This window comes from Muribaculum sp. An289, from assembly GCF_002159555.1.
In the GTDB taxonomy this organism is placed as follows: domain Bacteria; phylum Bacteroidota; class Bacteroidia; order Bacteroidales; family UBA932; genus Merdivivens; species Merdivivens faecigallinarum.
The window spans coordinates 115,344-173,014 of the sequence record NZ_NFIV01000005.1 but is presented as its reverse complement, the minus strand read 5'-3'; the positions used below and the strand labels follow the sequence as shown (position 1 = coordinate 173,014).

55 protein-coding genes and 2 tRNA genes (2 of these 57 cut by a window edge) are annotated in these 57,671 nt (G+C 48.8%); 26 read left to right on the top strand and 31 right to left on the bottom strand.

Translation table 11 applies throughout. From position 1 onward, the window contains the following. The 4 genes from kbl to B5F83_RS05735 all read left to right on the top strand — a co-directional run. Positions 1 to 657: the 3' portion of a glycine C-acetyltransferase gene (kbl, locus tag B5F83_RS05750; protein ID WP_087277537.1), read on the top strand. Its footprint begins 534 nt before the window's first position; only the last 657 of its 1,191 coding nucleotides appear in the window; its start codon lies beyond the left edge, outside the window; its stop codon occupies positions 655 to 657. A gap of 17 nt (positions 658 to 674) precedes the next feature. After that, positions 675 to 1,811, top strand: a complete 1,137-nt coding sequence (locus B5F83_RS05745; protein WP_087277540.1) for an alkaline phosphatase — start codon at positions 675 to 677, stop codon at positions 1,809 to 1,811. Between the two features lie 177 nt (positions 1,812 to 1,988). Beyond that, positions 1,989 to 2,372: a hypothetical protein gene (locus tag B5F83_RS05740; RefSeq protein ID WP_143822480.1), complete on the top strand. Its 384-nt coding sequence runs from the start codon at positions 1,989 to 1,991 to the stop codon at positions 2,370 to 2,372. A 2-nt stretch (positions 2,373 to 2,374) separates the two neighbouring features. Continuing rightward, positions 2,375 to 2,641 carry a hypothetical protein gene (locus tag B5F83_RS05735; RefSeq protein WP_087277546.1) on the top strand — a complete coding sequence of 89 codons (267 nt, stop codon included), beginning with the start codon at positions 2,375 to 2,377 and terminating at the stop codon, positions 2,639 to 2,641. A 19-nt stretch (positions 2,642 to 2,660) separates the two neighbouring features. Here B5F83_RS05735 and B5F83_RS05730 read toward each other — a convergent pair whose 3' ends face one another. Genes B5F83_RS05730 through B5F83_RS05720 form a run of 3 tightly spaced genes read right to left on the bottom strand, consistent with a single transcriptional unit; the run spans position 2,661 to position 4,233 of the window. Next, positions 2,661 to 3,293: a flavodoxin family protein gene (locus tag B5F83_RS05730; RefSeq protein WP_087277549.1), complete on the bottom strand. Its 633-nt coding sequence runs from the start codon at positions 3,291 to 3,293 to the stop codon at positions 2,661 to 2,663. 4 nt (positions 3,294 to 3,297) lie between these two features. Next, complete coding sequence (locus tag B5F83_RS05725; protein ID WP_022149201.1) at positions 3,298 to 3,837, bottom strand: flavodoxin family protein; 540 nt, start codon at positions 3,835 to 3,837, stop codon at positions 3,298 to 3,300. Positions 3,838 to 3,849: 12 nt separating this feature from the next. Continuing rightward, complete coding sequence (locus B5F83_RS05720; protein WP_021928857.1) at positions 3,850 to 4,233, bottom strand: nuclear transport factor 2 family protein; 384 nt, start codon at positions 4,231 to 4,233, stop codon at positions 3,850 to 3,852. 171 nt (positions 4,234 to 4,404) lie between these two features. Between B5F83_RS05720 and B5F83_RS05715 the strand changes: the two genes are divergently transcribed. Continuing rightward, positions 4,405 to 4,755 carry a helix-turn-helix domain-containing protein gene (locus B5F83_RS05715; protein WP_021928858.1) on the top strand — a complete coding sequence of 117 codons (351 nt, stop codon included), beginning with the start codon at positions 4,405 to 4,407 and terminating at the stop codon, positions 4,753 to 4,755. A gap of 131 nt (positions 4,756 to 4,886) precedes the next feature. Here the strand turns inward: B5F83_RS05715 and B5F83_RS05710 are convergent, their stop codons facing one another. The 6 genes from B5F83_RS05710 to B5F83_RS05685 all read right to left on the bottom strand — a co-directional run bounded on the left by B5F83_RS05710 (position 4,887) and on the right by B5F83_RS05685 (position 10,061). Continuing rightward, positions 4,887 to 5,339 carry a hypothetical protein gene (locus tag B5F83_RS05710; protein ID WP_087277552.1) on the bottom strand — a complete coding sequence of 151 codons (453 nt, stop codon included), beginning with the start codon at positions 5,337 to 5,339 and terminating at the stop codon, positions 4,887 to 4,889. Between the two features lie 35 nt (positions 5,340 to 5,374). Beyond that, the gene (locus tag B5F83_RS05705) at positions 5,375 to 6,484 is read right to left on the bottom strand and encodes a hypothetical protein (RefSeq protein ID WP_087277554.1); all 1,110 of its coding nucleotides are present in this window, start codon (positions 6,482 to 6,484) and stop codon (positions 5,375 to 5,377) included. A 92-nt stretch (positions 6,485 to 6,576) separates the two neighbouring features. Further along, complete coding sequence (locus B5F83_RS05700; protein ID WP_087277558.1) at positions 6,577 to 7,692, bottom strand: helix-turn-helix domain-containing protein; 1,116 nt, start codon at positions 7,690 to 7,692, stop codon at positions 6,577 to 6,579. Further along, the gene (locus B5F83_RS05695) at positions 7,674 to 8,102 is read right to left on the bottom strand and encodes a hypothetical protein (protein WP_143822479.1); all 429 of its coding nucleotides are present in this window, start codon (positions 8,100 to 8,102) and stop codon (positions 7,674 to 7,676) included. Before B5F83_RS05695 ends, B5F83_RS05700 begins: the two co-directional genes overlap by 19 nt. Positions 8,103 to 8,108: 6 nt before the next feature. Continuing rightward, complete coding sequence (locus B5F83_RS05690) at positions 8,109 to 9,302, bottom strand: S41 family peptidase (protein ID WP_087277564.1); 1,194 nt, start codon at positions 9,300 to 9,302, stop codon at positions 8,109 to 8,111. A gap of 30 nt (positions 9,303 to 9,332) precedes the next feature. Continuing rightward, positions 9,333 to 10,061: a porin family protein gene (locus B5F83_RS05685; protein ID WP_239383830.1), complete on the bottom strand. Its 729-nt coding sequence runs from the start codon at positions 10,059 to 10,061 to the stop codon at positions 9,333 to 9,335. 510 nt (positions 10,062 to 10,571) lie between these two features. On the opposite strand from B5F83_RS05685, the gene B5F83_RS05680 reads away from it, so the two are divergent. Continuing rightward, positions 10,572 to 11,195 (top strand): hypothetical protein, encoded by a 624-nt coding sequence (locus B5F83_RS05680; RefSeq protein ID WP_158094168.1) that lies wholly within the window; start codon positions 10,572 to 10,574, stop codon positions 11,193 to 11,195. Between the two features lie 340 nt (positions 11,196 to 11,535). Here the strand turns inward: B5F83_RS05680 and B5F83_RS05675 are convergent. The 5 genes from B5F83_RS05675 to rplM form a co-directional block, all read right to left on the bottom strand. Continuing rightward, positions 11,536 to 11,608, bottom strand: a tRNA-Pro gene (locus tag B5F83_RS05675). A 56-nt stretch (positions 11,609 to 11,664) separates the two neighbouring features. After that, complete coding sequence (gene tsf, locus B5F83_RS05670) at positions 11,665 to 12,501, bottom strand: translation elongation factor Ts (protein ID WP_087277570.1); 837 nt, start codon at positions 12,499 to 12,501, stop codon at positions 11,665 to 11,667. 33 nt (positions 12,502 to 12,534) lie between these two features. Further along, complete coding sequence (rpsB, locus tag B5F83_RS05665) at positions 12,535 to 13,386, bottom strand: 30S ribosomal protein S2 (RefSeq protein WP_087277573.1); 852 nt, start codon at positions 13,384 to 13,386, stop codon at positions 12,535 to 12,537. Between the two features lie 179 nt (positions 13,387 to 13,565). Beyond that, positions 13,566 to 13,955, bottom strand: coding sequence for a 30S ribosomal protein S9 (rpsI, locus tag B5F83_RS05660; RefSeq protein ID WP_087277576.1), 390 nt, complete (start codon positions 13,953 to 13,955; stop codon positions 13,566 to 13,568). Positions 13,956 to 13,964: 9 nt separating this feature from the next. Next, a complete protein-coding gene (gene rplM / locus B5F83_RS05655) occupies positions 13,965 to 14,417 on the bottom strand; it encodes a 50S ribosomal protein L13 (protein ID WP_087277579.1) in 453 nt (150 codons plus the stop codon). 124 nt (positions 14,418 to 14,541) lie between these two features. On the opposite strand from rplM, the gene dusB reads away from it, so the two are divergent. Together dusB and lpxK are read left to right on the top strand one after the other, a co-directional pair. Further along, positions 14,542 to 15,534: a tRNA dihydrouridine synthase DusB gene (dusB, locus tag B5F83_RS05650; protein WP_087277924.1), complete on the top strand. Its 993-nt coding sequence runs from the start codon at positions 14,542 to 14,544 to the stop codon at positions 15,532 to 15,534. 24 nt (positions 15,535 to 15,558) lie between these two features. After that, positions 15,559 to 16,593: a tetraacyldisaccharide 4'-kinase gene (gene lpxK, locus B5F83_RS05645; protein ID WP_087277582.1), complete on the top strand. Its 1,035-nt coding sequence runs from the start codon at positions 15,559 to 15,561 to the stop codon at positions 16,591 to 16,593. On the opposite strand, the gene B5F83_RS05640 is transcribed toward lpxK, so the two are convergent. Genes B5F83_RS05640 through rdgB form a run of 4 tightly spaced genes read right to left on the bottom strand, consistent with a single transcriptional unit; the run spans position 16,561 to position 20,102 of the window. Beyond that, entirely contained in the window at positions 16,561 to 17,232 is a 672-nt protein-coding gene (locus B5F83_RS05640) for a zinc metallopeptidase (RefSeq protein WP_087277585.1), read from the bottom strand. The two genes, lpxK and B5F83_RS05640, sit on opposite strands and share 33 nt — an antisense overlap. A gap of 60 nt (positions 17,233 to 17,292) precedes the next feature. After that, the gene (locus B5F83_RS05635) at positions 17,293 to 18,801 is read right to left on the bottom strand and encodes a GH3 auxin-responsive promoter family protein (RefSeq protein WP_087277587.1); all 1,509 of its coding nucleotides are present in this window, start codon (positions 18,799 to 18,801) and stop codon (positions 17,293 to 17,295) included. After that, a complete protein-coding gene (gene recO, locus B5F83_RS05630) occupies positions 18,795 to 19,463 on the bottom strand; it encodes a DNA repair protein RecO (protein WP_087277590.1) in 669 nt (222 codons plus the stop codon). The genes B5F83_RS05635 and recO overlap by 7 nt, the downstream gene beginning before the upstream one ends. A 39-nt stretch (positions 19,464 to 19,502) precedes the next feature. Continuing rightward, entirely contained in the window at positions 19,503 to 20,102 is a 600-nt protein-coding gene (gene rdgB, locus B5F83_RS05625; RefSeq protein ID WP_087277593.1) for an RdgB/HAM1 family non-canonical purine NTP pyrophosphatase, read from the bottom strand. A 110-nt stretch (positions 20,103 to 20,212) separates the two neighbouring features. Here rdgB and B5F83_RS05620 point away from each other — a divergent pair, with 110 nt between their 5' ends. From B5F83_RS05620 to B5F83_RS10845, 3 genes are all read left to right on the top strand, one after another. Next, a complete protein-coding gene (locus tag B5F83_RS05620) occupies positions 20,213 to 21,847 on the top strand; it encodes a S41 family peptidase (protein ID WP_158094167.1) in 1,635 nt (544 codons plus the stop codon). Positions 21,848 to 22,112: 265 nt separating this feature from the next. Beyond that, complete coding sequence (locus B5F83_RS05615) at positions 22,113 to 22,535, top strand: hypothetical protein (RefSeq protein ID WP_143822476.1); 423 nt, start codon at positions 22,113 to 22,115, stop codon at positions 22,533 to 22,535. Then, entirely contained in the window at positions 22,532 to 22,666 is a 135-nt protein-coding gene (locus tag B5F83_RS10845) for a hypothetical protein (RefSeq protein ID WP_255376116.1), read from the top strand. The genes B5F83_RS05615 and B5F83_RS10845 overlap by 4 nt, the downstream gene beginning before the upstream one ends. Positions 22,667 to 22,872: 206 nt before the next feature. On the opposite strand, the gene B5F83_RS10545 is transcribed toward B5F83_RS10845, so the two are convergent. Further along, positions 22,873 to 23,265: a hypothetical protein gene (locus B5F83_RS10545; protein WP_143822475.1), complete on the bottom strand. Its 393-nt coding sequence runs from the start codon at positions 23,263 to 23,265 to the stop codon at positions 22,873 to 22,875. Between the two features lie 71 nt (positions 23,266 to 23,336). After that, on the bottom strand, positions 23,337 to 26,369 hold the full coding sequence (gene secDF, locus B5F83_RS05610) for a protein translocase subunit SecDF (protein WP_087277602.1): 3,033 nt from the start codon (positions 26,367 to 26,369) through the stop codon (positions 23,337 to 23,339). 150 nt (positions 26,370 to 26,519) lie between these two features. Here secDF and B5F83_RS05605 point away from each other — a divergent pair, with 150 nt between their 5' ends. From B5F83_RS05605 to B5F83_RS10785, 5 genes are all read left to right on the top strand, one after another. Then, positions 26,520 to 28,376: a PD40 domain-containing protein gene (locus B5F83_RS05605; protein WP_087277605.1), complete on the top strand. Its 1,857-nt coding sequence runs from the start codon at positions 26,520 to 26,522 to the stop codon at positions 28,374 to 28,376. A gap of 4 nt (positions 28,377 to 28,380) precedes the next feature. Continuing rightward, entirely contained in the window at positions 28,381 to 28,845 is a 465-nt protein-coding gene (locus B5F83_RS05600; protein WP_087325266.1) for an NfeD family protein, read from the top strand. Between the two features lie 41 nt (positions 28,846 to 28,886). Then, positions 28,887 to 29,843 carry a flotillin-like protein FloA gene (floA, locus tag B5F83_RS05595; protein WP_087277610.1) on the top strand — a complete coding sequence of 319 codons (957 nt, stop codon included), beginning with the start codon at positions 28,887 to 28,889 and terminating at the stop codon, positions 29,841 to 29,843. A gap of 189 nt (positions 29,844 to 30,032) precedes the next feature. Next, positions 30,033 to 30,119 (top strand) — tRNA-Ser (locus B5F83_RS05590). Between the two features lie 262 nt (positions 30,120 to 30,381). Beyond that, positions 30,382 to 30,714 carry a hypothetical protein gene (locus B5F83_RS10785; RefSeq protein ID WP_087277613.1) on the top strand — a complete coding sequence of 111 codons (333 nt, stop codon included), beginning with the start codon at positions 30,382 to 30,384 and terminating at the stop codon, positions 30,712 to 30,714. A 657-nt stretch (positions 30,715 to 31,371) separates the two neighbouring features. Here B5F83_RS10785 and B5F83_RS05580 read toward each other — a convergent pair. The 6 genes from B5F83_RS05580 to B5F83_RS05555 form a co-directional block, all read right to left on the bottom strand. After that, on the bottom strand, positions 31,372 to 33,642 hold the full coding sequence (locus tag B5F83_RS05580; protein WP_087277616.1) for a hypothetical protein: 2,271 nt from the start codon (positions 33,640 to 33,642) through the stop codon (positions 31,372 to 31,374). Between the two features lie 187 nt (positions 33,643 to 33,829). Continuing rightward, positions 33,830 to 35,536: an acyl-CoA dehydrogenase family protein gene (locus B5F83_RS05575; RefSeq protein WP_087277619.1), complete on the bottom strand. Its 1,707-nt coding sequence runs from the start codon at positions 35,534 to 35,536 to the stop codon at positions 33,830 to 33,832. Between the two features lie 3 nt (positions 35,537 to 35,539). Next, a complete protein-coding gene (locus B5F83_RS05570) occupies positions 35,540 to 36,559 on the bottom strand; it encodes an electron transfer flavoprotein subunit alpha/FixB family protein (RefSeq protein ID WP_087277622.1) in 1,020 nt (339 codons plus the stop codon). Between the two features lie 2 nt (positions 36,560 to 36,561). Then, positions 36,562 to 37,455 carry an electron transfer flavoprotein subunit beta/FixA family protein gene (locus B5F83_RS05565; protein WP_087277625.1) on the bottom strand — a complete coding sequence of 298 codons (894 nt, stop codon included), beginning with the start codon at positions 37,453 to 37,455 and terminating at the stop codon, positions 36,562 to 36,564. A 150-nt stretch (positions 37,456 to 37,605) separates the two neighbouring features. Beyond that, positions 37,606 to 39,759 (bottom strand): elongation factor G, encoded by a 2,154-nt coding sequence (locus B5F83_RS05560; RefSeq protein WP_087277630.1) that lies wholly within the window; start codon positions 39,757 to 39,759, stop codon positions 37,606 to 37,608. A 108-nt stretch (positions 39,760 to 39,867) separates the two neighbouring features. Beyond that, the gene (locus tag B5F83_RS05555; RefSeq protein ID WP_087277633.1) at positions 39,868 to 40,080 is read right to left on the bottom strand and encodes a hypothetical protein; all 213 of its coding nucleotides are present in this window, start codon (positions 40,078 to 40,080) and stop codon (positions 39,868 to 39,870) included. 211 nt (positions 40,081 to 40,291) lie between these two features. On the opposite strand from B5F83_RS05555, the gene B5F83_RS05550 reads away from it, so the two are divergent. The 4 genes from B5F83_RS05550 (at position 40,292) to B5F83_RS05535 (ending at position 44,600) form a co-directional block, all read left to right on the top strand. Next, on the top strand, positions 40,292 to 40,663 hold the full coding sequence (locus B5F83_RS05550; RefSeq protein ID WP_087277636.1) for a helix-turn-helix transcriptional regulator: 372 nt from the start codon (positions 40,292 to 40,294) through the stop codon (positions 40,661 to 40,663). A 53-nt stretch (positions 40,664 to 40,716) separates the two neighbouring features. Beyond that, on the top strand, positions 40,717 to 41,310 hold the full coding sequence (locus tag B5F83_RS05545) for a ribonuclease HII (RefSeq protein WP_087277927.1): 594 nt from the start codon (positions 40,717 to 40,719) through the stop codon (positions 41,308 to 41,310). Between the two features lie 117 nt (positions 41,311 to 41,427). Beyond that, on the top strand, positions 41,428 to 43,509 hold the full coding sequence (locus tag B5F83_RS05540) for a S46 family peptidase (RefSeq protein WP_239383829.1): 2,082 nt from the start codon (positions 41,428 to 41,430) through the stop codon (positions 43,507 to 43,509). A 2-nt stretch (positions 43,510 to 43,511) separates the two neighbouring features. After that, entirely contained in the window at positions 43,512 to 44,600 is a 1,089-nt protein-coding gene (locus B5F83_RS05535) for an Mrp/NBP35 family ATP-binding protein (RefSeq protein ID WP_087277639.1), read from the top strand. On the opposite strand, the gene B5F83_RS05530 is transcribed toward B5F83_RS05535, so the two are convergent. Together B5F83_RS05530 and aspS are read right to left on the bottom strand one after the other, a co-directional pair. Next, complete coding sequence (locus B5F83_RS05530) at positions 44,565 to 45,011, bottom strand: GatB/YqeY domain-containing protein (RefSeq protein ID WP_087277643.1); 447 nt, start codon at positions 45,009 to 45,011, stop codon at positions 44,565 to 44,567. The two genes, B5F83_RS05535 and B5F83_RS05530, sit on opposite strands and share 36 nt — an antisense overlap. A 100-nt stretch (positions 45,012 to 45,111) precedes the next feature. After that, positions 45,112 to 46,887 (bottom strand): aspartate--tRNA ligase, encoded by a 1,776-nt coding sequence (gene aspS / locus B5F83_RS05525; RefSeq protein ID WP_087277934.1) that lies wholly within the window; start codon positions 46,885 to 46,887, stop codon positions 45,112 to 45,114. Positions 46,888 to 47,087: 200 nt separating this feature from the next. On the opposite strand from aspS, the gene B5F83_RS05520 reads away from it, so the two are divergent. The 3 genes from B5F83_RS05520 (at position 47,088) to rsmA (ending at position 49,707) form a co-directional block, all read left to right on the top strand. Further along, positions 47,088 to 48,440: a C10 family peptidase gene (locus tag B5F83_RS05520; protein ID WP_087277646.1), complete on the top strand. Its 1,353-nt coding sequence runs from the start codon at positions 47,088 to 47,090 to the stop codon at positions 48,438 to 48,440. A gap of 24 nt (positions 48,441 to 48,464) precedes the next feature. Beyond that, on the top strand, positions 48,465 to 48,836 hold the full coding sequence (locus B5F83_RS05515) for a hypothetical protein (protein ID WP_143822474.1): 372 nt from the start codon (positions 48,465 to 48,467) through the stop codon (positions 48,834 to 48,836). 76 nt (positions 48,837 to 48,912) lie between these two features. Continuing rightward, on the top strand, positions 48,913 to 49,707 hold the full coding sequence (gene rsmA, locus B5F83_RS05510) for a 16S rRNA (adenine(1518)-N(6)/adenine(1519)-N(6))-dimethyltransferase RsmA (RefSeq protein WP_087277652.1): 795 nt from the start codon (positions 48,913 to 48,915) through the stop codon (positions 49,705 to 49,707). An 809-nt stretch (positions 49,708 to 50,516) separates the two neighbouring features. On the opposite strand, the gene B5F83_RS05505 is transcribed toward rsmA, so the two are convergent. Next, on the bottom strand, positions 50,517 to 51,527 hold the full coding sequence (locus B5F83_RS05505) for a virulence RhuM family protein (RefSeq protein WP_087277937.1): 1,011 nt from the start codon (positions 51,525 to 51,527) through the stop codon (positions 50,517 to 50,519). Positions 51,528 to 51,796: 269 nt separating this feature from the next. Between B5F83_RS05505 and B5F83_RS05500 the strand changes: the two genes are divergently transcribed. From B5F83_RS05500 to B5F83_RS05490, 3 genes are all read left to right on the top strand, one after another. Beyond that, a complete protein-coding gene (locus B5F83_RS05500; protein ID WP_087277655.1) occupies positions 51,797 to 52,609 on the top strand; it encodes a DNA alkylation repair protein in 813 nt (270 codons plus the stop codon). A 36-nt stretch (positions 52,610 to 52,645) separates the two neighbouring features. Further along, the gene (locus tag B5F83_RS05495; protein ID WP_087277659.1) at positions 52,646 to 54,331 is read left to right on the top strand and encodes an AraC family transcriptional regulator; all 1,686 of its coding nucleotides are present in this window, start codon (positions 52,646 to 52,648) and stop codon (positions 54,329 to 54,331) included. Positions 54,332 to 54,459: 128 nt separating this feature from the next. Next, complete coding sequence (locus B5F83_RS05490) at positions 54,460 to 56,385, top strand: hypothetical protein (protein WP_143822473.1); 1,926 nt, start codon at positions 54,460 to 54,462, stop codon at positions 56,383 to 56,385. A gap of 10 nt (positions 56,386 to 56,395) precedes the next feature. On the opposite strand, the gene B5F83_RS05485 is transcribed toward B5F83_RS05490, so the two are convergent. Both B5F83_RS05485 and mutS read right to left on the bottom strand, forming a co-directional pair. After that, the gene (locus B5F83_RS05485; RefSeq protein WP_087277665.1) at positions 56,396 to 57,100 is read right to left on the bottom strand and encodes an SIMPL domain-containing protein; all 705 of its coding nucleotides are present in this window, start codon (positions 57,098 to 57,100) and stop codon (positions 56,396 to 56,398) included. A gap of 38 nt (positions 57,101 to 57,138) precedes the next feature. Continuing rightward, a protein-coding gene (mutS, locus tag B5F83_RS05480; RefSeq protein WP_204207340.1) for a DNA mismatch repair protein MutS crosses the window boundary here: on the bottom strand, positions 57,139 to 57,671 show its end. 2,113 nt of this gene lie beyond the right edge of the window; the window shows 533 of its 2,646 coding nt (coding positions 2,114-2,646); its start codon lies beyond the right edge, outside the window — the gene reads right to left on this strand; it ends in the stop codon at positions 57,139 to 57,141.

Below are 57,671 nucleotides of genomic sequence, written 5' to 3'. Positions count from 1 at the left end.
GACGGCGTGTTCTCGATGGACGGAAACGTAGCCCCTCTCGACAAGATTTACGAGCTGGCCAACAAGTACAATGCAATGGTAATGGTCGACGAGTCCCACTCTGCCGGAGTAGTAGGCGCGACAGGAAGGGGCGTAACCGAGCTCCACAACCTCAGGGGCAAAATTGAAATCATCACCGGTACCCTCGGAAAGGCATTCGGAGGCGCAATCGGCGGTTTCACTACCGGTAAGAAAGAAATCATCGCCATGCTGAGGCAGAGGTCAAGGCCATACCTCTTCTCCAACTCCATACCTCCTATGGTTGCCGGAGCCGCAATCCGCATGTTCGACATGATGGCCGAAACCAACGCGCTCCAGGACAAGCTCCATGCAAACACCGACTACTTCATCAAGAAGATGGTCGAGGCAGGCTTCGATATCAAACCTACCCAGTCCGCAATCTGCGCCGTAATGCTTTACGATGCGAAACTGTCGCAGCAGATGGCCGACAGGCTTCTCCAGGAAGGCATCTACGTAGTGGGCTTCTATTATCCGGTAGTTCCTAAGGATCAGGCGCGTATCCGCGTACAGATTTCCGCGGGACACGAGAAAGAGCACCTTGACAAGTGCATAGCCGCTTTCGTAAAGGTAGGAAAAGAACTCGGTGTTTTAAAATAAACCGCAAACACGGCATAATGAAAAATAATATTTTTTCAGCCGCTATCTTATTATCGCTCCTGATGGCACTTTACGGATGTGCCGGAAGGAGCGATTCCTTTTCAGATAGCGCAACGGACGGAAAGACCGACCGGGAAGTCAGGAATGTAATATTCATCGTAGGCGACGGAATGGGACTGGCACAGGTGGCCGCCCTGGAGACGGCCCGCCCCGACACCAACGCATTCGGACTGTTCCCGCAGACCGCCTTTGTCACGACACATTCGGCGAATAACCGTGTTACGGATTCGGCCGCAGGAGGCACCGCACTGTTTACCGGACACAAGACGAACAATTCCTCCCTCGGGATGGATGCCGACAGCTGCAATGTCCCGAACTTTGCCGAAAAATGCGAGGCCGCCGGCCTGGAATGCGGCATTGTGACCCTTTGCTCGTTCACACACGCGACTCCGGCCGCAATGTACGCCCACAACATCACGAGGCATGATGACGAAGGCATAGCCGATGATTTTCTTTCATCCGGACTCGATGTCGTCTTCACCGGAGGCTCCGGGATGTTCGCACCCGATGAAAACGGAGGCAACGCACGCCTCGACTCTCTGAAAGCGATGGGCTACAATGTCGTCCTGAACGATTATTCTTTCATCTCTTCAATACCCGAGGAGTGGGACAATATCATTTTCCTGCCTTTCAAAAAGCATTTCCCCGACACCGATGAACGCAAGCCCGGAATGCTCGCTGAATGCACCCAGGCCGCCTTGGACATCCTCGGCAAGAACAGTCCGGACGGTTTCCTGCTGATGGTGGAAGAGTCGCAGATAGATTTTTCATGCCACGACCATCTGGACGGCCCGCTTGTCAAGGACATGGAGGAGATAAACTCGGTCATGCTTGTAGCCAAAAGATTCGCTGACAGTCATCCGGGGACCCTCGTAATCGTAACCGCCGACCATGAAACAGGAGGGCTTACCATGGCATCCAACGACAGCGACTTCAACAAGGGCGACAGCGGCATCGATTTCAGATGGTCTACGGGCGGACACACCGGTGTTCCGGTACCTCTGTTCGCTTACGGCCCGGGCGCCGAAGAGTTCCACGGACTGATTGACAACACCGAGGTACACCGGAAAGTGTGCAAGTTGCTGGGAATATAAAGATTATGCGTATATTTGCCTTCTATGGATATGAATATAAACTTGCCCACAGAGAAAGAAAAGCCGTCCGAATACGCAGAACGGTTGGGCAATATATATTCTCATACAACGGCGCAAAATGACAAAAAACACAAAGGACAGTATATAATTGCCAATAAAAACACAAAAGCGTATTTATTGCCTAACAAAAATTACATACTGTTAAGAAGATTCAGTTCCAAAGATGATGACAGCAGACTGATTGCAGCACCATATTTCGGCAACATGTCCAAATACGAGCTAATCGGCATCGAAAACAAACTCAATTACATGCACAGGCCGGGAGGACGTCTGAAAAGAGATGAAGTAATGGGAATTTCCGCCCTTCTTAACAGCAATATTTTCGACACTTATTTCAGAACGTTCAACGGCAATACAAATGTAAGTGCTACCGAACTTAAAATCATGCCAATGCCTGACATTGGAACCATTCAGGAAATCGGCAGAAAAATAATCCTGAACAACGACTATTCTATTGATTATATCAATAAAATCCTGATAGAATATTTTAATATCCGATAACTATGGGAAAAATTAGCGAAGCGCAGGAAATACTGAAAAACCTGGGACTGCCAATCCCCCAGCAAAATGAAATGTCGGCACTGACACTGCTTGCTTTATGCAATATCAGGGAAGATGACTATTGGAAAGATGCTACACGGGACAGTAAAAGGATAACAAAAGACATAATGTCTTTTGTCAATGAAAATGCAGACCAAAACCGCTTGCTATCCTCCCGTTGGTTAAATTCAAAATCGGACAGGAAACATCCTCTACTCAAAAATCTATAAGTTTTCTTGTTAAGTTTGGTTATTCATATTTGTCTTGGATGAAGTGCGTCCGCATTCTCGGTTCATATTCCGGCTTGCGAACGCCGTTCTTCCGTCCGCTTTCAATGCACTTTAGCAACCACGCCATATTTTGCCCCAAGATGCGCATGGTCTGCAAGCCTTCCTTGTCCTTGCGCACATCGTCGGGTGTGAAGCCGTGTACCGAGTTCCAGTATTGCGATGCTACGATAGGCATATTCGCAATAGTGAAATATTGATTCAATTGCTCGAAGGTGGCGGAGGCTCCACCACGGCGGCACGATACTACTGATGCGCCGAGCTTGCCCGCCATGCGGTTTTCCGTGGCGAAGAACAGGCGGTTCAGGAACGAAACGAGTTGCCCCGTTGGTGCACTGTAATAAACCGGAGAACCGATGACGATGGCATCAAATTCATCCAGCCGTTTCTGTATCTCTTGCACGAGGTCGTCGCGGAAACAATGTCCTGTCTTCATGCAGGCTCCACAGGCGATGCAGCCCACTATGGGCTTCTTGCCTAAATACAGCAATTCCGTCTCAATACCGTTTGCCTGCAAGGTGGTTTCCACTTCGTGCAGGGCGGTATAGGTGCAGCCCGTTTGATTCGGGCTGCCATTAATCAACAATACCTTCATACGTTCAGAATTTATGCGCCAGTTCAGCCGCTTGCTTGCAGCCGTCCGTCTTGTTGATGTCACCTTCGTTCAATACTCCGGTAATAAGCACTTCGCCAGCCATCTCCCATTTCAGCAGAGCGGCAGAACGTTCCAGCGGCATACGGATGCCGTCCATTACCGTCACGTCGTTTTCTTCGCAGCAGGCTATCAGTCCGCATTTCTTTCCGGCGATATCCTTTCCGCCCACCACGAATGAAAACAGGCGGTCAATCACACCCTTTATCTGTGCCGGAATGGAATACCAGTAGGTTGGCATGGTGAATACAACAGCATCGGCTTCCATAATGGCAGGTGCGATAAGGTTAAAATCGTCGTCGAACGAACAAGCCTTGCCCGTCTTGAAGCAGGTCTGGCAGGCACGGCAACCGCCTATCTTCATCAGTGCGGCATCAAATCGTTGCACCGTGTGGCCGAGTGTCTCCGCTTCCCTGATAAATGCGTCCGTCATGGCAAAGCTGTTGCCATGCTTGCGTGGACTTCCCGTAATAACTGTTATCTTCATGACGCTTCCTCCTTACTTTTGAATGGTATTCGAATTCTGATTGTACGCCTTCGCCACGCACCGCCACTCGCCGTCCATCTTCATCAGCAGCAGGTAGTCGGTGAAGTCGATACGGCCTCCCCATTTCTCTTCCAGCACGCGCACCACGGCGAGGGTCTCTTCTACGTCCACCACGTCGATACGTGCCTTGAAGTCATCGCCTGCGCCTACGGTGTCCACATTGTGGTAGAACTGCTCGATGCTGCCGTGCTCCAGCTTCCCGTCCAAGTAGCCGAATAAGACGGCTTCGTCAATAAACAATTCGCGGGCATACTTGCTGTTGCCTTCTGCCACACTTTTCACAAACTTCATGGCAGCTTCTTCCACTGCCTTGTACTCTTCGATATTTGCTCTCATGATGCTAATGTTTAATTGATTATCTTGTTTTGATGCTGCAAAGGTAGGTGATTCCTCCAGTTTGCACAAGTACCGAAAAATTATTCATATACTGAAAAATTATTCGGTATATACCCGTTACGATATATTATCCTTACCTTTGCAGGCGTAACATTCAATAAAGATAAAACCATGTACGAAAGAAAGATACCCGTAGATTTGGACTGTCCCTTGCGGCTGACCATGAGCCTGATTGATTCCAAGTGGAAGTCATGCATCTTGGACGAACTGCGCCACCGTGCCCTGCGTCCCAGTGAATTGCACAAGATATTTCCCGAAGCCACGCCTCGTGTGCTCGACTTGCAACTGAAGGAACTGGTAGAGGACGGGCTCGTATCGAAGACCATCTACCCTGAACTGCCTCCTCGTTCGGAGTATGCTATCACTCCGTTGGGGATGACGCTTATTCCCATCATCGATGCTATGATTGCATGGGGAGAGAAGAATACAGAATTATTTGAAAAGAAATATGGGAAACGGTAATAGAATTTGGTTGCTTTTCCGTATCTTTGCGCTAAGACAAGAGTTGTTTGACAGAAATTTACCGCATATTGCAGAATTTGTGACTGTTTCCAAGTCATTACCTCGTTCTTTGAGAAATGCTTATAAGTAGCTTATTTTTGATATATTCCTATTTCAATATCGTTTTTTTCCTTATAAACCGGACCGGTCGCCATGCCGTCGGTATCCAGTTCGTATGCATAGACATAGTAGGAAAGTCCCGGGCAGAGGCCGGAATAATCCTTTTCGGCCCGTCCCACGGCCACATTCTTCCTTATCGCCTCCGCCACCGATATGCCCTCCCTTTCAGCAAAATCTTCAAGCAGCAGCATATCGTTCATCTTTATTGTCTCATCATCGACATACATCGACTCGTGGATAATCCCGCAATAAAATGTCGCGGTATCCTGTTCCGCCTCGAAAACCGCATTCGCAAAGGTCTGCCCTATTTCGGGAACGTCAATCGAAATGGATATTTCAGGTTTTGGCGGCATATCCATCCTTTCACATGAAAAAACCGGAAAAAGGACCGACATTAAAAATGCATATTTTACAAATTCTTTCATAATTCTCTGTTTTTAAAATTTTTACGAACAGCTTCCTATTCTACGAACGTATCGAATGTTTTATAAATGACTTCCGAATTTATGAGCCCGCAAGGAGCCACGCACATGCAGTATACGACAAATTCGTAGTCTTTCATCGGAGTGAAATCGTCCGACTGCTCGCCGGCCGGATAATAATGCGCTATCACATCTTCCAGAGGTATTGCCCCGAAAGTCATATTCTTGACTATGAAATCATTCAGGATAATCTGCTGCTGCTCGATCAGCGCATCCATATCCATTCCTTCCGACCATACGGTAAATCCGGTAAGGTAATTCGTCTCATTGTCATCGGGCTTATACGTTATATGCACCGGTATCTGCCCTTTTTCATTTTCAGTACCTTTCGTTACCATTATCTCGAAAGAGGTATCGGACATCTCAAGCGTTTCCGCAGTAAACCATGCTTTCGTCACAGGTGTCAGTCTTTCTCCCTGTGCATCGACCCCGTATGCGTAAATGCAGTATTCCGTATCCGGAACAAGACTGAACATGCGTTCATTGAACTTGTTCCCGTACAAGGTGACCAAAGGCATTATCTCCTCTATCCCGTACATTCCATAATAAGAATCTATCCAATACTGTACATCGAGTTCATGCAACTCGTCATCCGAAAGGTTCCCCACCTCATCTGCAAGCCTGAGAAAGGTTATATAACCGGCCTCCGTATCGTACGGAATAATATCAAGGGTGGCGATGCTCTCTGTAATATCATGAAACGTAAAGGTAAAATCAGGCAATTCGCCACCCCCTTGCTCTACCGTAACCTCTGCTTCCAAGGCATGACCCGGAACGATTATCCTTGCATCCGCGGTCCTCCTCTCCCGCGTATCTGTCGCATTGACAGTGATTCTAAGCATGTTCTGCTCCGTAAAATCGAAAGCGAGCCATTCTTCGTCACACACCGCCTTCAGCACCGGGGACTCTCCTGCCCCCTCCAGTACGTACGGCAATTCCAGAACACCCCCTTCGACCGGAGCCTCTACAACCGCGTTTTCAAAATCGAGCCTCGGCTCGACAACTACGGGCTCTTTTTCGCACGCCACCGGCAACAGCGCGGCGGAAACAAGTGCGGCCCATAAATTTTCTTTGATAAAACGTTCCATATTCCAAAAATTTTTATTGTTCCGCAGGCAAAGATAAACCTCGGAAACATACGGGGGCAAAAAGAAAATTATTGATAAATAAATTTGTAGAATCAATAAGAAATATGCCCGATATTGCGCATTTCCTTACGGTATTTTGCGGGAGGGCAGCCGGTTTCCTTCTGGAACGCCTTGTAGAAAACCGCAATCGTATTGAATCCGACTTCATCCGATATGGCTTTCAGAGGAGCGGTATCGGCAGGGTCGGACAATCTCGCTATGGCTTCTTTTATACGCCACGAATTAAGCCACTGCGTAAAGGACATTCCCGAATACTGGTTTATGGCGGAAGACACGTATGAACGGTTGCTTTGTAAAATATCGGCCAGTTTTTCCAAAGACAGGTCATTCTGCCTATATATCTTGTCCCGCGACATGATTTTTTCGGCCTCCATGAACAGCGACCTGCTTTTCTCATTGTCCTCCGTGCCCGGCCCGACTGCTGTTTCGCAAGCGGAGATTTCAGCACGGTGCAGGAAACGCTGGTGCTGCTCTACCAGCTGCCTGTACATCCTGTTCCTCCGGCGGTACAGAAACCACAGGCCGGCAGAAAGGGAAGAAACTAAAATGAAGGCCGAAAATATTATCACATATTTTGACCGGACACGTTCATTTTCCATTTCCTGCCTGTGGACTTTCTCCTCATAACCCATTTTCTGATAGTTCATCAGAAGATTGTGGAAATCGCGCTCTTTCGTCAATAACGACAGACTGTCCAAAAGATGATGGTATTCTTTATAATACGACAGGGCGGTACGGTCGTCGCCCACCGATGAATAAAAATCCGACAGGCCCGAAAGAAAATGATGGCGGTCTTCGATATTGTCGATAGAATACGAAAGGGCAAGACCGTCCTCGAAAAGCCTGCGTGCCCTTTCCGGGTTGCCCCATGCCAGCTCTAAACATCCCTGCTTGTACATGTACTCCAGGCGCAGACCGGGCTCCTGGGAGTCCAGCCGGGAAGCAAAACGGGAATATGCCGAATCCGCCTTGACATAATCGCCCATCGCATAATATATTTCGCCATGCAGCAATTGCAACAGAGCCTCCTGCGAACTGTTTTTCCTGGAAGCGACATAACGGGACGCCGAGTCGGCATAAGCCTCGGCTATCCTGTAATCTCCGGCTACGATTCCCATCTGGGCCGCCATTACTGCCCCGTAAAACATATTGTTCGTATCGTTTTCAGCCTTTGCAATCCTATGTGGTAATCGGAAACCTGCGGAAGTACTTTCCCGATACGGGACAATTCCTCCTCGCACCGGCCGAAATCTTCCATAAACAGGTAAGCCTGCGCAAGATTCGCGCGGGCGAACAGGACTTCCTCGTCAATGGTTTTCCCATCCCCGTCCGCCGCACCATACGGCAAAGAAGCCAGATACAGAGGTATTTTCTCAGCCAATTCGGCAAATCTGCGCTCACGGGTAAGGCTTACCCATAAATCCCGGACCTCCTCTTCGGCAATATCACCATCCAGGGCGACATCATTTCCCACGGCAGCATAGGAAGAAATGCCTGCGGCAGCAAAAACCGCCGCAAGCACTCCCCATACAAAAATCCTATATTTCAGACAGCGCACCTGCGGTTACTGCGCCGATTCGATATAGTCCAATGCAGCTTCCAGCTGTACATCCGTACCAGCCATGAAGGATTCGCGGTCGAAAAGCACTTCCACATCAGGAATAACGCCTATGCCTTCAACCCTGTTGCCCTGCATGTCCTTGCCCATAGTCGTAGTGGTATAAATCCAGTACGAAGCGTTTTCGACCTCTCCGGTATAACTGTAGTCGAAATTGCCCATCAGGGCTCCCAGGCCTCCGTAAGTCCTTTCACCTATTACCGCACCGTTAGGCAGTTCCTTCACAAGCAGCGAAGACATCTCCGACATGGAAACCGAATTGAGGTCTACAAGCTGCACCAACGGAACCTGAATCCGACGGCTGTCCTCGGCCGGATATGCCATGCAAGGGGTCCACGGGCCGTAATCATAACGTCCCAGACCGTTTTTCGTCCTCATCCACATTATCTGTGTCGGCTCGCTCATCAGCATCGAATGCATAAGATTCAAATCGTTTAGATAGCCTCCACCGTTGTTCCTCACATCGATTATCACACCTTTCAGTCCCGGCGTATTGTCTATGATGTCGAAGAAGTTCCGGTATACCTGATACATTGCGTTACTTTCGAGATTATCGGTATAATACATCAGATACGTCCAGTGGAATCCCGAAAAATAGATATAAGCCACATTGTCTATCAGATATGACATTGCGACCATATAGGAATCACCTACATATCCGGCAGCCCCGCTGAACTGCGTTATCCTGCCATTGGCCACTTCCGCCTGTGCATTATTGATGAGCTGCTGTATGTCCATCGCCTCATGATAATAGTCCCTGGTAAGAATTTCTATCTGGGCCGGCTGGGAATAAATATAATATTCGGTACTCTTCAGCGCAAAGAGATAGTGGTGGTCCACAAGGCCGGATGTCATCTCCTGGAACAGCTCTCCCGCCTCGTCGAACGTGCTCATGGTATAATCGCCGAGAGCCTCGAACCGGGGAGCATAACTGCCATATACCGCGTCCCAGTCCGTTTCATCTATATCCCAGAACACATAATTGTAATTCATCGCATTCCAGAAGGATTCAAAAACTTCCGACCAGGTGGTGAAATTCCCTTCCTCCGAAGGCGGCAGCAAATCGACTTCCTGTTTCTGGCAAGATACGAACGGCAGGAAAGCCGCCGATATGCAAATCAAAAGAAAAATTTTCTTCATAACTTCCAAATCCTAAAAACGTTAAAACTCCTAAAACATGAAGACGGCGCCGGCCTGGACTACCATTGTATTGCTATACCTCGGAATATGTCCACGGTACTGCTTCTGCATGTCCGTAAGGGCATACATGTACCTTGCTTCGGCGAATATCTCAACACACGATGCCGCCCTGTACTTCAGGCCCAGGCCAGCAAGAAGTCCGGCATCGAAGCGGTTGTCCCTGCGCGAATCGAAAGGCACGACCTCGTCATAAGGATACAGTACCGAATCGAAAGGCCCGAGAGACTCACCCTGCCTGTGGCTGTAAAGCCATGCACCTGCATAAATGCCGGCATTCACAAAGCCCCGCAGCTTCTTTCTTCCGAAAGAAAACTGCGCGTAAACCGGTACGGACAGATAGTAATTTTCTACCTTTTCCCAAGGATAGGCCATCATCTGCATCGACCTGTAGGAAGAATAATTCTTCGATACGGCGGCCAACTCTCCCGAAAGCGCAAACCAGTCATTGAAATTGTACTTCACCGGAATGGCTACATAAAACCCGTCACCGGCAGAATAATGGCGGTCATAATCGTATGCATCAGGAATGGAAAGCATATTGTAGGCATATCCCGCCGAAATCCCGATACCCCATCCCTTGTCGGGGTTCTCCTTCTTTTCCGGCCCGTCCTGCGGCTGACCGGCCATGACCGGCAAAACCGACATGGAAAACGCCGCAAACATCGCCAGCATAATGGAAAACAAAAATTTCATTTTCATAGAATCTAATATTATGCACACAAAAGTAAGAAGTTTTTTTGACTTTCTGTAAGGGAAAAATTGCAGTACCGGACCACATCATCGGCCACATTTTTATTTTTCCGTAAAAAATTCATCCACAGCGTTATCCCCACACAAGAAAATCCCGCTTAACTTTGCCTCACTATCGTTTGCCGTCATTTATCGTTTTTGCCAGCATTTATCGTTTTTACCATTCAACCGGCAGGAGAACCACAGCAGGAGAACCACAGCATGGAAAATCATTGGCACATTTGCACCGAGGGACTGGAGAAAGATGTGATTTTCAGAAGCAGGCAAGATTACATAGATGGTATGAATTGCATACCCGTATGTGCCGTACAACACAAAATAACGATTCTTGCATTCTGCCTAATGAGCAACCACGTACATTTCATTGTCCGCGGAAACAAGGTTTCGTGCAGACAGTTTATCTTCCAATACAGAAGAAAACTGTCCCGCCTTGCAGATTTAAGCAGGAGCGGCACAACCATGAGACCGATTGAAGATATGGGCTACCTTATGAAAGCGATAGGTTACGTACTCCGCAATCCGGTTTCTGCCGGACTCGGCATAATGCCCGGCAACTACACATGGAGCTCCGCCTCATTATACTTCAGGGAGAAATTGTACTTCAGGGAGAAAAGCGAAGAAACAATCCACGAGGGAAACCGCTTTGGAAAAACCGTGCGAAAAGTAGGCTCGTTAAGCTACAGGACAAAGCGGGAACTACTGCACTCCCAGACCGACCTGCTGGACGACTGCCTTATTTCTGAAGAAAATATGATTTTGCCCGAATGCTATGTAGACACCGAGGCCGTAGAAAACATCTTCCGCACACCGGCAAGGCTCCTTTATGCAATCTCCCGCAATGAAAATCTGGAAATGGAATTGGATAACGGCATCCTTCATAAAACAAAATACAGCGACAACGAATTATACGGTTCAATAACCGGCCTGTGTCAAGAAAATTTTCATAAGAACCGCATTGAAGAATTAAGCATCGAACAGCGTTACAGTCTGGCAAAAATCCTCCATAAAAAATATGGCATCGCAGGAAAACAACTTTCGCGACTGACAAATACCGACCTCGCCATATTGAAGAAAATATTATAAATCCCGCTCCACAAACCCGGCGGTGCCGGAAAACTGTGGCCTTGAAAACTGATGCCCACGAGAACTGCCGTCCCGGAAAACTGCCGTCCCGGAAAACTGGCACGTTCGGTGCGCCTTCATCATAAACCCTATTGATTATCAAACAATTACAAAAGCACTTGCACATTTCAAAGATTTTAAAAGCCCGAAATGTGCAGCCGATTTCATAACCCGTTGATAATCAATAACCATTTCAAAGCGACTGCACCGCGCGCGCAAAAAACACACGACAGAAGCGAAACTGTCACCAGAAAAACACAGGCAGCCGCCCGGTTTCCGGACAGCTGCCTGATTCGTAATGTCGGGATGAGGCGACTCGAACGCCCGACCCCTACGTCCCGAACGTAGTGCGCTACCAACTGCGCTACATCCCGAAAAAATGGAGGGCCGGCACTGATTGCAAGGCCTTGACCGGCCGCTCCACTATGGTTTAGTCATTCAATGAGAAACGTGCGAAACCTGTAACCTTGACCTCAGGATCAACCGATTTGAGGTACTCCTTCACAGAAATCTTGCCGTCTTTCACGAAAATCTGGTCTTCAAGCGTATACTCTTTGAAGAACTTCGAAAGCTTGCCCTGTGCTATGCTCTCAAGCATCTGTGCCGGTTTGCCGGCCATCTTAGGGTCGAGTTTCATCTGCTCGTGATAAATCTCGAGTTCCTTTTCAATGACATGCTTAGGGCAGTCGTCCTTATTGACAGACACCGGATTCATCGCAGTCACCTGCATGGCTATTTCCTTACCTGCTTCAGCCGAAACCGGTTTGGAAAAACCTACTATGGAAGCGACTTTACCGTTCATGTGAATATAGGTAGCGATGAAAGGAGCTTCGAGTTTGCTGTAATATGCAATCACATGCTTTTCACCGGTCTTGCCAGTCTGCTGGGTAACGGCTTCCTGAATAGTCTGGCCGTCCACCTTGAGAGCTTCGAGCTCTTCCTTGGTTGCCGGAAGATTTGCTATGGCAGCATCGGCAATCGCGTTGGCAAGAGTCTTGAATTCCGCATTTCCGGCAACGAAGTCGGTCTCGCATCCGAGACAAACCAGAATCGCCTTGGTATGGTCGGCGTTAGTCCTTGCTATTACAGAACCTTCCGAAGTCTCACGGTCAGCCCTCTTGGCTGCTACGAGTTTTCCTTTCTCACGGATAATCTCCTGTGCCCTTTCAAAATCGCCTTCAGCCTCAACAAGCGCTTTCTTGCAATCCATCATGCCCGCTCCGGTCATCTTACGGAGTTTGGCAACATCAACTGCTTTGATTTCCATAATAAATTTTCTTTAATTTGTTTCTACCACTTGTTATTCAGCTTCGACATGTTGTTCAACCGGCTCCTCTTTGGCTTCGGTCTCTACAGCATCTTCAGAAGTTTCCTCTTTCTTAGGCCTGCGTGAACGGAGTTTCTTTCCACCCTGTGCCGGAGCAGCGTTTTCAGCATTCTCGGCATTCTCTTTTTCCTTCTCCACCTTCCTTTCGGCAAGTCCTTCTTTGATAGCCTCGCAAAGAGCCTTCATCACGAGTTCGATGGATTTGGTAGCGTCATCATTCGCCGGAATCACATAATCAATCGGTGTAGGATCGCAGCAAGTATCAACCATTGCGATAACCGGGATATTCAGACGGTTTGCTTCCCTTACGGCGTTCATCTCCTTCTGGACGTCCACTACGAAAATTGCGGACGGAAGGCGGGTAAGGTCGGCTATCGAACCGAGGTTCTTCTCCAGTTTGGCCTTCTGGCGTGTAATCTGGAGACGCTCACGCTTTGCTAAGGTATCGAATGTGCCGTCGGTCATCATCTTGTCGATGGTGTTCATCTTCTTGACGGCCTTACGTATGGTCGGGAAGTTTGTAAGCATTCCGCCCGCCCATCTTTCGGTAACATACGGCATTCCGACAGACTGTGCATACTCTGCAACAACGTCTTTTGCCTGTTTCTTCGTAGCTACGAAAAGCACTTTGCGGCCTGCATGTGCAAGCTGTTTGAGTACCGTAGCCGCTTCATCTATCTTTACCGCAGTCTTATGCAGGTCTATAATATGTATTCCGTTTTTCTCCATAAAAATATACGGAGCCATTTTCGGATTCCATTTCCTCTTCAGGTGACCGAAGTGTACACCTGCATCCAGTAAATCTTGGAAATTCGTTCTTGACATTTTTAATTTCGTTTTTACTAATTTTTCCCCTTGCGGGGCCTCTTTTCATCAATCAGGAGTAGCGGACAAGTCCGGTCTCCTCAATTTTCCGCGGCCAAGGCAAACCCGGGGTAGCCACAAAAATGCAGATCCTTCGGATTTTGTTCCCGACCGTACATTGGCAAATCGGCAATAAACGATTAACGTTTACTGAACTGGAAGCGCTTGCGGGCACCAGGACGGCCCGGTTTCTTCCTCTCGACCTCGCGTGCGTCACGGGTAAGGAAACCGTTGCTCTTCAAAGTGTGACGGTAAGCCTCGCTGTCGATTTCGCAAAGTGCTCTTGCGATACCGAGCCTCATGGCCTCTGCCTGACCTTTGATTCCGCCACCGTCGATATTTGCTTTGATATCGAACTGTGCGGTGGTTCCGGTTACCTCCAACGGCTGTTTCACGATATAAATGAGCGAATCCTCATGGAAATAATTCTCAAGAGGACGGCCGTTAATCATGATTGTACCGTTACCGGCGCTTACATAAACGCGAGCGACTGCCGATTTACGTCTTCCAAGGGCGTTAATTACTTTCATCTGCTCTGTTTAAATTTCGTTCAACTTAATTTCTCTCGGCTTCTGCGCCTGGTGAGGATGCTCGCTTCCGGCATAAAGATAAAGATTGCCTAAAAGCTTAGCACCGAGACGGTTCTTAGGAAGCATGCCCTTTACGGCGTGCCTAAGCACCTCTGTAGGTTTTTTCTGCAACATCTGGGCGATAGGGACAGTCCTTTGTCCTCCCGGATAGCCTGTATGGTGCACATAAACCTTGTCGGTCATTTTCTTGCCTGTAAGTTTCACTTTCTCCGCGTTGATGATTATGACATTGTCTCCACAATCAACATGAGGGGTGAAATTAGGTTTGTTCTTCCCCCTGAGGATAAGTGCAACCCTCGAAGCAAGACGACCGAGGACCAAATCAGTGGCGTCGATGACGAGCCACTCTTTGTTTACTGTAGCCGAATTGGCCGATACAGTCTTGTAACTTAATGTGTCCACTGTCTTGACTTTTTGGTTAATAACTCTAAAATTGCGATCTTTCCCTTATAAAAGGGGTGCAAAGATACACATTTCCATTAAATTGTCAAAAAAATATCTTAAATTTGCCTCCGTTTTTCTGAAAATGAAGATTGCGGATATACAATTGAGGGAAAAACCCCTGTTTCTCGCCCCTATGGAAGATGTCACCGATGCATCTTTCCGCTATGTATGCAAGAAATTCGGGGCGGATATGATGTACACCGAATTCGTCTCCTCGGACGGCCTCATCCGCGATGCCCGGAAATCCCTCGAAAAACTCGTCATTTACGAATACGAACGCCCGATCGGCATCCAGATTTACGGGCACATCCCGGAAGCGATGACGGAGGCGGCGAAAATGGCCGAAGCCGCAAAACCCGACCTCATCGACATAAATTTCGGCTGCCCGGTAAACAAGATAGCGAAACGCGGGGCCGGCTCGGGAATGATGAGGGAACCGGACAAAATGGTGGCGATAACCGAATCGATTGTAAAAAACGTAAGCCTGCCGGTAACCGTAAAGACCCGCCTCGGATGGGATGAAGACTCGAAAATAATAGTGGAACTCGCCGAAAGGCTCCAGGACACCGGCATATCGGCCCTCACTGTACATGGAAGGACCCGCGCCCAGATGTACAAGGGCGAAGCGGACTGGACACTTATCGGAAAAATCAAGGAAAACCCGCGCATGCGCATTCCCATAATCGGAAACGGGGATATCGCATCTCCAGAACAGGCTAAGGAGGCTTTCGACAGATTCGGAGTCGACGGGATAATGATCGGCCGCGCGACCTTCGGACACCCGTGGATTTTCAGAGAAATCAGACACTATCTGGACACGGGGGAAAAACTGCCGCCCATGGACGTTCCGGAAAGGGTCCGACTCGCAAAGGAACATCTTGCCAAATCGATTGAAATCAAAGGAGAACGCGTAGGAATACTCGAAATGCGAAGACATCTGTCCTGCTATTTCAAAGGCCTTCCGGATTTCAAGGAAACAAGACTGAAATTGGTAACGAGTCTCTCCCCCGACGAGATTTACAGCATACTCGATTATATTGAAGAAAGATGGGGTGATACGGAAACCACCCTGTGAAAATAAACTGAAAACCGGAAAAACATGTCACTGTCACCTTACGCACTAATATTGAAAATCAGACATTTCCTTTATGACAAGGGAATCATCAAGACCAGAACGGCGGAAACATTCACGATATCCGTCGGCAACATAACCGTCGGCGGGACGGGCAAGACCCCGCATACCGAAATGCTGCTGCGCATGCTTCAGGACGAAATGCGCACCGGCGTGCTTTCAAGGGGATATAAACGGAAGGGAAAAGGATTCGCTTTCGTTGCCACGGACAGCGGTGCGACCCGTTTCGGAGACGAACCCGTACAGATCAAGCGCAAATTCCCGAAAACGGTCGTCGCCGTAGACAAATCGCGCCTGCACGGCATCCAGATGATTGAAGCGATGCAGGCCGACAGGAGGCCGCAGGTAATAATCCTTGACGACGCCTTCCAGTACCGCAGACTCCGCCCGTCGGTTTCCATCCTTCTCATAGACTGGAACCGTCCGTTGAACAGGGACAGGCTGCTTCCTTTCGGGCGCCTCAGAGACCTCCCGTCAAGACTTTCGGCAGCGGATATCGTCATAGTGACCAAATGCCCTCCTTACATCACGGAACAGGAAGCCGCCGACTGGACGGAGGAAGCCGGAATCAAAGACTGCGGGAAAAACATTTATTTTACTTCCATCGAATATTCCCGTCCTGAACCGGTATTTCCGGAAGCGGACCAGCGGTACGCCTATTCGCCCCGCCTCATAATGTTTTCCGGCATCGCCGACGACAGGCCGATGAGACAATACCTTTCAGAGGATTATGAAGTACTGATGAGCCTTAAATATCCGGACCACCACAGATATTCCAGGTCGGACATAAAGGACATATCCTCGGTTTCAAAGGCCAACCCTACGGCACTCGTGCTTACGACAGAAAAGGATGCCCAGCGCATAATGGAGCGCAAAGACATCCCTTCCGAACTAAAAAACAAACTATTCTATCTCCCTATAAAAGTGAATTTTCTATTCGATGGACAGAAAGACAGGTTCAGGGAACAGCTACTCGCGTCGCGCGATACCTATATAATATAGCAATGTAGCTATTGAACCTATCGCATCTATCACATAGGTGTAAGCCGCCCAACGGAGGGCATCCACCGCCTTGTCATGATTGGTCACGTCGGTAATGCCGGCATCCCCGAGCCAGGCCACGGCCCTGCGGCTCGCATTGATTTCGACAGGAAGGGTGACGATGCTGAAGAGCGTAGTCAGCGCAAAAAGCGCGATACCGAACCACAGCAGATTAGGAAAAACATTGATAAGGAGTATGCCGAAAATCAGTACCCAAGGGACTATCCTCGAAGATACGCTCACTACCGGCACAAGGGCCGAACGGAGGCGCAGTGGCGCATATCCCACAGCATGCTGCACCGCATGGCCGCATTCATGGGCCGCAACGGCCGCGGCAGCCACCGAACGGCTTCCATAGACACCTTCGCTAAGGGCCACACGTTTGGAACGGGGATCATAATGGTCGGTCAGCATGCCCCTGGCAGGCACGACCTCCACATCATAAATACCATTGTCGGCAAGCATTTTCCTCGCGACATCGGCTCCGGTCATTCCGCTGCTTATCGGAATCTGTGAATATTTGTTGAAACGGCTTTGCAGCTGCCACTGTATGATCATGCCCACTACGGCAATAAGACCTGCTAACAGGTAAATCGACATAAAACTCATAAAACGCCAGTTTTTCTAAACCAAAGCCTCACTCCTGTCAAAATCCATGCCTTATTGCAGCATTGCCAAAATGGCATCCACTATTTTCCTGTCATTGCTCAGGCGCGGCACCTTGTTCTGACCTCCCTTCTTGCCCTGGGACTCCATCCACCTGACGAAGGTCATCTCAGGTACCACCGTCAGTCGGAGCCGCTCCATGGTATGGGTATGGGTCCGCTTCGCTTCATAGTCCGAATTGAGTTCCTGCAATTCCCTGTCAAGCCCGTCCGCAAAGGCCTCCGTATCAGGGACTTTGCCGATAAACTCTATAAGCCATTGGTGCGCCCCTCCCGAAGGAAGGAACACCGGAGCTACTGTATACTCCCTTACCCTCACCCCGAAACGGGCCGACACAATCTCTATGGCCCTGTCGGTATTGCCTATCATGAGCTCCTCACCGAAAGCATTTATGAACAGCTTCGTCCTTCCAGTAATGATGATTTTGTACGGATTAAGCGAAGTGAACCTCACGCAGTCCCCTATCAGATACCTCCACAATCCGGCATTGGTAGATATGACCATGGCATAATCGACACCCGTGCGGACAGTATCCAGAGTATCGAACCCGTAATATTTCCCGGCGGCAGGCTCTCCGGAGCGGATGAGGGAGGCGTCCCGCTGTGCCTCTTCGAGCCTCGACATCGGTATGAACTCATAATATACACCGTTGTTCAGAGTGAGCAGCATCCCCGGATCGGACAAATCGTCCTGGAAAGCGAAATAACCCTCCGACGCATTGTAGTTTTCAAGATAATGCATCCTTTCGGAAGGTATCAGCCTCCTGAAAGTCTCACGGTAAGGGCCGAACCCCGTACCTCCGTGCATGAACAACTCCATATTCGGCCACAACTCGCACAGATTGGAAACATTGTTGAGTTCCATGAGCCTCTCTATCATCAGAAGGTTCCACGCCGGCACCCCGGCTATGGATGTAACGTCGGACTTTGCGTACAACCTGTTTATTTCCGCTATTTTCCTGTCGAAATCCGAAATCAGGGCCACGCTGCGCTTAGGGATTCGGAACAGGTCGGCAGCCTTTGGCGAATTGCGCATGAGCACCCCGGAAAGGTCCCCGCTGTAAAGCCCGGTATTCGGGTCAAAGGAGAGGGTTCCGGCTATCGTAAGCGATTTTCCTAAAAACAGGCGGCTGCGGTGATTCGAACTGATATAAGAGGCCAGCATCATTTTGAAGCCCCGCAAATGGCATTTGTGCAGATTGTCCGGAGTGACCGGAATGAACTTGCTCTTCGAAGAACTCGTTCCGGAAGATTTTGCGAAATATCTGCACTTCTGCCCCCACAGGAGATAATTCTCACCCGAAAGCAGCCTTTTGATATAAGGTTCCAGGGCATCATAATCGTGCAACGGGACTTTTCTGCTAAAATCTTCCGCACTACGCACGCTGTCCAGACCGTAAGTCTTCCCGAACAACGTATTGCTTCCCCCTGCCACAAGTTCTTCAAGAACCTTGGCCTGGGCCTTTGCCGGCTGGGGATATATCCTGAACAATTCTTTTAGCATAACAACTCGTGCAAAATCTTCAATGATTTTATTTCCAATGGTTTATCTATGTGATACTCAAGATATTTTACCATATCTTCCATAAACGACGAACGCATCTCCCCGGTAGCAGGCAAGGCCATGCACCCTGCAAAATCATTGGAAAGGAATTTCCCGAGCAAGGCCTCGTTTGCCTCGGAAAACCTGTATCCCGAGTCCCGGTTTGGGGAGAAACCGAGGATTCCGCAGAGTCCGATTGAAAAATATATATGGAAATTAGAAAAATCGCATTCCAGCCCCTCAAGAGCGCAGATCATGTTCTCAGTCCATTCGAACAGACCCTCCTCGCGGCTGCCTTCGGACACGAGCCTGTAGAGCAACTCACTGAGGAACACCGATATGCAATTTTTGAGGATATTTCCCCGGATGGAAGTCAGGTTGTATTTCAACTCGGCGGAACGAATAGAAAGCAGGCTGCTTTTCGGATTTTCGTCCACTACCGTTTCGAGAACATTCAGAGGCTGGAACAATGCCGCCGCCCGCCTGTTTTTCTTTCCTGCCCCCACACCTTTAATAATAAGTCCGCACCGTCCGTACAGCGGAGAAAGGGCATGCACAATCAAGGCGCTGTCACCGAATTTCGTGACATGCAACACTATCAGATCGGTAGCCTCCCTTTTCATCGGACTTCTTTGGATTCATTAAACGCCGGCAGCCGTCTCCTACAATTCGGTTCCCGTTATCCGGGAAAGTTCCCGGCGCATCTGCAAAAGTGCCTTGTAGCGATGGGAGATGCTGTTTTTCTCATCTTCGCTTATTTCCGCGAGGGTCCTGTCGTATCCTTCGGGAATGAAAATCGGATCGTAACCGAATCCTCCACTGCCCGCCGGAACCATGGTTATCTTTCCTTCCAGAGTCCCGTCGAAAAAATACTCCCTGCCCTCATAAATCAAAGCGATTACGCATCTGAAACGCGCACGCATCCCCTTTTTATCACTGGCCTTTTCCAGATTTTCCAGAACTTTCAGGATATTTTTCCTGAAATCCTTCCCTTCACCGGCATATCTTGCCGAATAAATGCCCGGAGCACCGTCCAAAGCATCCACTTCAAGCCCCGAATCATCCGCAAAACAGTTCCTGTGGGCCTGGTTCCACAGATGCCTGGCCTTGATGGCCGCATTTTCCTTCATTGTCGCCCCGGTCTCCTCGACATCGCCGGACAGGCCCAGATCGGACGGGGACAGCAGTGTAAACCCGGGAGCAAGTATCTCTGCCGCCTCCCTCAGTTTGCCCTTGTTCCCTGTCGCAAAAACCAATTCCATATCGTCAAAATAATATTAAAGGACAAAATTACATATAAAAGAGTAACTTTGTATGTTTATTGCATTACATAAAGATTAATTTGAAAGACAAAGATATGCGAAAATTCTGTTTGATTTTACTGGCAGTCTCCCTGAGTTTCCCGCTTTCCTCCTGGGGACAATCCCAAAATTTTAAAAACGGGGAGACCTTGGAAATCGAGGATGCCATAATAAAAGAACTGATAAACAGCTATGTAGACACCGTAAAACTGGACAAGATACTGACTTACGGAATCGAAGCCATGCTCAACAGGCTCGACCCATACACGGTCTATATTCCGGAAGAAGACCAGGAAGGCCTTGAAATGATGCTTTCCGGAACTTACGGAGGGATAGGCGCCATCATTTACAAACGCCCGGGACAGGGAGTCATCATCAATGAACCGTATGAAGGAAGTCCGGCGACAAAGGCGGGGCTACAGCCCGGAGACATGATACTGACCATCGACGGTGAAGAGGTTTTCGACCTCGAATCGGCAGAATGCAGCAACAGGATGAAGGGCAAACCAGGCACCGATGTCCGTTTTAAAATAAAGAAAGTGCGCACTGGGGATACTGTCGACATCAAAGTCACGAGAGAAAGGATACATCTCCCTGACATAGAATATGCCGGAATGATAGATGACAGCACAGGATACATCAGGCTGACAGGATTCACGGCAGGAGCGGCCGAAGACATGAGGAAGAAAGTCATTTCACTGAAAAAGGAAGGCATGGAAAGAATGGTACTCGACCTTCGCGGGAATGGAGGAGGAGCCATGAACGAAGCCGTGGACATAGCTTCGATATTCCTGCCTAAAAATACTTTGGTAGTTTCCGCAAAAGGCAGGGGCAACGCCCCGGTAGCCGAGTACCGTACAAGGCTCGACCCTGTGGACACCGAAATGCCGCTGCTCGTTCTCATAGACGGGGCCTCCGCTTCATCTTCGGAAATCGTGGCCGGGGCAATTCAGGATCTCGACAGGGGACTGATAATGGGGACACGCAGCTACGGTAAAGGACTTGTACAGTCCATCCGGCCTCTCCCTTATAACGGACAGCTGAAAGTGACGACGGCAAGGTACTACACTCCGAGCGGCAGATGTGTCCAGGCATTGGATTACAGCAACCGCCGGTCGGACGGCTCGGTGGGATACGTTCCCGACTCCCTCAGGAAAGAATTCAAAACGGCCGGAGGAAGGACGGTAAAGGACGGCGGCGGGATAAGCCCCGACGTAGAGATTCCAGTACAGGAATACAGCCGCATAGTATACTCTCTCGTCCTCAACGGAATAATCGAGGAATATACTTTGGACTATGTGGCAAAGCACGATTCCATAGCCGCACCCGAAGACTTTCGCCTGAGTGAAAAAGACTTCGAAGATTTTGTCGGATTCGCCGCATCGAAGGAATTCGATTACCGCAGCCAGGCCAAGGCCCTTCTGGATGAGATGAAAAAAGCCATCGAGGACGAAGGTCTCGGACATCTCGTAGGAGCCCAGGCCGATTCGCTTGCAAAAGCCGTCGATTTGAGCAAGGAGGAAATCATCCTCCATCACAAGGACCAGATAATACCGTTCATTGAAGAAGAAATCGTCGTCAGATATTATTTCCAGCCGGCCGGAGTGAAGGTACGGCTCAGAACGGACAGGCAACTGCATGAAGCGTTGGAAAAATGGGCCGCGACCCCGAGTTGCCCTGTAGCGGTTCCCGATAAAGGCTCTTAGCTTAGCCTTGTAGCATTAGTTTTGCTGCATTTGTTTTTGACGATTTCGTTTTGACGATTTTGTTTAAAGCGAGTAAAAATATTTATAAGCAATTGATTATCAATTATTTAAGAAAATATCACTCGCTTTTGACCATGTTTGCATACTACCCCAAAGCGAGCTGAATTTTAATAACTCACTAATTATTAACAACTTAACAAAACACAACTCGCTCCAAACTTTGTCCCGTCCTGAAAAAGGTTTACCAAAAAAGGAGGAAAAAACGATGAGAAAATCAGAAGAAAGCAGCGACTCGGACCGGAGTCTCCAGAAGTTCTTACGCAAGCGCGACTCCCATGTCCTGCGGGAGTACTACAGCGGTGTCCCCGCCGAAACGCTGCACCGCCGCTACGGGATGTCGCTGAAGCGCATAAAGGAGCTGTCGGAACAATACCGGAGCGGTAAAATCGATATCTTTGACGAGAGGGACAAATACGCGATAGAGATGTCGAGAAAGGATGACAAGGAAAGGATCCGCGAACTGGAGTCGAAGGTCAGGTCTCTGGAGTCGGCGGTCAAGATGTCTAACATAAAGATAGAAGGTTACGAGTATATGCTCAGCCAGCTGAAGGAAGAGGAAGGGATAGACCTGCTAAAAAAAGCAGGTGCCGGACGGTCGGCGAACTCAAGTCGCGCCACGAAGAAATGAGCGTGTCTTCGCTGTGCCGGCTGTTCAGCTACAGCAGGCAGGGGTACTGGAAGCGCAGCCGTTCCGTATGCCGCGATGCGCTGGACGAATGCGCGGTGGTTGGCGATGAGGGCTGGAGTGACAAAGCATGAAAGAAGAAAAACCGGAGGAGGTGGATAGGAATCAGATTTTGCCAGAATTGCGAGGATTTTCGGGAATTTTTCGGGAATTTTTTACCCCACGTCCAGCTGCTGTCTTTATAACACACTAACAATCAGAGCTTTATCAAAAACACCCCTGCTTTTGGGTACCTCAGGAAGCACCCAAAAGCAGCCCTATTTTTATAACTTATTGATTATCAATTACTCCAAAATGAAGCGATGGATATGGGGTGAAAAACAGGCCATGCGGCAAACTGGTAGTACACGGTACGTAAACAATACACGCCAAGTAGGCAAAACATGACAAGCATGGGGCACATGACAAAGCACACGGCAAGTACGGCACAAGGGCACAAGCCGAAAACCGTAAACCGCAAAGAAATGACTTCGCAAACAAAGATGACCTGCAAAAAGAATAATTCACCAAAATAACCCGCAAAAAATGATTTCCAATGATTTCCCAAAATGATGCCCGCAAACCGCAAATGCCCCAAATGTCCCAGATGCTCCAGATGGCCCAAATGCCCCAAATGCTCCCTCCCCCGCACCAAAAAAAGATGACCCCAAAGCCACAGGACTTTAAGAGTCATCCTTTAAAATATTATAATCAGTAAAATTGAATCTGTAAGAAAACTTACTTAAATTGATTCAACGAGAAAGCTTACTTAACCGATTCCTTGTTTATCTTTCTGCGGCTCAAATCGTACATGATAGGAGTACCGATGAACATCGAAGCGTAAGTTCCGACAGAGATACCTACTACCAACGCAACCGAGAGGCCCCTGATTACCTCGCCACCGAAAATTGCAATGGCAACCATCACTATGATAGTGGTAAGGGAGGTATTCATTGTCCTGGTAAGGGTACTGTTGAGCGCATTGTTCACATTGTCTTCGAGAGCCCTCTTAGGATACAACCTTCTGTACTCACGGATTCGGTCGAAGATGACAACGTTGTCATTGATTGCATAACCGATAATGGTCAGCACGGCCGCAATGAACGACTGGTCGACATCGAGACTGAACGGGAACACACCTGTAAACAGGGAGAAGAAACCTACTGTGATAATCGTCGTATGCGTAAGCGATATGACACCGCCGGCACCCCAGGTCCAGTTACGGAACCTTATTGCGATATAAACGAAGATTGCAAGAAGGGCGATGACAACGGCTATTATTGCATCCCGCTTCATGTCGTTTGCAATCGTAGGACCGACTTTGTCCGAGCTTATGATACCGTTAGGGTTCTCAAGAGTGGATTTGAACTCATCGTATGTGATATCCTCGGCGAAGAACGGATGAAGGGCATCGTAAAGCATCTGCTCTACCTGAGTATCCATCTCCGTGGATTCGTCCTCTATCATATACTTGGTGGTTATCTTCATCTGGCTTTCGCCTCCGAACTGCTTGACTTCGACACTTCCTCCGAACTCTGCCGTAGCCGCCTCCCTGATTTCCTCAGCGGATACAGGCTGGTCGAACCTTACGACGAAAGTACGTCCACCGGTGAAGTCCACACCGTATGTGAAGCCCTTGAAAATAATGGAGCCCAAGCAGATGAGTATCACGATTCCGGATATCGTATAGGAATATTTCCTCTTTGACAGGAAGTTTACCTTGGTATTGTGCAGGAAGTTCCTTGTCCACTTGTTGTCGAAGGTAATGTTCTTCTTCTTCGCAAGCCTTGCCTCGAATATGAGCCTTGATATGAAGATTGAAGTGAGGAGCGAAGTGATGATACCTATAATAAGAGTGGTTGCGAATCCCTGTACAGGACCGGAACCGAAGATTATAAGCACGATACCCGTGATAATCGTAGTCACCTGTCCGTCGATGATGGCCGAATATGCATTCCTGTAACCTTCCTTTATCGCCAGAGCAAGGCCTTTGCCCGCCCTTATCTCCTCTTTGATACGTTCATAAATGATGACGTTGGCATCGACCGCCATACCGAGGGTCAGGACGAGACCGGCTATACCAGGCAGGGTCAGTACCGCACCGAATGAAGCAAGGGCTCCGAAAAGGAACAGCACGTTGCACAGCAATGCGATATCGGCTGCCAGACCTGCACCATTATAGAAGAAGAGCATGTAGAGCAGCACGAGAAGGAATGCTATTATGAACGATATGAGACCGGCGTTGATGGACTCGCTACCGAGGGAAGGTCCTACGACCTGTTCCTGGACGATAGTTGCAGGAGCAGGCAGCTTACCTGATTTCAGGACATTCGCAAGGTCTTCCGCTTCCGTAACGGTAAAGTTGCCGGTGATGGCTGAACGCCCTCCGGTAATCTCGCCGTTGACAACAGGGTAAGAATATACCATTCCGTCGAGGACGATTGCTATCTGATGTCCTATGTTGTCGGCAGTAAGCCTTGCCCATGTCCTAGCACCTTCTCCGTTCATCACCATGTCTACCTCAGGGCTGCCGTTGGTGTTGGAGTAAGATACGCGGGCATCGGTAACTGCGCCTCCGTCCAGAGGGGCTTTCCCGTCACGTGAAGAAGCCCTTATTGCCACGAGTTCATAATAATTGCCGTCGGCCATTCTTCCGGAAGGTTTCACAGTCCACATCGGAATGAAATCGGCCGGGAACAGGGCCTGTACTTCAGGAAGGCTCAGATATTCATTGACCTTTGCCGTATCCCTGTAATGGGCGAAACCTATGCAGGCACCTTCCATAAGGGTACCGTTGTATGCAGAAGGCTGCAATACGCCGAAAAGAGGGTTCTCTTTCGCGTATGCTTCCATATCGAGGTTCTGCGACGTCACCTTCTCGAGAAGGGTATCGGCAACCGCATCGGCAGCCTCTTCCTCTACGGACTCTACGGATGCAGCGGCCAAGGTATCATCGGCTGCAAGCTCGGCGAGCATTGCATTGGCATCCTGGAGATAAGGGAATATCTCCGCATTTTCGTATGTAGTCCAGAATTCGAGGGATGCGGTTCCCTGAAGCAGTTTCCTCACACGCTCAGGTTCCTTCACGCCAGGGAGTTCGACAAGGATACGTCCGCTGTTGCCGAGCTTCTGGATATTAGGCTGCGTAACGCCGAAACGGTCGATACGGTTCCTGAGGACATTGAAAGAGTTGGATACGGCGCTCTCGGCTTCCTCAGAAATGACCTTTATCACTTCTTCATTGGAAGTCTCGGGACGGATTCTGTCACGCATGTCGTATGTTCCGAAAATCTGCGACAGCCTTTCTCCCGGAGCCACTTCATCCCATGCCTGTGCAAACAAAGTAATGAAATCGAGCCTGGAATCCACGCTGTTCCTCTCCGCAATGTCAAGGGCTTCGAGGAATCTCGGATCCTGACTGTCACCGGACAGCGCCTTCACGAGATCCTTCAGCTGGACCTGGAGCATGACGTTCATACCGCCCTTCAGGTCAAGGCCGAGGTTGATTTCGCGCTCTTTTACCTCTTTGTAAGTATACCATAAATATACTTTTTCCGCAGAGATGGAATCGATATAAAAACTGTTCTTCGCTTTCCTGAGCGAATCAAGATAATAAGCTTTGTCCACCTCCGGGACATTGGCAAAAGAAGGTGAGTTCCTCTCTGCCTCTACCGCCGCTGAAGCATAACGGTTTGCCTTGCCTTCCTGAATCTTGGTGGCAGCAGTAAACGACAGCTGCCAGATGCAGGCCAAGGCGATAATCACTGCCAAAAATGTAATGGCTCCTTTGCTTTGCATAACTTCTTTATTTTAATTTTACTTGTTTTAATATTCAAAATCGAATCGTCCCTTCACTTTTATTCGTAAAATAGGGCACAAATTTACACTTTTTTCCATAATTATGAACTTATTTATTACATTTGTTGTCCATTTTCTACTTGGGACATTATGCACAGATTGTCAATAACGGTATTTTCCGCCTTTATAGCATTCATAATGCCGGGACACGCACAGACCGCCGTACATACGGCAAAGGCCGACTCCCTGATGGGAGAATACCGGTTTGAAGAAGCTCTCGGTTGCCTTGAAGACATGGCTGCGGCCGCGACGGACAGTGCGGACCTTGCCGTTCTCCAGGGAAAAATCCTTCGTTGCCGCAACGCAATAGCACTCGCGGAGTTCGTATCTTCACCAAAGACGGTGGCCGCGGAAAATTTTCACAAAGACAGTTTCTTCCTGTACCTCCCTCTTGCCGAAAGGAGCTGGAGAATCTGCCCTAACAGCCTGGTACAGAACCGGCGGGAAGATTTTCCTTCGGCATTTTACCACCGCGACGGGGACGACATCATCGTCTTTACGGACAAAACCGGAAACGGGCAATGGGGCCTTTTTTCGACCGAGCGCCTCAACGATACGCTTTGGACCTATCCTTCCTCGGTCGATGAAGGAGCGTTTTCTTCCGGAAACGTGCTGTTCCCGATGCTGTCCCCAGACGGGAAAAGCCTCTATTTCGCATCCGACGGGCTCTACGGCATGGGCGGCTATGACCTCTACGTTTCCCACAGGGACGGAAAAACAGGGAAATGGGGAGTTCCGGAAAATCTCGGGTTCCCGTATTCGAGTCCGTTCAACGACATACTGTTCGCCATAAGCGAAAACGGGAAGTACTGCATGACTGTTTCCGACAGGGCTTCGGACGGCGGACATGGAACCGGGGACAGTGTAAGGGTATATGTCATGGAGTACGAGCCTCTCGCGATAAAGAGAAAAATCCAGGACCCTGCGGAATTGAAGGCCGCGGCATCGTTGGAACCGGCGACATCAGCAACGGCGGCCGTGAAGGAAAATCCAGTGCAGACCGGAAAAGGGATGGAAAAATATTCGGCCGTCCTGAAGGAAATACGTTCACTGCGCGATTCGCTTTCCAAAATCGAAAGCGGGCTGAAAACCATGAGGGAAAAATATGCCGCAAGTTCTGCGGATGAAAACATGCAGGCCTCCATACGCTCCGGGATTGAAGCCTCCGAAGCGGCCATGGTGCAGCTCAGGGCCGAATCCGACAGGCTGAATGCGGAACTCGCCGCAATCGAAATGGATTTTCTCGCCAACGGCGTAGTAATCGATCCCGACAAGGCCCTTGAAAACATCGGGAATAAAGGCACCGGCCAACAGGTTGTTTCCGAAGGATTCGTTTTCGAAAAACACAGGCCCGGAAGAGATTTCGAGATAATGGTTGAAAAGCCTGTAAAACAGTTCGATTACTCATTCCAGATATTGCCGGTAGGACGTTTTGCCGAAGACAACAGGCTGCCGGACGGGCTCATATACCAAATCCAGATTTTCGCTTCGGCAGCGCCTGCAGGAGTAAAGGACCTCGGAGGACTCAGCCCGGTATTCATGCGCAACCCGTCGAAAGGAAAATACATTTATTCGGTTGGGGTTTTCGAGACGTACGACCAGGCCCGGTCCAATCTCGGAAAGGTACGTTCGAGAGGGTTCGGTTCCGCCTTCATCAATGCCTTCTATGACGGGGAAAAAATCTCCGTGGCAGAAGGGCGCGAAATGGAACACAAGGGGGTGCCGTCAGAATACATGGTATGCATACTCTCTCCGGACGGGTCATTGGATGAAACCGCTTCGGAAATCATAAAGGCGGGCACTTCGATGGATATCATACGCACACTCAACGAAAACGGGACCGTCTACATGGTAGGGCCGTTCAAGACCAAAGCCGAAGCCGAAAAACTTGCAGGAAAACTGATTGCCGCCGATGTCAAAGGCATAAGCGTTGAAAAACAGGAATAATTTTATGATATACATAGTAACACTGATTTTCGTGGGGCTTCTGCTCCTTCTGATTGAAATAATACTGATACCGGGATTCGCAATCACGGGCATCCTCGGGCTCGGCGCCCTGGCCGGTTCGTACTTCTATGCGGACAAGACCTTCGGCGAGCCGGCAAGCACCATAGTGCTGATTATCGACGTACTTCTGGTAACCGCTTTGACAATATATGTCCTCCGTGCAAAAACATGGAAAAGGTTCCAGTTAAAAGCCGGAATTACAAGCAAGGCGGGGGCGGCCCCTGCCGACTGCGGGATAGAGGTTGGCGACAAAGGGCACTGCCTTTCGAGGCTTGCGCCGATGGGCACGGCGGTCTTCAGCGGAAAATCATACGAAGTAAAATCCCTCGAAGGATTTATCGAGGAGGGGGAGGAAGTCGAGGTCGCCCTGATAGAAGACAACCGGATTATTGTCAGGAAAACTGAATAATCCGCTTTTTTGAAGACGAAACACATTAATTTTCATAAGCAATGGCAACAGAACTGATTCTAATTTGGGCCGTGATAGGCATAATCCTGCTCATCGTTTTCCTTTGGTTTTTCCCCGTGACCCTTTGGTTCCAGGCGCTGATATCGGGCGTAAGGATTTCACTCTTGCAGCTGATTCTGATGAGATGGAGGAAGGTTCCGCCGAGAATCATCGTAATGGCAATGATTACCGGAACGAAGGCCGGCCTGCGGCTCGATGCCAACGAGCTTGAGGCGCATTATCTTGCGAAAGGCAATGTTCCCAAAGTCGTCAATGCGCTGATTTCCGCCGACAAGGCCAACATTGTCCTTGATTTCAAGATGGCAGCCGCAATAGACCTTGCCGGGCGCGACGTTTTTGAGGCCGTACAGATGTCCGTCAACCCGAAAGTCATAAACACGCCGCCTGTCACCGCCGTGGCCAAGGACGGCATACAGCTGATTGCAAAGGCACGTGTCACGGTCAGGGCCAATATCAAGCAGCTTGTCGGAGGTGCCGGAGAAGAGACGGTCCTCGCAAGGGTCGGTGAGGGAATCGTATCGAGCATAGGCTCGGCTGACAGCCACAAGATGGTGCTCGAGAATCCGGATTCGATTTCCAAGGTTGTCCTGCGCAAAGGCCTCGATGCAGGCACGGCATTCGAAATCCTGTCCATAGACATAGCCGACATCGATATAGGGAAGAACATAGGTGCATATCTTCAGATGGATCAGGCCAATGCCGACAAGAACATAGCCCAGGCCCGTGCCGAGGAACGCCGCGCAATGGCAGTCGCCTTGGAACAGGAGATGAAAGCGAAGGCCCAGGAAGCACGTGCCAAGGTCATAGAGGCCGAAGCCGAGGTACCGCTTGCTATGGCCGAGGCGTTCAAGAACGGAAATCTCGGCATTATGGACTACTACAGGATGAAAAACATACAGGCCGATACCGAAATGAGAGAAAATATTGCAAAACAATAAAAATTTTTCATACCTTTGCATTCCCGATTGTGAGTTCCTGTCCGGCATTGCCAGTTTATATCCCCCGGCAGCACGCACGCTCCGGAGAGCGGACAGGATGATGGTATCGGTGCAGAATGATGACACCGGTGAACAGGCGAGGCGATGGTATCGTCTGAACAGACAGGATGACAATCGTGAGAATAGTTTGGTGAGATGGGTGAGTGGCTTAAACCAACAGTTTGCTAAACTGTCGTACCGGTAACGGTACCGGGGGTTCGAATCCCCCTTTCACCGCAAAAAACCGCGACGTGCTCGCGGTTTTTTTTGTATCCGCACCGAAAAAGGGACCAGCAAGACCTCGCTGGTCCCATTTTCCCGCTTTTTTGGTGCACTTTTTTTCGGTAAGCGAAAGGCTGTCATAAACGGCCGACAGTCCCTCCAGCAAAACCGAAAGGAATTCGATATTCCCGGTACTGTCCGCCTTGGCCAGACCTTCTTCGTACATTTCCATTGCAGAAAAATATTCGCCCCTGCGGGAAAGGAAATCCGCGTATGAATGAAGGTACTGTATGATATCGCTGTCACTGGCTTGGGAATAATAGGTTCCTGCCATACGGTAACTGTCATCAGCAAAGGCAGAATCGCCCATAGCCGAATATATGTCCCCGCAAAGCCTGTAGGAAGCAAGGGCATTCCCCTTGTATCCGGACCGCCTGCACAACTCAACCGCTTCCAGGGCATATTTGAGAGACTGCACGTAATTTTCAGAAAGAAAATATATCTCGGACAAATGTATATTGTTGCGGCACTGTATGTTGTCGTCCGCAAACGACTTGCCCAGAATGTATACTTTCAAAGCATAGGGAAGCCCCGCCGTATCCCCCCTTGAACAATACAGCATGGACATGTTGGAAAGGATGTTTCCGAGCTGGACCGAATCCCTTTCCTGCTCAGCAAGCCCGGCCGCCTTGTTCATATATTCCAATGTCGAAGTATAATCAAGGCCGGTCTTCATTGCCATAATCGCCTTGGTATTGTAATATATCAGACCGGACTTGTACATTTCCGCGCTTGGAATGCCATCCCTATCGGCCGTGCCGGACAGGTATTTTTCCATGTACCCGAGATAATATGCAGATGAATCGTATTTGTCCATGAAAAGATAAGACTGTGCCAGATGTGCGGCTGGATAGACAGCCTCTGCGTAATACCCTCCGGCCGTATCTTTCTGAAATTCCGCCGAAGCCAGAGTCACCAGTTCGTTCCATCTGCCTTCTTCAGTAAGGACGGACCAGACATCCTTCCCCCCCCGCCGCCCGGCTTTGCGGAATCGGCGGACTCCCCACAACCGCATCCTGTTACCATGGAAATGGAAATTATCATGAAGACGGCATATAAAAACACTTTGTCCTTCACTTCGCACATCACACATAAACTTCTGATTATGCAAATTTGACAAAAAGATGTTTCACAAGCAATGTGGCGGGCTGAATCCGTATCCGGACTCCGCCCGCCACACGATGACGGTCACTTGAGATATTTTCGTTTACTCCACCGCCGTAAGGCTGAGGCCTGTCACGCCCACATACTTGTTAGGATTAGCCGTGGAGATTATCCAGTCCATGGTAAATGTAAGGCTTCCCTTGTCCGGAGACACTTCGAATACGATATCCTTGCGCTCACTTCCCCAGGCACCGCTCTTGCCCTGAAGCACATTGCTTATGATAAGGGTCTCGGCTGAAGAATCGTATACATAGGCTTGGGTATCATTGATAAGTTCCTCAGAACCATAGGCGTAAGGGTCGTCCGAATTGTACGGGCCGAAAAATCTCGCCTGTATCTTTGCCTGTCCTTTTTCTCCCGAATCAAGTGTTACGGTAATGAACACCTTGTTTGAAGGTCCGCCTACTCCGGTCTCGGTAATGAGGGAGAACTCGGTAGGACCGTCCCATTCGCCTTCACCTCCTATCAAGGCATAGGTATGGGATACCTTGTCTATCGTCATCGTAGTGGAAACGGAGGACGCATCGGTAAATACGACTATGTTGCCATCAACGTCATAAGTCCCTTGAGTTCCGGCCAAAGACCCTTCACCGAATCCATCAAGCACTAGTTCTCCGCTCTCCCCGGAATATGTACCTGCCTCTGCGCCTTTAAGCATGAACACCGGAACGCCGTTAGCAAACGAATACTTGACAAGCGTTTCCCCGGACTCATCATTTATCTTCGAAACCGCGCCTTCTTCATTTATGTCTTTCCCTGAAAAATCGGCTTCCGCCTTATACAGAGTCCTCGCTCCCGAAGCATCATAATACCAGTACTGCGTACCTGCCGAAGCGGCTACCTGGAAAAGGAAACGGTTCCCGTTTTCATTCGATGCGGAAATGAATCCCGTCACGCCGGCCGACTCCTTCATGGAAAAATAATAACGGAAATTTTCTGAAAGGCCTCCGTCTTCAAGGTCTACGACACTGACAATCCAGGCTTCTGAACCATAAGTACCGCTTATGCCGAAACCGTCCTTGTCCCTGCCCTGCTCGTCGCGGCAGGAATCAAAATCGTACTCGATTATTCCTGTGTTTTCATCGTATGTATAAAGCCCCATGATATCGTACTCATAGCCCGGCGTGCGGTCGGAAGAAGAAGACTTTAGGTTGAATACCGTATTCGCCCCCAGGTCGAAATCCACATCGGGAGCCACGGCTGTCTGGACGGTGCTTGAATAGCCGACACCATAATGGATATAGAAGCCATCATAGTCCCCTACGAATTCCTCTCCCGCGTAGGTGGACAATTCCGTTGTCTTCGACTCTATCAGTACCGGTTCCGCCGGCATCGTAAAGCCCCATGCTTGAAGTCCCATTAACGGATCCAGAGTCCAGGCAATAGGAACTGCCGCCCCGGTATAAAGCCCGGTCACGGTAATGAAGCCGTCAGGATTGTTCTGATGATAGTCCGGGGAATCGTAACCCAATGCGAAATCGACAAGGAAGAGGACAGTCTCGCCCTTGGCACTCTCGACAATCCTTGCCCCAGGCCAATAAGGGTCATCCGGGTCGGTGACATTGCCGTACTCGTCCGCCGTAGGATCATTGAAATCCACACGGTAATGGTTCTGGACACGGATGGTCATCGTACCGTCCTCATAATACTGCCTGTAAATCCTGTTTACCGGAGTGCCTGCCACAGGTGACAATGTCACATCCTTTTCCGGCATGGTAAAAGTAAAATTGTAAGTTGCCATAGTATTGCTTATCTCCGGGTTCCCTACCAAAGTGCAGGTCTCGTCCTCCCCTTCGCCATAAGACACCGATATGATTCCATACGTATTGTCCACAACCGTAATACTGAAATCCACCTGGTCTCCGGCAATGGCCTCCGATGCTCCGGAATACTGCCACAATTCATTGGTTTCACAAACGATACCGAAACGCAGACTGCTGGTATTCACGGTCAGGAGCACATCCTCTTCAGGCATGGTAAAAGAATAGACATAAGAATTGGAAGATTCATCATACGACACCCTCTTGCATTCCGAATCATTGTACATGATCGATGTAACACGAATGGCCGGGTCCGTAAGCCCGACAGTAACTTCCACACTCTCTCCGGCCTTTGCCGAATCCTGCACGGCCACCGAATATAGCCCGGACTCTTCAAAAGTGATGGCGTAGAATTTTGCTTCGGGATCCGGTCCCGGTGGTTCGGCTTCGGGTTCGTTTTTGTTACAACTTAAAACAAGCGATGCGGCCATCATTACGGCCACCACTGTTTTTACCTTTGCCGTAATATTACAGCGGAATGAAAAACTGTTCATGATACTATAAGTTTATAATTAAAATAAAAATTAAACCGATGCCGTCAGAATCCGTTTCGGCCGTACCGAAACGCAACGAGACCGAGAGCCATGAAAGACTCCCAGCCTCTTACATTGTATAAGCATTTATATTACAACAAAATCCCCCCTTGATAAAATCCGGGCGAGGATAACCTGAGGCAATATATTACTTGCGATAATCATTCAGGCACTCTGGTGAAAAATCATGTATGAACATGTCGTGTTTTTCGATTTCCGCTTCCGCATAATTGACATAAATCCTTGCGGAACCGGCGAACATTTCCGGAGCACGGGTGGCATCCTGAATGATGAGGTGCGACATTACGCATACAGCGGCCATCTCATAAAGGCGCCTTGCCAGGAAATCGTGAAGTTCCTGATTGTCCGCATCCTTTACAAGATTCATGCATGCCTCGAACTTGTCGGTCATTGCCTTCACGCGTTCAAGAAGCGGCTGCATTTCCGCGTTTGCAGGAATCTGTTCATATTCACGGAGAATCGACAGATAAGAACCGTTGGTCACATAACGTATTGCCGCAACCACCTGCAACTGGGTCGTGCCTTCATAAATGCTGGTAATACGGGCATCGCGGTAAATCCTCTGGCAGGCATATTCGAGCATGAAACCGCTTCCACCGTGTACCTGGATGCAATCATAAGCATTCTGGTTGGCATATTCGGAATTCATTCCTTTTGCCAAAGGAGTGAACGCGTCTGCAAGTTTCGAATATTTTTTCTGCTCCTGACGTTCTTCCGGAGTAAGCTGCCTTTCACGGGCTATATCGTCCAATGCTTTGTAAATGTCCACATAACGTGCAGTCTGATACAGAAGGGCACGTCCGGCATCCAGTTTGGCCTTAATCGATGAAAGCATGTCGTAAACCGCCGGGAACTCTATGATGGCCTTTCCGAACTGCTTGCGGTCCTTTGCGTATGCCACCGCCTCATTGTAGGCAGCCTGGCTCAGACCCACCGACTGTGCGGCAATACCGAGACGGGCGCCGTTCATAAGGGACATCACATATCTGATAAGTCCGAACTTGCGGTTTCCGCAAAGTTCCGCACGTGCATTCTTGTAAACGAGCTCGCAGGTAGGGGAACCGTGTATGCCGAGTTTGTTTTCGATACGGCGCACATCCACACCTCCGTCGCGTTTGTCATAGATGAACATAGAAAGCCCGCGGCCGTCCTTCGTACCTTCCTCGGAACGGGCAAGCACGAGGTGGATGTCCGCATCGCCGTTGGTTATGAATCGTTTTACCCCGTTCAGTCTCCAGCACTGGTTGGCTTCATCATACGTAGCCTTCAGCATCACGCTCTGCAAATCGCTGCCGGCATCAGGCTCGGTAAGGTCCATCGACATAGTCTCGCCTGCACATATACGCGGGATGAAACGGCTGTGCTGGTCTTCATTTCCGAATTCATACAGGGTTTCGATACAGTCCTGCAACGACCAGATATTGCCGAAACCGGCATCGGCAGTGGCTACAATCTCGGCGCACATGGTATAAGGGGTCATCGGGAAATTCAACCCACCGAAACGGCGCGGCATAGTCATCCCGTTGAGTCCTGCCTTTACCATCGCATCCAGATTTTCCTTTGTGCCGCTGGCATATTCCACCCTGCCGTTGGAAAGATGCGGACCTTCCTCATCCACACCTTCGGCATTGGCCGCAATCACATCTCCCGTAATCTGGCCGGTGATTTCCAAAACCTTGTCATACGAATCCATCGCATCGGCATAATCCTGCGGAGCATAGTCGTATTCGTCCTTATCCCTGTATCCGCGTTCCTTCAATTCGCAGATACGTTCCATCATCGGATTGTCGAGATGGAATTTCAATTCCGGTATGTCTTTATAAAAATTTGCCATGGCTTACTTCGTGTGTGATTTGTAATATTTGATCATTTTAGGAATCACCTCTTCCACCGACCCTTCGATTACATAATCGGCTATGCTGTTTATCGGGGCATTAGGGTCATTGTTAATGGAAATGATGATGCCGCTCTCCTGCATTCCGGCGATATGCTGGATCTGTCCGCTTATGCCGCAGGCTATATAGAGTTTCGGACGGACGGTCACTCCTGTCTGGCCTATCTGGCGGTCATGGTCTGCAAAACCGGCATCCACGGCGGCACGGCTCGCACCGACTTCCGCATGGAGTTCCTTGGCAAGCTCGAACAGCATGTCGAAACCTTCTTTCGAGCCCATTCCGTAACCTCCGGCCACAACGATAGGGGCGCCTTTGAGATTGTGCTTGGCTTTTTCGACATGGCGGTCTATCACTTTGACTACATAATCGGTATCGCGGACGTATTTCGCCACATCGTGCCTGATTGTTTCACCCTTATAGGCAGGGTCGAGGATTTCCTTTTTCATCACGCCCTCGCGGACAGTCGCCATCTGAGGACGGTGCTCGGGATTTATAATCGTTGCCACGATGTTTCCTCCGAAAGCCGGACGGATCTGGTAAAGCAGGTCTTTATAGACTTTGCCGGCCCTCTTGTCTTCGTGGTTTCCTATTTCAAGGGCAGTACAGTCGGCGGTAAGGCCGCTTGTAAGCGCCGAAGAAACACGCGGGCCGAGGTCACGGCCTACAACCGTAGCGCCCATAAGGCAGACCTGGGGTTTTTCCTCTTTGAAAAGATTAATCAGGATTGAAGCATGAGGCATCGATGTATAAGGAGCGAGTCCCGGAGCATCGAAAACATGCAGCGTGTCCACGCCGTATGGCATTACCTGCGCTTCTATGCCATCGAGCCCGCTTCCGGCCGCAATAGCTTCGAGCCGGCATCCGAGCCTGGTAGCAAGTTTACGGCCTTTGGTCAGCAGTTCAAGGCTGACATCGGCAACCGTAGTGCCTTCTATCTCAAGATATACAAATACGTTGTTCATGATTATCCGATAGTATGGTTTGCTAAAAGTTCGACAATAAGGCCTTCTACATCGCTGTCGCTTCCGGTCATGGTCTTGCTCTCCTTGGCCTGGAAAGAAATGCTTTCGATGGTCTTCACTTTCGTAGGGGAACCGCTGAGTCCGCACTGGGAGAGGTCGGCATCGACATCGGCAGCGCTCCATTCAACGATATTCAGATACGGGCGCTGTCCATACAGTTCCGCATAAGGGAGGGATTCCCCGTTCTGGGTAATAGCGGCCTTTTCCTGTACCCCCAGGGCCCTTTTGTATTTCTGCAACAGTTTCGCGTTGCGCGGGCGGCAAGGAGCGGCGCTTCCGTTCACGGTAACTACCAAAGGAAGAGGGGCTTCGACAGTCTCGACACCTCCGTCTATGTGACGTTTGATGGTTATCTTGCGTGCCTTTTCGTCAAGAGAAAGTATCTCCTCGGCATAAGTCACCTGGGCAAGTCCGAGCTTCTCGGCAACCTGAGGGCCGACCTGAGCCGTATCACCGTCGATTGCCTGACGGCCACCTATTATAATATCGTATTCGCCTATTTTCTTAATCGCCGTAGCCAAGGCATAGGAAGTAGCCAACGTGTCGGCACCGGCAAAGGCACGGTCAGTCAGCAGATATCCTCCATCGGCACCCCTGTAAAGCCCTTCGCGGATGATTTCCGCAGCGCGGCCCGGCCCCATTGTCAACAATGTGACGGTAGAACCCGGGTGGGACTCTTTCAAACGGAGTGCCTGCTCCAGCGCATTGAGGTCCTCCGGATTGAATATGGCCGGAAGAGCGGCGCGGTTGATTGTCCCGTCGGCATTCATGGCATCTTTCCCGACATTCCTCGTATCGGGAACCTGTTTTGCCAATACTACTATTTTTAAACCCATATTAATTAATTATTAGTTAATCTTCTATATCCCAACTTGCAAATTTACTGATAAAACTGCATTTTCCAACAATCTTCGTCGGAAAATCAAAGGAGGCTATGCGCAAACGCACGGCCTCCTTCGATTTCACATGGATGCATACGGCAACCGTTATTCGTCCTTCTCGCTTTCCATGTATGCCTTGAGCAGTTTTTCCTGTACATCGGCCGGTACCGGCTGATAGTCAGCAAAGTTCATTGTGAACGTAGCCGCGCCGGAAGTGAGTGAAGACAGGGTAGTCGAATATTTGTACAGCTCTGCAAGAGGAACCCTTGCCTTGAGCACGTCGAAGCCCTTCGCCGTACCCATGCCCTCTATGATGGCACGCCTGTTCTGCATATCCGACATGCAGGCTCCCATATATTCCGAAGGTGTAAGCACCTCGACATTGTAGATAGGCTCCATAATCTTAGGGCCGGCCTTGCGGAAGGCTTCCTTGAAGGCGTTCCTTGCAGCAAGCACGAAAGAGATTTCATTCGAGTCTACCGGGTGCATCTTTCCGTCATATACGAACACCCTGATATCACGCGCGTAAGAACCCGTAAGAGGACCTTCGCTCATCTTGTCCATGATACCTTTGAGGATAGCCGGCATGAAACGGGCATCGATTGCACCTCCGACTACGCAGTTATAAAATTCGAGTTTTCCGCCCCATTCGAGGTTGAACTCCTCCTTGCCTTTGATATTGAGGACGAGATCGCGGCCGTCGACCTTGAATTTGTTTCCTGCCTCTACGCCCTCGACGATAGGCTCGATAAGAAGATGCACTTCACCGAACTGGCCTGCACCGCCGGACTGTTTCTTGTGCCTGTAGTTTGCGGCAGCGACCTTGGTAATGGTCTCCCTGTACGAAATCCTTGGAGGAAGGAGCTCGATTTCCATCTTGTGCACATTGTTGATGTGCCATTTGAGGATGTTGATATGAAGCTCGCCCTGTCCGCTGAGGATGGTCTGTTTGAGCTCTTTTGCGTATTCTACTACTATGGTAGGATCTTCGGCGGATGCACGGTTGAGGATTTCACTGAGTTTTTCAGAGTCCTTTTCATCGGCCGGCTTGATTGCCGTACGGAACTTGGACTGAGGGAACTGTATGTGCTCGAATGCATAATCGCAGTTAGGCTGCGACAGGGTCTGGTTTGTCTTCACGCTCTTCAGCTTGACAGTACATCCGAGGTCGCCTGCAAACATTTCCGAAACTTTCTCCTTCTTCTTTCCTGCAACCGCATATATTGTGGAGATACGCTCCTTTGCCCCTGTTTCAGGGTTAACGAGATCCATGCCTTCGGTCACTTTCCCGGACATTACCTTGAAGTATGAAACTTCGCCGAGGTGCTGCTCTACCGCCGTCCTGTAGAAGAACAGGGAGACAGGGCCTTCTGCATCGCACTTAACTTCCACTCCTTCGGTAGTCATGGCAGTGTATTCAGCAGGAGACGGAGCGACATCGATAATGAACTCCATCAGCCTCTTGACACCGATATCCTTCTTGCCCGAAAGCGTGAATACAGGATATATCGAACCGTTCAGGAACCCTATCTTCATTCCGCGGTACATTTCCTCTTCCGTGAGCTCGCCGGCCTCGAAGAATTTTTCCATCAGGGCTTCGTCGGCCTCTGCCGCCATTTCCATCAGGGAAGCCCTCATAGTCTCGGCCTCGTCGACGAACTGCGAAGGTATCTCGATCTCTTCGCGTGCGCCGCTGTCATCCTTGAAAGTATAGGCTTTCATCTTCAATATGTCCACGAAACCGTTGAAATCCGCACCGACAGCCAGAGGGAACTGCATTACGACCGGCTTGCTTCCGAAATTCTGCTTCATCGAATCGAGGGTGGACTCCCAGTTTGCCTTGTCCGAATCGAGCTGGTTCACAGCTATTATCATCGGTTTTTTGTGCTCGTCGGCGTAACGTGCGAAAATCTGCGTGCCCACTTCGACTCCCTGCTGCGCATTGACGAGAAGCACTCCCGAATCACAGACCTTGAAAGCGGAGATGACACCGCCGATGAAATCGTCCGAACCCGGAGTATCGACGAAATTCAGTTTGTTGTTGTTGAACTCGGTATAGAGCGGGGTCGAATATATCGAACGCTGGTAGAGCTGCTCGACTTCCGTATTGTCGGATACCGTGGTCTTCGCTTCTACCGAGCCTCTGCGGTCGATAACCTTGCCTTCATACAACATGGTCTCGGCAAGGGTGGTTTTTCCGGAACGACTGCTGCCGAGAAGGACAATGTTCCTGATGTTGTTCGTAGAATAACTTTTCATCTCAGATATTTTAAATATTTTTAATTTCCTATTTTCAAATAAAAACAGACAATCTTTGCAAAGTTATGATTTTTTTCCAAATAACCACACCTATATATAGTAAAATCGTCATTTTCCATCCAAAACGCCCCGGAAATACGTCTCGGCATAAAGCAAAACCATGTCCCGGAGCGTTATCCCGAAATTACGCATGAGATAATCGTCGAAATCCTCCTCCCTGCCGCCGGCCTCCCGGCAAAGCATGGCCGTACTGAATCCGGGCCGTAAAAAGAACAATTCTTCGGACAATAGATATTCCAGCCTGTCGAAACTTTTTTCCATAATAATTATTTAAGATTGTTACCGTGCAAATATACTTTCGGCAGAATATCCGCATGCATTAAAAAAGATATATCCGCATCCGCAGCGGAAAAAATATCTTTTTTTGAAGATTTGTGGCGAAATAATAACCTTTGGTTACTACACAGAAACCTGAAGTTATCCTCACTAAGAACCATTATGCTCTATTTTTGTTCGGATTTGTTTTTGGACGATGGAGGAAAAAGAAACAAGGAACTTCCTTATCAATAGGAGAAAAGAATTGGGACTGTCCCAGGAATACGTTGCGGGACAGCTCAATATCTCCGTGACCTCCTACAGGAAAATCGAGAACGGGAAAACCGGCCTTTATAATAAAAAGGTGCTCCTGCTCGCCGAGATACTCGGAACGACACCGGCAAAACTGCTTTTCGGATACAGTATGCCCGAAACGGACGACGGCATGCTGAAAGAGGAATACGAACGCAGCATCGGGGAGCTGATGGAAAAGAACGCCGAGCTGAAAAAGACCATCCGGAACCTCGAAGAGCTGGTAAAGGCCAAAGATGAAATCATTTCGATGCTCAAATCGATGAAAAACAGATAAAATAAATTCTAAAATATGTATTTTCGCGGAAAATTTTCCGGAAAGTGAAAAACATACTGGCAAAACACTTCAGAGAAAACACGGTCGAGGCAGGCTGCGACGAGGCGGGAAGAGGCTGTCTCGCCGGTCCGGTATATGCAGCGGCGGTGATTCTTCCGGAAGACTTTACACACCCGCTCCTGAACGACTCCAAACAGATGAGCCGCAAGAACCGGGACATTCTCCGCCCGATAATCGAAAGCGAGGCGATTGCATGGGGAGTCTGTGCCGTGCAAGCAGAAGAAATCGACAGGATAAACATACTGAACGCCTCCATTACCGGCATGCACAGGGCTCTGGGAATGCTGTCGGTAACGCCGGAACTGGTACTCGTAGACGGAAACCGTTTCAAACCATACGGTGGCATTCCACATGTCTGCATAGTCAAAGGGGACTCCAAATACGCTTCGATAGCGGCGGCTTCCGTACTGGCAAAATGCCACAGGGACGAATTCATGGAACGGTTGTCGGCGGAATTCCCCCAATACGGATGGGACAGAAACAAGGGATACCCGACAAAAGAGCACAAAAAGGCCATTCAGGAGCACGGTATCACCCCTTACCACAGGCTCAGTTTCACCCTTTTTGGTGAAAATCTCCTTTTCTAAGCGTTTTTTGCATCCGGAACGATTTTTCTGATTATCTTTGAAGATTGCTTTGCCGCAATTGCGGCCACCAGTAGAGAACGGACTGAAATTTTTATTATTAACAAACACAATACAAAAATGATTAAGAAACTATCGATTTCAATTGCAGCACTCGCGCTCGCCTTCACTCCGGCGATAGCTGACGAAGGAATGTGGCTGCTCCCGCTGCTCAAGAAAATGAACATCGGAACGATGCAGGAAATGGGCCTCGAACTGAGCGCCGAAGACATTTACAGCATCAACAACACTTCCCTGAAGGATGCCATCGTACAATTCGGCGGGGGATGTACCGGGGAAATCATCTCTCCGAACGGGCTCCTGGTGACGAACCACCATTGCGGCTACTCCAGCATCCAGAAACTGAGCTCCGTCGAGCACGACTACCTCAACAACGGCTACTGGGCAATGAACCTCGATGAGGAACTGCCTTGCGAAGGCCTTACCGTAACCTTTGTGGAAAGCATGACGGACGTGACGAAAGACATCGAAAAAGCACGCAAGACCGCCGCAAAGAAAGGCATGGATGCGGACTCGACAGTACAGGCAGCCATCGACAGGCTTGTGGGAAAGGCTGTTGCCGAGAACCCTCACTGCGATGCCAGAGTGAAGAGCTTCTACAATAACAACGCATATTATCTGATAGTTACCAAAACATTCAAGGACATCCGCTTCGTCGGCGCACCGCCTTCCTCGATAGGAAAATTCGGGGCCGATACCGACAACTGGATGTGGCCTCGCCATACCGGTGATTTCTCGATGTTCCGCGTATATGCAGACAAGGACAACAACCCGGCGGAATACTCCGAGGACAATGTTCCTTTCACTCCTAAAAGACATCTTGCAATCTCCCTCAAAGGCATACAGGAAGGGGACTACACAATGATTATAGGTTTCCCTGGCACGACCAACAGGTACATGGCCGCTTCGGAACTCGAAATGACAAGGGACATCAACAATGCAATCAGCATCTACGTAAGGGGCGAACGCCAGAAAATCATCATGGAAGACATGCTCGCCGACCCTAAAGTAAAAATCCAGTATGCAAGCAAGTATGCAGGTTCCTCCAACGGGTGGAAAAAATGGATAGGCATGAACGAGTCCTTCGCCAAACTCGGAATCATAGAGCGCAAGAAGGCCGAAGAAGCCGAGTTTACCGAGTGGGTCAACGCAAAACAGAGCCGTAAAGAGGCATACGGAAAAGCGCTTGAAAAAATCAATTCGGCAGTAGCGCAGATGTCCGGCGCCAACTATGTCTACAGGTACTTCATGGAAACAATAGGCCAGATAGAACTCGTGCAGATTGCTTCGATAGCGGGTGCCGGTGCGCCTCAGGAAGCCATCGACAATTTCTTCAAAGACTATTCTTTGTCCACCGACAAAAAAGTCGCCGAACGGATGATTGAAATATACAAGGACAACGTGGACACGACATACTGGCTTCCTATTTTCAATGAATACGGGACTGAAGAACTCGTAAACAGGATGTATTCCGAAAGCTGCTTCACTTCTCCTGAAAAAATAGCGGCTGCCGATAAAGAAACCGTCAAGAACGACATCGCAACGAGAATCGTTTCCGAATTGCAGACGACCATAATCCCTGTAGTGGCACAAATCGACGACGTATACGACCAATACTATGAAGGCAAGAAGGAATACACGGCAGGCTTGCTCGAAATGAAGAACGGAGAGCCTATCTACCCTGACGCCAACCTCACCATGAGGCTTACCTACGGAAGTGTCAAGTCGTATTCTCCTCGCGATGCCGTCCTCTATAACTACTATACCACCCTTGACGGAGTGATGGAAAAAGAAGACCCTGACAACTGGGAATTCGTGGTTCCTGAGAAACTGAAAGAACTTTACGATGCCAAGGATTTCGGCCGTTATGCGATGGAAGTGAACGGGGAGACCAAGATGCCTGTCGCCTTCATAAGCAATAACGACATCACAGGCGGAAATTCCGGAAGCCCTATCATGAACAGCAAGGGCGAGCTCATAGGACTTGCATTCGACGGCAACTGGGAAGCGATGAGCGGAGACATCATCTTCGAGCCTGAACTCCAGAGATGCATCAACGTAGACATAAGATACGTACTCTTCATCGTGGACAAATTCGGCGGTGCCGGTTATCTGTTGGATGAAATGACAATAGTCGAATAATAATGATTACGCAAGAGCAAATACTTCTCGCATTGCGGGAAGTCGAGCACCCTGCGAAAGATCGCGATATCCTCTCCCTCGGCATTGTCAAGGGAGTCGATATTACGGACAACAAGGTGACCGTCACCCTCGCATTCCAGGGCCGCGACCCGCTTGCGGACTACCTGATAGCAGCATGCAAATCCGCCGTAAAACGCACGGCGCCGCAATGTGAAACGGAGGTAAGGACCATCGTCAAGGAACGTAAGCCGACGAAAAAACAGACCGGGCTCGACCTCGGCATGGAAGAAATAGAGCATATCGGAAAAATCATAGCGGTTTCTTCCGGCAAAGGAGGCGTAGGAAAATCCACCGTGGCCGTAAACCTCGCAATCGCCCTGTCAAGGCTCGGATACAGGGTCGGACTTGCCGATGCTGACGTCTACGGGCCTTCGGTACCGAAAATGACAGGCACCGAGGGCACCATACCGGACAGCATTGAGGCGCAACGGATTAACGCCGACGGAGAGCCGGAAAGCATCGACCTGATACTTCCGATAGAAAAATACGGCGTGAAATGGATGTCCATCGGCTACTTCGCCCAACCGGGGCAGGCTCTGATATGGAGGGGCCCGATGGCATGCAACGCCCTCAAACAACTGATTCTCCAGGTAAGATGGGGAGAACTCGACTTCCTGCTCATCGACCTCCCTCCAGGCACGGGAGACATACATATTTCCCTCGTACACGACATTCCGCTGTCCGGAGCAATCATAGTGACGACCCCTCAGGACGTGGCCCTGTCGGACGTGGAAAAAGGAGTGAACATGTTCAGGAATGAAAACATCCGGAAACCCGTATACGGACTTGTGGAGAACATGGCCTGGTTCACACCTGCCGAATTGCCGGAAAACAGATATTACATTTTCGGGAAAGACGGAGGAAAACGTATGGCCGAGCAATACGGCATCGACCTTCTCGGACAGATTCCTATCGTCCAGAGCATAAGAGAAGGCGGAGATGCCGGAACACCTGCCGCCCTGAACGATGGCCCTGACGGGAAAGCTTTTACGGATTTAGCCGAGAAGCTTCTTGACAAGTGCGGAGATTAATTTTCCATCCGCCTCGCCAGCAAGCCTTTTCATGGCCACACCCATAACCCTGCCCATGTCGGCGGGGTTTTTTGCACCCGTTTCCTCTATGATTTTACGAAGTTCGGCCTCTATCTCGGCCTCGCTTTTCTGCGCCGGAAGATAAACCTCCATGGCGGCAGCTTCGGCGAGTTCGTTGTCGGCAAGGTCCTGACGGTTCTGTCCGGCATAGATTTCAGCACTTTCCTTGCGCTGCTTTACAAGTTTGCGGATTATCTTTATTATGTCGGCATCTGTGACTTCACCGGTACCGCCCTCGGAAGTCTTTGCCAGCAGTATTTCCGCCTTTATCCCTCTCAAAGCCGCGAGACGTACGGTCTCTTTTGCCTTCATCGCGGCTACCATGTCGCTCTGTATCTGTTTTTCAAGCATAACAATATCGTATTTTCTTTTATCCGTTAATAATTCTCCCGTTAATAATCCTCTTGGCTTTCTGGCGGAGACCGACTCCGTCTCAGACAGAGTATCCGCTTCAGGCATTGTCCTGACGTGGAGCGGTCGAGCGTATCATCAATTCGTCCATCTGTACGTCATCTATGTACGATGGAGCGTCTATCATGACATCGCGGCCCTGATTGTTCTTAGGGAAAGCTATGTAATCCCTGATTGTTTCCTGGCCTCCGAACAGGGCGCAGACCCTGTCGAAACCGAATGCAAGGCCTCCGTGAGGAGGTGCGCCGAACTTGAAGGCGTTCATGATGAAACCGAACTTGTATTCCGCATCTTCCTTGCTGAAACCGAGAATCTCGAACATCCTCGCCTGCACCTTCGAGTCATGAATCCTTATGGAACCGCCTCCGAGCTCCGTACCGTTCAGCACGAAATCGTAAGCATCGGCGCAGACCTGCTCAAGGTCGGATTTTTCGTTGCTGTAAAATTTGTCAAGATGCGCGGGTTTCGGAGCCGTAAACGGATGGTGCATCGCATAGAACCTTCCTGTTTCGTCATCCCATTCCAGCAACGGGAAGTCGCAGACCCAAAGCGGGGCGAAATCAAAAGGATTGCGCAGACCGAGCCTCTGCCCCATCTCAATCCTCAGTACGCCGAGCATGGTCTGGGTCTTGCGGCGCGGACCGCAAAGCATAAGTATCAGGTCCCCTTCGGCGGCCCCCATCGCACCGGCAACCTCCATAAGGTATTCAGGGGCATAGAACTTATCGACAGAAGACTTGACGGAACCGTCTTCGTTGAGTTTTATGTAAACAAGTCCCTTCGCACCGACTTGAGGGCGTTTTACCCATTCGGTGAGCTCGTCAAGCTGCTTGCGGGTATAGGATGCACATCCCGGTACGACTATGCCTCCGACATACTGTACCGAATCGAAGACGGAAAAACCCTTGCCTTGCATCTTTTCAGTCACATCCTTGATGGTCATTCCGAAACGGATGTCCGGCTTGTCCGAACCGTAGTTGTCCATGGCATCGGCCCATGACATCCGCGGAACTTCTTTGATGTCTATATTGTGTATCGCCTTGAAAAGCCTTTTCATCATGCCTTCGAAAGTCACAAGCACGTCCTCCTGCTCCACGAAAGACATCTCGCAGTCTATCTGGGTGAACTCCGGCTGCCTGTCCGCCCTGAGGTCTTCATCGCGGAAACAGCGTACAATCTGGAAATACCTGTCGTAACCGGCCACCATGAGCAACTGCTTGAAAGTCTGCGGGCTTTGCGGCAGGGCATAGAACTGTCCCGGGTTCATCCTCGAAGGCACTACGAAGTCCCTTGCGCCTTCAGGGGTGGATTTAATCAGGTAAGGGGTCTCTATTTCGAGGAATCCCTGCTCGTCCAGATAATTCCTTACCTCATGGGCTATGCGGTGGCGGAGCATCAGAGCCTTTTTCAAAGGATTGCGGCGCAGGTCGAGATACCTGTATTTAGCCCTCAGTTCCTCTCCTCCGTCACTGACATCCTCGATTGTAAACGGAGGAACTTCCGACTTGTTGAGAACCTCTATGGACGAAAGCATTATCTCGATATCGCCGGTATCTATTTTCGGGTTCTTGTTAGACCTTTCGGCAACAGTGCCGGTAGCCTTTATGACATATTCGCGGCCCAGGCCGAGAGCCGCCTCGTTCAACTCCGGCGAAGCCGAGTCCGAGGCAACAAGCTGGGTTATGCCATAACGGTCTCTCAAATCGATGAAAGTCATTCCTCCCATCTTCCTTGCCTTCTGTACCCATCCGGCAAGGGTAACTGTTTTTCCGACATCCGAAATACGGAGCTGTCCGCAAGTATGTGTCCTGTACATAATTCTTATTTTCTCATAAACATCCTGCAAAATTAGGGAAAATTCAGATGCTATTCACAATTATTTTCATTATATTTGCTGCTGTCATCGAATGCTGCCTAAAACAGAAGCACGAGTCCGTCAGTTCTTCATGCACTTGCCCTGGCGTTATCGAAAAGCAAGCGGAAGAGTTACATTTTACCAATTAAAATCCCAACGCGATGAACAGATTAACATCCATTTTAATGGTAGGCTTTGCCATTACTGCTGTCTCTTGCATGAAAGAGACAACAATGGAAAACCCTGTGGAAAAAACCACAGAAAACAACTCCATCGGCACAATAACCAAAGCTGAAGCCCTAAATTACTTGGACAGGCTACTCCAAGACCTGTATGGAGTCACAAAATCCGGAGCCCCTGAATATGACAAGGACAACGTGGAGGTACTAACAAAAGAAGAATTAGCTATAACCAAAGCCGGAGCAACTCCTGTTACCGGGGGACTTACCGATACTGTATTATACATAGTAAATTTCAAAGATAATAACGGCTATGCCGTCCTCTCGGCCATGACTTCCGCCGCAAACCCTGTATTCTGCGTTACCGAGGCAGGGCAGATTTCCCCAGAAGACTTTATGGCTGCGGATGAATACCTGCAAAGCATTTCACCTATAGACGAGCCTGTGGATTACATTACGGACGATCCGTATTTCAACGACATGGGAAAAATATTCGTCCCGGCCGCCATTCTTTCAAAGATATATTCGGGAGACCTTACCATAAAACTTCCGGACGATGAAGAAGAAGACGGCGGCAATGAGCAACATACACGGCTTTATGACACGGTCGTGGTCAGCAAAGTAGGTCCTTTCCTTGAAACTAAATGGATGCAACGATCACCATTCAACGATTTTCTAAACAATCCGGACATTCCTGCCGGTTGCGTGGCCATAGCGACCGCACAGATACTGGCATACAACGAAATCGCCCCAAAGGACAGTTTTGACGGGCACCCCTATGACTGGGACTTGATGAAGACCGTATATAATTACAGGGATATCAACTATAAAGGAAGCCCGGAAGCACAAAAACTCGTGTCAGCTTTTTCCAAAGAAGTAGGCAAACGTGAAAACTGCCGGATCAGATACAGGAAAAAAGGGTCATACGGATATGATGATGGCGCTAAGCGCACATTCAAGAATTACGGCTACAAAAATGTACACAAGTATATTAACTTTAATAAAAGAACTAAAGAACAAGTAATAAATCAAATAAACCGAGGACTTCCTGTTTATATCGGCGCATGGGATGCCAGATTTAACGGACATTCATGGGTGATTGACGGGCTTTTCGTCAGAAACATCTACTACGCATCGACCGGCAAACTGAAAGAGCAACAAAAGATGTTCCACTGCAACTGGGGATGGAATGGTACGTCAGACGGTTATTATATTCAAGGTATCTTTGATACATCGGAACGTATAGACGAAGACGAAATTGACACCGCTCCATCAGACAATTATAACCCAGGCAATTATGTTTGGCACTACAGGCCAATTACGTACTCACTTTAATAATCTAATTAATAATCTAACAAAATGAAACGAGCATTGGTTTTTATTTCCTTATGCGTTCTGCTTTCCGGATGTATAATGGATAAATGGTATTCATTTAAAAAATATGACATAACTGTGGACTACCAAGAGCAAACTGCCTTATTTGAATTGGACGAAAAGAAAGAAATCCTATTTTATCTTTCGACTGCGATAACTGATGACAGTACTTTTTTTGCCCATGAAAACGGAAAATTTAATGACTACATTATCGGGGACTGGTTTAAAATTGAGAAAAAAGGCAATGACATTTTTGTATCGGTCAGCGAAAATAATACAGAAACAAAAAGAAACTTACGCATAGAATGTACAGGAGCTCTTATCCCACCAGTCGAACTCCACCAATTGCCAAAATGATTGGCCATGCCATGTATGGGTATGACGGAAAATCAAAATAACTTCCTATTTTTGTCATCGGGAAAAATTTTCGACAATGGAAGTCAGGGCAAAAAAAGCATTGGGACAGCATTTTCTTACCGACCTTGGGATTGCGCGCAACATCGCGGAATCGTTGACGGCGACGGGCGATGTCCTTGAAGTCGGGCCGGGAACGGGCGTACTCACACAGTACCTGCTCGAAAGGACCGATATAAATCTGAAAATGATTGAAATCGACAAGGAGTCCGTGGATTATCTTTTAGGGCATTTCCCGCAGGCGGACGGCAGGCTGATAGAGGGGGATTTTCTCAGGTTGAAGATGGAAGACATTTTCCCGGGAAAATTCAGCGTAATCGGAAATTTTCCCTACAATATCTCTTCCCAGATATTTTTCAAAATTCTCGAATACAAGGACTCGGTGCCTCTGGTGGTCTGCATGATACAGAAAGAAGTGGCTGAAAGGATTGCGGAAAAACCGGGGACAAAGACATACGGCATCCTGTCGGTCTTCCTCCAGGCATGGTATGATATCGAATACCTCTTCACCGTAGGGGAAGGTGCTTTCAACCCGCCTCCGAAAGTAAAATCTTCGGTAATCCGCCTGACAAGAAACAGTCGCACTTCGCTCGGCTGCGATGAAAAACTTTTCCGGAACATCGTTAAAACGGCCTTCGGACAAAGGCGCAAGACAATGCGCAACTCGCTGAAACCCCTGATTGCCGCAAAGGCCGCCCGGGAAGGATGGAACCAGGAAGAAACAGCCGCTTTCACGTCAGACCCGGTATTCGAACTCCGTCCGGAAAGGCTCGGAGTGGAAGACTTCGTCGCGCTCACGCTGAAACTGTCATAGGATTTCACCACAATTCTTATTCGGATTGGAATAAAACTCCGAGGAGCGGCTGCATAACCGTCACGATAGTTGCCATGAACATAGTTCACTTTCCCAGCGTGTTACTGATAGGGTGGCATGTGTGGCCATTGTATTGGAATGTAGCCCAGGAAAGTGCCACAGATTCGTGGTAAACTGGTTCGCTTTCCGGTTAAGTGAATGTAGCGGAAGTACGGGTGCAAATAGTCTTGCAACGAGTTGAATATCAATACGTTAAAAATTCAAGTGCACATTCCGAAAGTTTAAAACAGCCGAAATGTGCATCTATTTTACTAATCACTTGATTATCAATATATTCAAAATTATCATGCACCGACTGGGTGGGCAGACGGGATGACTGACGGGGAAGCCGTCAACTACATAAAGCCATAAGGTAATTACAACCTTTTCAGGACAGGTAAACTTTTTTCAGGACGGAACGAACCCGACAGCCACCCTGTATTTTTACAAGTTATTGATAATTACAGAAGAAGCCTGATGGCTGTGGGGTGGAAAATGACACGACAAATTCCTATTTTTCCTCCTCATTCCGCTTCCATCCCTCTTCCTGCCATTCTTTAGGCAGAGATGTTGTTTTTCGGGCCACCGGAAACCTATCAAAAATCCTTGTTCCCAGCGAAGTCCACGTGGATGCCGCTCTGAACAAGGATAACTTGCCTCCATAAAACATTACAACACAATGAATTACACAAATACATCAAAATTGACCTGTTCCCGGTTGTGCAAAATTATCCGCTGAGGACTGCCAACCGGAATTATCCGCTGGTCCCTTATTTTTTCAGCTTTTTGACTTCTTTTTCAAAGCTCTCTATGAAGTGAATCTCCACAGGTGAGAGACCATACTGTATCCGTTTTTGGTATTTGTCATATTCGGAGTCTGCCTTCTGTTTCGCGATCTCCGCCGATACTGTCCCGGCATGGGGCAGGAGGTCTTTGCCGGAAAGTGACAGGAATTCGTCAAGTTTCTGAATCCAGTCTTTCATATACATCGGTTTGTGTGACCTGGCCTGAAGTTCAGCAAAATCAAGGTACAGGCTGACGATACGGTTCAGGGTGTCAAGCTCATCGGATGAAAGGTAGTTCTTGGCAATCGCGGCATCCGTCCGTTTCGGCAATGCTCCAGTCCATGATGTCAGCCCCATAAAGTCCTTCTCCGCATCAGCTCTGTTGTATATGACTTCCGCTGCCGTATGTCCATGAACTGAGAAATGTATTTTATTCTGGACTGTCTTGAAGAACTTCTGTGTGGCTTCTGTCCGTGGGTCATAGTCTATGCTGAGGGCATAGATCTCCAGAATCTTGCGGTAGAAGACCTTTTCCGAGGAGCGGATGTCCCGGATACGCGCCAGGAGTTCATCAAAGTAGTTGCCGCCGCCGGCGCGTTTCAGAAGGTCGTCGTTCATGGCAAAGCCTTTGACAAGGTACTCGCGCAGTATCTGTGTGGCCCAGATCCGGAACTGCACTCCCCGGTGGGAATTGACCCTATAGCCGACGCTGATGATTACATCAAGGTTGTAGTATGCGATATTTCGTTCTACTTTCCTATTGCCTTCGTTTTGAACTGTTGCAAAAAATGCAACAGTTGAATCCGGATTCAGCTCCCCCGATTCAAAGACATTGCGGATGTGCCTTGAAATGGTAGACTTGTTGCGCTGGAACAGTTCGGCCATCTGGTCTGCGGTAAGCCACACCGTATCACCGGAGAGTGTGACATCTATCCTGCTTTGTCCGTCTTCGGTCTGATAGAGTATAATGTTTCCTTGCGGTGTTCCGTCGGTCATGGTTTGTATATTTCCGTTCAATTAAACAACAAATGTAGGAAAAATCTGTTTATCTATAAGCAGGCGCTGTCCGGGACACAGATTTTTTGTCAGATTATCATAATTATTTATGGGATAGTGGATTACAAAGACAACTGTTAAGTCGTCCCGTTCCCGGCTTTGCAAGATATGATTGTCCCCACCTTGCGAACAGGTCGTTTGTTTTTGATTATTCGATTTAAATTATTCGAAATGAATAATTATCTTTACCGCAAAACCGTTCAATTCAAATGATTGAAGACATACTCACACCTTACATCAGCCCGCGTTTCGCATCGGAAGAAAAATACCGCCTCGGGCATATCAGGGTAATCAATCCGCTGCCGGGACAGGAAGTCCTCGGCCTGCATATTCCGGACATGAAGAAAATCGCTTCCGAACTTGCAGTGTCGGAAAACCGGGAGCAAATCATACGAGGATTCGAAAATGCTTCTACAATAAACTCAACAGGACGGAACGGCAAAAGCGTGAACAGTAAGGAAGAAAATGCAGGACAGTTGAGTCATGAAGAAAAAATCATCTGGGGACTTATGTTAGACAAGATGAAAATCCCGTTGGAAGAAAGACTTGAACTGTTCGGGAAATTCGTACCCGCCATAGACAACTGGGCAATCTGCGATACGGTATGCGGCGAAGCCAAATGGGCCAAGGCAAAGAAAAGCACGCCGGAAACGACAAGGGAACGCATTTGGGAATGGCTCGGCGAATATTACCGCTCCGACAGGGAATTCGAAGTACGTTTCGCCGTTGTCATGTCCATGTGCCATTTCCTTGAAAAAGGATGGCTTCCGTATATCTTCAGTGCTATAAAGACATTGGATTTCAATAACATTCACTCCGATTATCCCGAAACCGCCGTAAAAGGGGTATCGCCATATTATCTGCGTATGGGAACGGCATGGCTGTTGGCCACTTCATTGGCCAAATATCCGGAAGAAACACGTAAATTCGTAAACGGTTCCACGCTTCCCGAGAATGTTATCAAACTCTATGCAAGAAAAGCGAAAGAGTCTTTTCGTACAAGGGGTATTCCACCTCTTTAATATTTTGTGTCCGATGACGGATGAAAAACCTAAAGCATGAAAGCCAAAAACATCATAATCCCTGTAATTGCATTGTGCGCCATGCTTTACTCTTGCGCAATGCCGTACCAGTCACATCCGGAACGGGAGACCGGGAACGATGCATGTCTGCTTGATTCGATGAAAATGCTTTGGAACAGACTGAACAGAGCCGGCCTTTACGATTCGCTGATAAATATCACTCACCCGTATCTGAATGAATGCATAGACAGAAAAGACACACTGGGATTTCTCTATTCGGCAGTATTCACCGCACAGGCATACCTGTTTATGGAAAACACGGATTCCGTACAGTACTATCTCGCACTCACCTTACCCTATGAATGCCTCGTGACGGATTGCCGGTTAGAGACAATATCGCACAGCGTGAAAGGGAGCTACAGTCTGAAAGCCGAACTGGATTACACCGCTGCGATAGAGCATTACCGCAAGGCTTTGGAATACGCCATCTTGGACAGAAATATCAGTAACCGGATAATCCTGCTCGTCAATATTTCAAATATTTATTACATCAGATCCGATCCTCGGGGCATAAAATACGCCCGGCAGGCTTATGAACTGTCCGTCCAGTATGAGACGGATGATTATTACCGGGTACTCGGAGCTGTCACTTACGGTCAGATGCTATGTCTTAACGGGAAGTACAGAGAATCAATGTCGCTGATCGAAGAAGCCGAGAGAAGCACCGACCATGCGAATGTACTGTCATTATACCCCGTTCTTTTTCTTACGAAAGCCGAAACAGCGCAAGCTATGGGGTTACACGCAATCGCCGAAGAATCCTACGCAAACGCTTTTAAACACTCAATACATACCGATTTTGGCACATCGGCCCTTATATGCCTGCGTTACGGAGAATTCTGCGAGCAAGCGGCAGAATACGGCAAAGCACAGAAAGCATGGATTGACGGAATAGACATTTCGTACAGACACGGAAACATGGAGTTCCGCGGTGAACTGCTCCGGCGGCTGACAGAACTGCTTAACCGGACAGGTGACAGATACATGTTTCAAAAATACCTGAATCTATATATTGACTACACCAACGACATTTCGGAGATTCGCAAAGAAAGGGAATTCACTTACTCCATGCTGCAATACGAACAGTTTAGACATGCGAAAGAGATGTCTGACAAGGAAGTGGCATTGATGAAAGCAAAACGCAAGAACGAAGCGGCGGTTTTCATTGCAGTTATCGTTGCAGTATTGGCAGGCACTATGTGGACACTCTTGAATAAGTACAGGAAGTTGTACAGGGTATTGGTGGCCCAACACCGCAATAGACAACAAGAAGACCATAAGATTCCAAGTCAAGCGGAAGAGTCCGGAAAAGAATTGTTCATGAGGCTTGAAAAACTGATGAAAGAAGACAAGGTATTCCGTCATAAGGACATTTCGCGTGACAAAGCAGCGGAAATGTTAGGAACAAACAGGAATTACCTGTCCAAATCCGTAAACAGATTTGCCGGCATGTCCTTTCCCAATTATGTGAACATGTATCGTATCGAAGAGGCTGCAAGAATGCTTGCAATCAGCGAAAACAGACCTGCACTGAAGCAAATAGCCGACCACGTGGGGTACAGTTCCGTGTCCGTCTTTACCAAGGCCTTTCAAAAAGGGATGGGCTGTACGCCTAACGGTTACAGAAAAAAGTTGGATAAAACCTCCGGGATAGATTTTTGACGGTTCGGCAATTTGCCAAACCGACAAAAAATAATTCATATCCGTACATCGTTTCTGAGTATTTTTGTTACACTTCCTTTTTCGGGGGAAACGCCTTATAATTCATTAACAATTTAAAATTCTCACTCATGAAAAACAGTATTTTTACCAATCTACCGTTTTATTTTGTGACAGCGGTCCTTTTATCATTGCTCGCAGGTTGTGACACGACCGAGCCAGTACCGGTATTCAGACTTGACAAAGATTATGTCGAAACAGGCAGCGACAGTTCGACAGTTACCATAGGTTTCTCAATAGAAAATCCGCGGGAAGGGATATTTCCCTCTATCGAAAACGCGAATGCGGATTGGCTGTCCGACTTCGAAATTTACGAATCATCTATAAGATTCAAAGTCGCAGCCAATGATTCTTCCTTCATGCGTGAAACATCCTTTTATGTATCGTATCTGGAACAGAGAGAACAATTCACTGTCCGTCAGAACGGGCGCATCGACGATACACCGGAACCGCCATCCATAGTAAATGACGATTTCGATGTGGAGATAGACAGGCTCAGAGCGGTAAGCATAAGTTACAGAGTACTGCCGAAGGATCCGGACATCGCCTACCTGTCCCGGGCCGTAGAAAAAAGTATCGTAGACAGTTTTGACAACGATGACGAAATTTTTGCAAACGAAATCGGGTATTATACATCTGTGGCGGAAGACTATTCGCTCACATTGGAAACAGTCCTTGAAAGGAGCCGGACCAAAGGAGAAAGCAAATGGTTCATAAACAGTATGCCGGACGGTACCGATTTCTATATCCTTTCCTATGGAATCGATAATGACGGGAACAGGACTACTGCCATCAATAAATACCCTTTCACGACTGTGGCACTGCAGAATACTGTCAATATGGATTTCGAGTTCACGTTTGATGTGGATGAAACTTTCGTAAATGTAACCGTGACACCGTCTGATCCGGAACAGATCTATTATTGGAATGCGGACCTTACGCGTTTCGTTACCGAAGAATCGGCTGTGGCACAATACCAGGCTTACATAGATGCCCTCATCGATATGGCCTACTGGCAGGGGAGCAGCATGAGCATTGAGGATATTGTGGCAAACAGCATCGCCAAAAAAGGCGTATCATCCGAACTTATACAATACCCTTATTCGGAAGCCGACGGCATCGGGTTTGCCTTTGCCATCACTCCGGAAGGATACGTATGCAGCGAAGCGACTTTCGGGACATTCAGGACCGGTGCCATAAATGCTTCGGACAATGTTATCGGAATAGAACCGCAAAATATACAGGGACGTTCAGCCGAACTCAACATAACGGCTTCCGTAGAAGACGACTGGTATGTACTTATAGTAGACAAGGCGGAAAACTGGGAAGGAATGAGTGATGCAAAGATACTTGCCAGTCTGTCATCTGACCCTTCGAGACTGGACGGATACGGATACATTGGAAGCGGGACAATCGAAATAAGCGGACTTACCCGGGAAACAGAATATGTCGTATTCGCTTTCGGATATGAATTTGAAACCGTTACGACAGGACTGTACAAGTCATCATTCACCACTACCGATGTCATCACGGCAGACGTATCCGCACGTCTTGTCGTAGACAAATATTTCAACGCGGAGGACCTCGCCGAAATCAACGAACGGAAATACGGCTCCATGGGGCAGATGGCCGTGATACCTTGCCATGTAGAAACGTCAGGAGACATAGCCGGATACTATTACCATATCTGGGACGGAAATATGGCCGATGAACAGTCATATTCCGATGACGATATCATTGCATTCCTAACCCAGGGAGGATGGTCTGACGAAAACATGGAGTTTTACACATATTTCGATCAGTTGAGAACCATAGTTTCAGTAGGCTACGACAAAGACGGCAACTTCGGTCCGGTATACCGTGAAGCGATTACATTCACCCTCGACGGATGTTCTCCTGTAAGTGATTATGTGGTACAAACAACGCACTCATGCGTTATCAAAGATTCCTCAAAGACAAACATGGGTACGATACATGTGAATATGAAGCCGCGATAGAGTTTTACCGTTACCCTTTAAGGTAATATACCACGCTTGTGACAACCCGGACTTTCTTAATATAAGGGGTATTGGCATCTCTGTCCGAGATTGAAAACTGTCCCTGGGAGGCCGTACGGATTTTCCCCAAACGGCTTCCGGAGTCATCAGCGAACTTTTGGGCCGCCTCGCGAGCATTCGAGGTGGCCTCTTCTATCATCCCCGGCTTAACCGAGTTAAGCCCCTCAAACATATAAGAAGGCTGGTAAGACCAACTGTCAGCTATAAGGGTAATGCCTTTTTTGTGCAAACCGGCAAGATCTTCGCGCATTTCAAGGGACTTGTCCACTTTCGTGGAATACACGGTAATTACCGATGTAATGATATACCTCATGCTGCGCTGGGTGTACCCCTCGGCATCCCTGTCGGAAACCTGCGGCAGCGAAACCGTAATCTCCTCGTCGGTAAAACCGTAAGATTTAAGGAAGTCGAGTATTACGGCGTTTTTCTCAGACACAGAAGCATAAAGGGATTCAAGATTGTTGCCGGCAACCTTGAAAGCAAGCGGATAAATCACCTTGTCCGCCTTTACTTCCATTTCACACAGACCTTTCACCGTAACCGTACGGTCGTATGATTTGAAATTGGAAACAGCCAAAATGATGGAGACACCGAGAACGACCGCACCGATGACTATCCCCCATCCTTTTCCTAAAACACAACACTTGTTTTCCATAACCTTAAATTTTTAATGTGACTGTATATTTTTATGAATCATATTCCCATTTTCCTTTTCAGTTCCCGGAGCAGGTCGAATGCCTGCAATGGGGTGATATTGTTAATATCCACATCGTTGAGAGTATCCCTCAAAGTCATCAGCAACGGGTCTTCCAACTGGAAAAGGGACAATTGTATAGACCCGTCGGCCTCCACCTTGCCCTCTTTCACCGTGCCGCGTTTTGAAATATCCTTGTCCGGACGGCCTTCTTCGAGGGCTTTCAAAGTACGCTCTGCCATCGAGATTACCTTGCGGGGCATCCCGGCCATACGGGCGACATGTATGCCGAAACTGTGGGCCACACCCCCGGGTAGCAGTTTACGCAGGAAAATCACCTGATTGTCCACTTCCTTTACCGCAATATGGAAGTTCTTCACCCTCGGATAAATCTGCTCCAAATCGTTAAGCTCGTGATAATGGGTGGCGAAAAGCGTCTTGGCGCCTTTCCCGTCTTCGTGGATGTACTGCACTATGGCACGTGCTATGGACATTCCGTCATACGTGGAAGTACCGCGGCCTATCTCATCGA

What these genes read in the sequence shown, in the direction of transcription:
- B5F83_RS05520 (WP_087277646.1), top strand. Translation starts at nt 47,088, where the DNA reads ATGAACAGATTAACATCCATTTTAATGGTAGGCTTTGCCATTACTGCT.
- floA (WP_087277610.1), top strand. Translation starts at nt 28,887, where the DNA reads ATGGCAACAGAACTGATTCTAATTTGGGCCGTGATAGGCATAATCCTG.
- lpxK (WP_087277582.1), top strand. Translation starts at nt 15,559, where the DNA reads ATGTCACTGTCACCTTACGCACTAATATTGAAAATCAGACATTTCCTT.
- B5F83_RS05710 (WP_087277552.1), bottom strand. Translation starts at nt 5,339, where the DNA reads ATGAAAGAATTTGTAAAATATGCATTTTTAATGTCGGTCCTTTTTCCG.
- B5F83_RS05535 (WP_087277639.1), top strand. Translation starts at nt 43,512, where the DNA reads ATGATTACGCAAGAGCAAATACTTCTCGCATTGCGGGAAGTCGAGCAC.
- B5F83_RS05555 (WP_087277633.1), bottom strand. Translation starts at nt 40,080, where the DNA reads ATGGAAAAAAGTTTCGACAGGCTGGAATATCTATTGTCCGAAGAATTG.
- secDF (WP_087277602.1), bottom strand. Translation starts at nt 26,369, where the DNA reads ATGCAAAGCAAAGGAGCCATTACATTTTTGGCAGTGATTATCGCCTTG.
- dusB (WP_087277924.1), top strand. Translation starts at nt 14,542, where the DNA reads ATGAAGATTGCGGATATACAATTGAGGGAAAAACCCCTGTTTCTCGCC.
- B5F83_RS05680 (WP_158094168.1), top strand. Translation starts at nt 10,572, where the DNA reads ATGAGACCGATTGAAGATATGGGCTACCTTATGAAAGCGATAGGTTAC.
- B5F83_RS05490 (WP_143822473.1), top strand. Translation starts at nt 54,460, where the DNA reads ATGAAAAACAGTATTTTTACCAATCTACCGTTTTATTTTGTGACAGCG.
- B5F83_RS05605 (WP_087277605.1), top strand. Translation starts at nt 26,520, where the DNA reads ATGCACAGATTGTCAATAACGGTATTTTCCGCCTTTATAGCATTCATA.
- B5F83_RS05530 (WP_087277643.1), bottom strand. Translation starts at nt 45,011, where the DNA reads ATGCTTGAAAAACAGATACAGAGCGACATGGTAGCCGCGATGAAGGCA.
- B5F83_RS05540 (WP_239383829.1), top strand. Translation starts at nt 41,428, where the DNA reads ATGATTAAGAAACTATCGATTTCAATTGCAGCACTCGCGCTCGCCTTC.
- B5F83_RS05705 (WP_087277554.1), bottom strand. Translation starts at nt 6,484, where the DNA reads ATGGAACGTTTTATCAAAGAAAATTTATGGGCCGCACTTGTTTCCGCC.
- B5F83_RS05600 (WP_087325266.1), top strand. Translation starts at nt 28,381, where the DNA reads ATGATATACATAGTAACACTGATTTTCGTGGGGCTTCTGCTCCTTCTG.
- B5F83_RS05700 (WP_087277558.1), bottom strand. Translation starts at nt 7,692, where the DNA reads ATGTTTTACGGGGCAGTAATGGCGGCCCAGATGGGAATCGTAGCCGGA.
- B5F83_RS05560 (WP_087277630.1), bottom strand. Translation starts at nt 39,759, where the DNA reads ATGAAAAGTTATTCTACGAACAACATCAGGAACATTGTCCTTCTCGGC.
- B5F83_RS05485 (WP_087277665.1), bottom strand. Translation starts at nt 57,100, where the DNA reads ATGGAAAACAAGTGTTGTGTTTTAGGAAAAGGATGGGGGATAGTCATC.
- B5F83_RS05745 (WP_087277540.1), top strand. Translation starts at nt 675, where the DNA reads ATGAAAAATAATATTTTTTCAGCCGCTATCTTATTATCGCTCCTGATG.
- B5F83_RS05575 (WP_087277619.1), bottom strand. Translation starts at nt 35,536, where the DNA reads ATGGCAAATTTTTATAAAGACATACCGGAATTGAAATTCCATCTCGAC.
- B5F83_RS05730 (WP_087277549.1), bottom strand. Translation starts at nt 3,293, where the DNA reads ATGAAGGTATTGTTGATTAATGGCAGCCCGAATCAAACGGGCTGCACC.
- B5F83_RS05720 (WP_021928857.1), bottom strand. Translation starts at nt 4,233, where the DNA reads ATGAGAGCAAATATCGAAGAGTACAAGGCAGTGGAAGAAGCTGCCATG.
- B5F83_RS05580 (WP_087277616.1), bottom strand. Translation starts at nt 33,642, where the DNA reads ATGAACAGTTTTTCATTCCGCTGTAATATTACGGCAAAGGTAAAAACA.
- B5F83_RS05550 (WP_087277636.1), top strand. Translation starts at nt 40,292, where the DNA reads ATGGAGGAAAAAGAAACAAGGAACTTCCTTATCAATAGGAGAAAAGAA.
- B5F83_RS10785 (WP_087277613.1), top strand. Translation starts at nt 30,382, where the DNA reads ATGAAGGTACTGTATGATATCGCTGTCACTGGCTTGGGAATAATAGGT.
- B5F83_RS05635 (WP_087277587.1), bottom strand. Translation starts at nt 18,801, where the DNA reads ATGCTAAAAGAATTGTTCAGGATATATCCCCAGCCGGCAAAGGCCCAG.
- rpsB (WP_087277573.1), bottom strand. Translation starts at nt 13,386, where the DNA reads ATGTCAAGAACGAATTTCCAAGATTTACTGGATGCAGGTGTACACTTC.
- B5F83_RS05495 (WP_087277659.1), top strand. Translation starts at nt 52,646, where the DNA reads ATGAAAGCCAAAAACATCATAATCCCTGTAATTGCATTGTGCGCCATG.
- B5F83_RS05640 (WP_087277585.1), bottom strand. Translation starts at nt 17,232, where the DNA reads ATGTCGATTTACCTGTTAGCAGGTCTTATTGCCGTAGTGGGCATGATC.
- B5F83_RS05685 (WP_239383830.1), bottom strand. Translation starts at nt 10,061, where the DNA reads ATGAAAATGAAATTTTTGTTTTCCATTATGCTGGCGATGTTTGCGGCG.
- B5F83_RS05505 (WP_087277937.1), bottom strand. Translation starts at nt 51,527, where the DNA reads ATGACCGACGGAACACCGCAAGGAAACATTATACTCTATCAGACCGAA.
- B5F83_RS05615 (WP_143822476.1), top strand. Translation starts at nt 22,113, where the DNA reads ATGAGAAAATCAGAAGAAAGCAGCGACTCGGACCGGAGTCTCCAGAAG.
- B5F83_RS05565 (WP_087277625.1), bottom strand. Translation starts at nt 37,455, where the DNA reads ATGGGTTTAAAAATAGTAGTATTGGCAAAACAGGTTCCCGATACGAGG.
- B5F83_RS05690 (WP_087277564.1), bottom strand. Translation starts at nt 9,302, where the DNA reads ATGAAGAAAATTTTTCTTTTGATTTGCATATCGGCGGCTTTCCTGCCG.
- B5F83_RS05735 (WP_087277546.1), top strand. Translation starts at nt 2,375, where the DNA reads ATGGGAAAAATTAGCGAAGCGCAGGAAATACTGAAAAACCTGGGACTG.
- B5F83_RS05515 (WP_143822474.1), top strand. Translation starts at nt 48,465, where the DNA reads ATGAAACGAGCATTGGTTTTTATTTCCTTATGCGTTCTGCTTTCCGGA.
- rdgB (WP_087277593.1), bottom strand. Translation starts at nt 20,102, where the DNA reads ATGGAATTGGTTTTTGCGACAGGGAACAAGGGCAAACTGAGGGAGGCG.
- B5F83_RS10545 (WP_143822475.1), bottom strand. Translation starts at nt 23,265, where the DNA reads ATGACTCTTAAAGTCCTGTGGCTTTGGGGTCATCTTTTTTTGGTGCGG.
- tsf (WP_087277570.1), bottom strand. Translation starts at nt 12,501, where the DNA reads ATGGAAATCAAAGCAGTTGATGTTGCCAAACTCCGTAAGATGACCGGA.
- B5F83_RS05570 (WP_087277622.1), bottom strand. Translation starts at nt 36,559, where the DNA reads ATGAACAACGTATTTGTATATCTTGAGATAGAAGGCACTACGGTTGCC.
- rsmA (WP_087277652.1), top strand. Translation starts at nt 48,913, where the DNA reads ATGGAAGTCAGGGCAAAAAAAGCATTGGGACAGCATTTTCTTACCGAC.
- B5F83_RS05500 (WP_087277655.1), top strand. Translation starts at nt 51,797, where the DNA reads ATGATTGAAGACATACTCACACCTTACATCAGCCCGCGTTTCGCATCG.
- B5F83_RS05715 (WP_021928858.1), top strand. Translation starts at nt 4,405, where the DNA reads ATGTACGAAAGAAAGATACCCGTAGATTTGGACTGTCCCTTGCGGCTG.
- rpsI (WP_087277576.1), bottom strand. Translation starts at nt 13,955, where the DNA reads ATGAAAGTAATTAACGCCCTTGGAAGACGTAAATCGGCAGTCGCTCGC.
- B5F83_RS10845 (WP_255376116.1), top strand. Translation starts at nt 22,532, where the DNA reads ATGAGCGTGTCTTCGCTGTGCCGGCTGTTCAGCTACAGCAGGCAGGGG.
- aspS (WP_087277934.1), bottom strand. Translation starts at nt 46,887, where the DNA reads ATGTACAGGACACATACTTGCGGACAGCTCCGTATTTCGGATGTCGGA.
- recO (WP_087277590.1), bottom strand. Translation starts at nt 19,463, where the DNA reads ATGAAAAGGGAGGCTACCGATCTGATAGTGTTGCATGTCACGAAATTC.
- B5F83_RS05725 (WP_022149201.1), bottom strand. Translation starts at nt 3,837, where the DNA reads ATGAAGATAACAGTTATTACGGGAAGTCCACGCAAGCATGGCAACAGC.